Source organism: candidate division KSB1 bacterium (assembly GCA_034506395.1).
Lineage (GTDB): Bacteria > Zhuqueibacterota > Zhuqueibacteria > Thermofontimicrobiales > Thermofontimicrobiaceae > Thermofontimicrobium.
The window spans coordinates 115343-168403 of the sequence record JAPDPQ010000011.1 but is presented as its reverse complement, the minus strand read 5'-3'; the positions used below and the strand labels follow the sequence as shown (position 1 = coordinate 168403).

The window sequence follows — 53061 nt, the reverse complement described above, 5'->3', positions numbered from 1 at the left end:
CAATCGAGTGTCCACGTACCAGGGGATGCCGTAAGTTGAGCGACCAATCACATTCGTATTCCATATACCTTCGAAATAGCTTTCTTTATCAACGATGTTGGAATGAGCGATCAGCGAATCCAATTCCAGCAGCGAGCCGATCGCCTGAAACTCGGGGATCCAGGTATTGCCCAACTGGCAGATGTCGGGCGTGGATTGTCCCGCTACGGCCGTGAGCAATTTCTCATGCGCTGCCCCCCAGGGGATGGATTGAACCTTCACTTTGATGTCGGGATGCTGGGCTTCGAACTGGCGGATCAATGGCTGGACATGTTCGCCCTCGGCACCCATGGCCCAGAAGGTGATTTCGGTTTGGTCGGATAGATTTCGATGACAGCTAATCAGTTGACAAAAAAGAAGCAAACAGATGAAAATTGGGAGACGGTGAGAACGACATTTGTTCATCTGATGAGCCCTTTTGGCGAATGAATCTTGATGACTGTAAACGTTTACATCGTAATATATCATTTTATTTGATTGATGTCAATCATTTTTTTCTGATAAAGATCAGCATTCCTAAACCTTCGAGGTTTAGGAATGTTCTCTTGATGATTAAAAAATTTAGACCAGCATTCCTAAACCTCCGAGGTTTAGGAATGCTTTCTTTGATTAAAAAATTTAGTAGCATTTTGATTTTAAATTTTTATATTAATGCGGCTGAATAAAACGGCAATTGGATTAAAGAATGGATTCAGAACTGAAAGGGTACAGAAAAATTTAAATCTTAGATCTTTCATTTCTGAGACCAAAATTTAAACCAAGGAAGAAGGTAAATGAAAAAATTCAAAGTCGGCATCGATAGCTATAGCATCAGGCCTTTGCAATTATCGCCTTTTGAAGTGCTGGATTGGGCGAAGGGAAACGACGCTGATGGCGTTCACTTCACGGAATTGAATTTGAAAGAAGGGCAGGTGATCGACAAGCCATTCCTGAAAGACCTGGCTCAATATGCCAGAGAGAAAAATCTCTATCTCGAATGGGGCGGATTTCAGCACATTCCGTTTAACACGACCACCTGGGAGCGGATCGATTTGGAAAAGATCAATCGCAAGGTGGCGGAAGAAGCCAATACGCTGGGCGTGTCCGTGGTTCGTTCCTGCTCGGGCGGACTAATGCGATGGCAGGACAATTCGCCCCAGACCGAAACTCTGCTGCGGGAGATGGCAAAAAGTCTAAAAACCCAGCGACAGATGCTGAGAGATTTCAATGTTATCTTGGGCATCGAATTGCATTTCGAGTTCACCACGTTTGAGCTAATCAAACTATTCGATATGTGCGAAGCCGAGCCAGGCGATTACCTCGGCGTCTGTCTGGACACGATGAACCTGTTGACCATGCTGGAAGATCCTGTCATGGGAACCGAACGGATTCTGCCCTGGGTAATTGCCACGCATTGCAAGGACGGGGCAATTTTTTTGAACGAGCAGGGCTTCGTCTCCATGACCTGCGAGGTGGGAACGGGCGTTGTTGATTGGGAAAAAATATTGAAACGGCTGGCGACTTTGGATCGAGAAGTGAATTTATCCATCGAAGATCACGGCGGCAGCTTCGACATCCCCATTTTCGATCCCACATTTCTATCCAAATTTCCCGATTTAACCGTGCTGGAAATGAGTCGGCTATTGAAGCTGGCGGAGAAAAGCAAGAAGAAGCTTGAGGCGGGCGAGATTGCGGTTTTGCCGAGACCCGAGTGGCCGAGGCATTGCGAACGGAGGATGAGAAATGGACTGCAAAACATTAAAAAGATTTTGACAGAATGGTATTGCTAAAATGATGTGAACAAAGTGAAGGAATGAATATGTCCCAACATGCGAGATTCAAATTTAAAGACAAAGATGCCTTATTAAAAAAAGCCGAAGAATTGGGCTTGAATTTACCTTTCTCTGATAACATTCAAATTCTTTTTGAAAAAGTAACCATCGCAGGCAAGCAAATTTCCAATCGCCTTGCCGTTCATCCCATGGAGGGATTCGATTCGGAGCCAGATGGTGCGCCTGGGGAGCTATCCTTTCGCCGTTATCGCAGATTTGCTTCGGGCGGCAGCGGACTTCTCTGGTTCGAGGCTACGGCGGTTCTGCCCGAAGCCCGCTCCAATCCCCGACAGCTTTATATCCACAAACAAAATGTCGATCAATATAAAAAATTGGTGGATGAAACTCGGAAAACAGCGCAGCAAAACTTCGGCAGCGATCACAATCCGCTTCTCATTTTGCAATTGACACACTCGGGCCGCTATTCTAAACCATTCGGGAAGCCCAAACCTATCATCGCTCATCACAGCAAAATTCTGGATCCACTGCATAACCTTCCGCCCGATTATCCGCTGATCAGCGATGAGGAATTGGACCATTTGCAAGAGATTTATGTCCAATCGGCTCAACTGGCGGCCGAGGCAGGATTCGATGGTGTGGATATCAAAGCCTGTCACCGCTATCTCGTCTCCGAACTGCTGGCATCCTTCACCAGAGAAAATAGCAAGTACGGCGGCCCGTTTGAAAACCGCACTCGATTTCTGCTGGAAACGGCTCTTAAAATTAAGGAAAATGTAAAGGGAATTTTTGTCACCAGCCGACTCAATGTGTACGATGCCATTCAATACCCGTACGGCTTTGGTGTCGATCAAAAGGATTATATGAAACCCGATCTTAGCGAGCCAAAGGCACTGATCCGAGAGCTAATCAAGATTGGTTATCCGATCATCAATCTCACCATCGGCAATCCGTATTTCAATCCCCATTTCGGTCGGCCGTACGATTTTCCTGTGGTGGGCATCAATCCGCCAGATGAGCATCCGCTGGTCGGTGTGGTGCGATTGCTGAATATCATCGGAGAGATTCAGCAGGAATTTCCTGAGCTGCCTGTGGTGGGAACTGGATATTCCTGGCTGCGACATTTCTTTCCAAATGTGGCGGCGGCCATCATTCAACAGGGCAGGGCAACTTTAGTAGGACAGGGGAGAGGAGCATTCGCCTATCCCGATTCGGTCAAGGATTTGATGGAAAGGGGGGCGATGGATCCGCATAAGGTTTGCGTTACGTGTTCCGCCTGCTCGCAAATCATGCGGGATGGCGGCCGCACGGGCTGCGTGATTCGAGACAAAGAAATTTATGCTGCGGAATACAAAAAAGCCCGTCGGCGTGCTGCCGATACTTTGAAACGGGAAGCTGAGCGCTGTCGGGATTGCGACTCGCCGATGTGCCAGCTCGCCTGTCCTGCGGGATTGGATGTGCCTGGCTTTATCAAAGCCTACGCCGAAGGCGATATCGAAAAAGCCTATTCGATCCTATCGGAGAAAAATGTGTTTCCCGAGATGTGCGCCTTGATCTGTCCCACCGAAGTCCAATGCCAGGGCGCTTGTCTGGAAAATATCATGAAAGATGCGCCAGTCATGATTGCTGAAATTCAGCGAGCCATTGCCCGTCAGGCGAGGGAGCTGGGATTGACGACGATCAGGATTCCAGAAAAACCTTCGGGCAAAAAAGTGGCGGTCATCGGTGCTGGGCCTGCGGGAATCGCCTGCGCTGCCAAATTGCTGCAATTGGGGCATCAGGTCGAAATATTCGAAAAAGCCAGCGTCATCGGCGGCATTCCTGGAACGACCATCCCATTTCAGCGCATTGATGCGCAGATCGTGTTCGAGGAAGCGAATAATTTATTTCTTGAGGCTAAAGATAAAAAAAGGTTGGTGCTGCATACCAGCTTTCCATTAAACGAGACCAATAACTTGGCATCCATCCGAAATAAATTCGATGCGGTGTTCCTCGGCTTCGGCCTCTCTGCCTCCATGAATTTGCCCTCAGCCACCAATCGACCCAATGGTGTAGAGGATGCCCTCTCTTTTTTGAAGCGCATTAAGACCAAATCTGATTTATCGGTCGGCAAAAAAGTAGCAGTCCTGGGTGGCGGCAATACAGCCATCGATGCTGCTGTGGTCGCCAAACAAGCAGGTGCACGAGATGTCTATATTATCTATCGCCGCTCGTTCAATGAAATGCCTGCCTGGAAAAAGGAACGGGATGCGGCGCTGGAACAAGGCATCCATTTTCTGATTCTCTCCCAGCCATTGGATTATGTGACAGATAATGGCCATCTGAAGGGAATAAAAATTGCTCGCACCGAATTGGGCGAACTCGATGCCAGCGGCCGCCGCCGCCCCGCTATCATTCCCAATAGCGAATACATTTTCCCCGTCGATCACGTCATCGAAGCCATTGGTCAGCGGATCGATGATGAGACGAAAAAAGCACTGGGGACTCTGGAATTGGATACTAATGGCTGGATCAAAGTAGATGAGCATTTCCAGACCTCCATTGAAAAAGTCTTTGCTGGTGGTGATATCATCAATGGCGGAACGACGGCGGTGCAGGCCGTGGCGGAAGGGATAAGAGCGGCGGCTTCAATTCATAAATTTCTCTAGTGATAATACCATATTTAAATGCCCAATCGAGATATGAAACCAACTGATACCAAAAAAAAACATTATCGATTGGCTTCATCTACAAAATTTGTCTTGACAAATTCTTAAATTATTTTTATTATTAATCCAGATATAACTCAATGTAGAACGATTTCAATTTCATGAACTTAATATGGCGAGGATTAGTATGGAAGCTTTGAAGGCCATCACCACCATCAAAGATGGGTCTATTTCCTTTGATGGATTGCAAAAATTTAATAACCAGAAAGTTAAAGTCCTGGTTTATTTATTATCCCATAATAATTCAAATTCGATCAAAGAACAAAAACGTCGATTTTTTAAATTTCAAGGAATAATAGAATCGGGATTCATGGATACTTCTAAAAGTGTGGATAAAATCATTTATGAGCGCTAACAACTTTTTCATTGATACAGGTGCTCTTTATGCCTTCGTCGATAGAAGCGATGCCGAGCATAAAAAAGTTGTAAATATTTTAAAGAGTCAAGATGAGCGCTTTGTGACCTCAAATTATGTTGTTGATGAATTGATAACTCTCTTTAGATTTCGAAAGATTCCCTTCGAGAAATTTAGTCCATTTATTGATTCACTCTGGAATGAAGAAATTTGTAGTATTATTCGTGTTACGCAGGAAATTGATCTTGCAGCATGGGCGTTGATGAAAAAATATCAGGATCATCACTTTAGCTTTACAGATTGTACGTCTTTTGTTTTGATGCGAGAGTATGCTATTCAAAAAGTATGTTCAATGGACGAGCATTTTCAAGTGATGGGCTTTGATGTTTATCCGAAATCATAAAATTTGATAAGTCGTAAAAGCCTTGTTGCATATTCGATCATGGTTGCCTATGGAAGGCTCTTGATCGAAAATACACCAGCGAGCAGCTTTTTTGCCTTCGAGAAATTGCTAAATTCAACCTAGATTTCTAAAATGAAAATTTAGACCAATAAAAAAAAACTTGATTTTGGCTATTGGTTCTTGAATTCAAGTTCTGATTGCTAAATTTTAAGGCGAATTTATTAGATTTTTCTGATTTTTATGCTAGAAATAGCTTAAATTTTGACGCTGATGCGTACACCTCTTATTAGGATTAAATTCCTGAGGGTCAACTTATTTTATTTTTTTTAGCTATTAGGACAACTGTAACATTCGATCCAATTCAATCCATCTATTTTTATAGTAATAATTCTGATAAATTTTCAAGCTGATTTGACGACCACCATGCACCAATTTGGCAGGCAGATTGATGAACCAATCTCGAAAGGTGGCATGCTCTTGTCGCCAAAGTTGTTTCACTTTATAGCGCATCATGACCGATAAATTGTACGCCAATACATTCAACTGCCATAAGATGTCGTTGGCATGAAAATCATCGGTTAAAGTCCCCCCAGCTAACAGTTGATTTTTAACCTGCTCGATCCAGGTTTCACTGGTGGAACGGTGTTTATATAATTCATGCAACTCAAGTACGTCAACTGTTAAGTTGCTGCAATGACAGGCATATTCATATTTGGGAATCCATTGCCTGATGCCCATGAAATCGGCTGGTACCCACTCGGTGATGATGCGAATGGCTTTTAAGGTTCGCTTCTTGGTCCAAGATTTCCCTTGATATTGGAATTCACAAATGGCCAGATCAGGATGGCCTGGTAAAGGATACCAGTTTTGACTTGCTAACAACGATTGTAAATTTTTCAACTTAACTTTGATTAAATACGTCCAATGAAAACTTTCTAATAAATCAAATAAGGCACCATTAAAAAATCGGCTGTCGGCGCGGAAAAATACCTGCTTGATATTCGACGGTAGCAGGGCTTGGGTCTGATTAATAAATTCACAAATGCCATTGGAGGTGTAAGCCGAACCACAACGAAACCAACTATTAACGACCAGCTTCAGTTGACTGACAAAGGCTAACATCGGATGATAACTGTTAGCTCCCGGCTTTTTATGGTTATAGCCCTTTTCAGCGCCTTGTTGATTACCATACACCGTTTTAACAGTGGAATCAGCATCCAGGGTAATGCTTTCCAATTGGCTCTTGGTCAACCAGCGGGTTGTTAACTTAAACAAATGTTCCTGAAGCAAAATGGCGCCAGCTTGACCTAACGCTTTGAGGCGGGTGCTAATCACATCTTTGTTCAATCCTGTCTCTAAATCCAACAGCACCTTGACCAGGGCGTCATGAGTAAAAGCCGCAAACCGTTTCAGCCGATTGATACCAGCAAATGATGCTAACACCACTGACAGCAGAATTTGAACCGTGGTAAATTTGGTGGCATTGTGCATCAGGGTGGGAAATAAATGATTGAGACTTAAACCTAATTTTAATTTATTGATATATTTCATGATTGGAGAAAGTACCGCAGATGGGGTTAATTGGTTACCAGTGAAAGAATGCTTTACCTCTTTAGATTGGAACTGGGATTTTTTATGGCTTTGATTGTTCATTGCCAAAGTGACCTCGTTTTAGGTTGTTTTCATTTATTTAACTTTCTAAATATAGTTATGTTAAATCACTTTTGCAATGACTTTGTTTTAGAATTTTAGGTAATATAAAAGATATAATAATAGTTAAAATAGATTAAACTGCAATTTTCAAAATATTAGGTCAAGTTACTTTCGCTTTTCATTTTTGAAATGTTAGTTTTTGTGCAAAAAGTTTTGCGCTAATTGGTTTCTTTTCAATTGTATAAAGTCGCTAGCAATACCGCTATCGATGCTGCCGTCGTGGCAAAGCATGCTGGCGCACGAAATGTCTACATTATCTATCGTCGCTCGTTCAACGAAATGCCCGCCTGGAAAAAGGAACGGGATGCTGCGCTGGATTTAGGCATTCATTTTCTGATTCTGTCCCAGCCATTAGATTATGTGTCCGAAAACGGCCAGTTAACAGGGCTCAAAATCGCCCGCACCGAATTGGGCGAATCCGATGCCAGGGGTCGCCGTAGACCTATCATCATTCGCAATAGCGAATATATTTTTTCTGTCGATCATGTCATCGAAGCCATTGGTCAGCGCATCGATGAGGAGACGAAAAAAGCATTGGGGGAACTGGAATTGGACAGCAATGGCTGGATTAAAGTAGATGAGCATTTCCAGACCTCCATTGAAAAAGTCTTTGCTGGTGGTGATATCATCAATGGCGGAACGACGGCGGTGCAGGCCGTGGCTGAAGGCATGAGGGCGGCGGTGGCGATGGATAAGTGGTTAGGTAGCCACTAGTACATTTTTTTAGCTCACTATAGAAATTTTTTTAATTCATCGGTTGCACTTGGAACTTGAATCCGCCAACGGAATTTAAAAAAATTTCATAATATTAGCTAATGATCATTGCATCTATAAGGAAAGAAAAAGGCGTCAAAAAATCTGGAATTGGATGAGATTAGTCGGCTCAAAGCGGATGAGCATTGTCAAACTTCAATTGAAATAAAGTCTGTTCTGGCGCTGATGATTCTTGCTGGAATAATCGCATTTCACGCTGTGGTTGAATTGGAAAAAGCGTTGAAGACATCGATGCGAGTGATCTTGCGGCAACTACCGCTCAGAATTTGTGGATAATAACCAAAGCCATGAACATATCGATCGCAGCTTGCCCATGGCTTTTGGTTCTGTTTTTCAAGCTTGGCATTTCGGCATCAGAAAAGAAATTTATAATAATCATTCGAAATTTTTTTTCCTTCGAATAATCGCCTCGTTATTTGGAATCGAGAAGTTTAAAATCAGTCCATTTGTCCTTGTCGTTTCATCACTTCTCTGAAGATGATCAGCTTTTGGACATCCTGGGTGCCTTCGCCCAAGGCCACTGCCCAGGCATCTAATGGAAATTTATGGATCGGATGCTCGATCACCACAGAAGCGGCGCCGAACAGATCCGCGGCCCAATTGGAAACACGCTTCGCAATATCTACCGTTAAATATTTAGCCAATGAAGCCTCCAGCCGAAAATCCTGCTGCAATTGATCTTTTACCCAACAAGCTCTATAAAGCATCATTCGAGCAGCTTCAATTCGGGCATAAAAGTCGGCAATTTCAAATGACTTGGCTTGGAGGTCGGCGATTTTCTGTCCAAACACATCTCGTTTCTTAGCACGTTCTAAGCCGAGTTCGAAGGCCCCGACCGCCGTACCTAATGCCAAGGCGCTAATGGTGATACGGCTATTCGTAAAAATTTCGAGAATGTGGCTCAATCCTTTCCCGCGCGTTCCCATTAAATTTTCTTCGGGAACGAACACCTGTTTCATTTGAATCCGGGTCAAATCCGATGGGATCCAGACATCCTTGTTCAATTTATAGCGCGAAACCCCGGGAGAATTCAAGTCAACCCAAAATAAGGATAACTTCCTGGTTCGTGTGGCATCGGGATCAGTCACAGCCGTGATGATCGCATAATCGGCAATAGCGCCGTTGGTCACATAAGATTTAGCCCCAGTTAATATCCAGCCTCCGGATACTTTCTCGGCTCGGGCGGAGATGTTGGCCACATCACTGCCAGCAAGATTTTCAGTATTACCCACACAAAGCAAAGTTTCGCCGCGAATCGCCGAAGCAAAATACTTTTGTTTTTGCGCTTCAGTACCAAAAAGATGCAATCCCTTGGTTCCCAATGAAATTTGTACCAACATGGTGATCGCCATGCCAGGAGAAACTTTTGCGAGAGCTTCCATCAGCAATGCTTGTTTCAGATAGGGTTGCTCGATGATCGCTCCGTTTTTCAGATCAAATCCCAACCATCCATTTTTTCCGAGTTCTACAAAAAAAGTTCGGGGATATGATTTCTCTTTCTGCCATTGCGGCAAACGGGGTTTTAAATAAGATTTGATGAAATCATTGAATTTGATCAGCTCTGACTCCAACTCTTTTGGGATTGAAAAATCCATAATTACTCCTATGCTCTTGTTATCTTTTTTTTCCTTGAATATGGTTCGGAGCAAAATCGGTCGCGTCCAAATGCTACGGGAATAGTTGAATCGAATATCGTTTGGCTTTGCCGATTTAAATCATGCTCGAAAAAATGACCTAAATAGGCAAAATCACATTTAATATCAACGCCATTTCTTTTGATCCATCGTTTGACGATTGATTTGATGCGGATGATTCGTTTTTGGTTCATGAATATCAAGCGAAAAAAGTTAGAATTAGATTTGTATCAACGTCCGTCCCACTATGCCACCTTTTAGTATTATGGGGACATAGTCACTCAGGTCGTTGAGGGTGATGGTATGACTCAGGGATTCTAATAGGTCAATTTTCCATTCGTTGGCTAATTTTTGCCATAGTTGAACTCGTGGATTTCTTGGCCACAGCGCAGAATCAGCGCCTAAAAGATTTACTCCTCTGAGAATGAAAGGATAAACGGTAAGGTCCAGTTTAAAATCCGCCACATTCCCACAGGCTGCAACGCTGCCCTGGACCTTCAACGATCGAATAATGGTTGATAGCGTATTGCCGCCCACGGTATCGACTGCCCCTGCCCAAATTCCCTTGAGGAGGGGACGGCCGGACTGATCGTTCAATTCTTCTCGCCCAATAATTCGCGCAGCGCCCAATCGTTTGAGCAGGTCATGAGCCTGCGGTTTTCCAGTACTGGCAACTACTTGATATCCTTCTTTGGCCAGGAGCGCCACAGCCAGGCAACCCACACCACCAGAGGCACCGCTAACCACCACTTCGCCCTGATCTGGGCTCAAGCCCATTTTTTGTAATTGGCTGACGCAAATGGCAGCGGTGAATCCTGCGGTGCCGTAAATCATGCTTTCTTTCAAGGTCAGGTTGCTGGGCAATGGGACCACCCATTCGGCTGGGACGCGAATGTATTCCGCAAAGCCGCCATCAGTATTTGAGCCCAAATCGTATCCGGTAACCAGGACCTTATCCCCAGGCTTGTATTGATCCGATTTGCTGTAGATAACCGTACCAGCTGCATCGATGCCAGGTACATGTGGGTAGTTTTTGGTGACACCAGTATGCCCAGTGGCCGAAAGGGCGTCCTTATAATTTAACGATGAATAAGCAACCTTGATGATTACATCGCCAGGTGGGAGGGCCTCAAATGGTCGTTCCGTCACAGCGGCAGTGGCATTTTGATTGGCATCTTTTGTGACCAAATAGGCGCGATAGGTGGTTGGGAAATTCATAACTGTTCTCCTGTAACGAATTTTCGTTCCACAATATTGACATCGTTTGACCAATCCGATTTAGCTTGAGGTGAATATAGCATGATTTTTCAGAAAAGTCAACATGCATTCAGAGCAAAATCAAAGTACAATAAGGTGGCAGATTTTCTTTATTGATAATGCGACAAGAGGGCGATCAGAGAGAAATGAGATAATCAATAAAGTTTGTCTAGAAAAGCAAAATTTTTGCTTATCTCTTCTTCGAACATTTGCCAACTTTATATGCAAATTTTTTGAACCAAATGTAAAACAAAATGTCCATCGAAGGAGCGTTTTTTTTTGAAGATGATTCATCGGAAATTGGAAAAGCGACTTATCATTGCATCGAAAAAACATAGTCAACCGATAATAGCATTTTGCCCATATTTTTTCTTCAACTGATTCCACCAATCCTCCACCTTCGGACCAATCCAAAAAGCAAAGAAGGCTAATCCCAGTCCAGCGATCAGATCAATGACATAATGATGGCGCAAGTAAATGGTGGATACCACCAGCATGATCACCATAGGCACCATGACCCAGAACATCCAGCGCAAGTAGCGCCAGCCGAAAAACATGGAGACGAAGCTAACAGCGCAGTGCAAGGAGGGAAATGCGCCGCGGCTATCCTGAGCTGAGACCTCGATAGCATGTTTGATTGGCTCCAAAATATGGCCCTGCAAGCTGACAGTGAAAAAGGGTTTGAGCACTATCCGAGGTGGCGCAGCGGGAAAAATGATGAAAAGGAAATATCCGATGTAATAACAAATAATAGTCGTGACCAAAGTATAACGAAATTCCTGATATCGTTTCTGAAAATAGAGCACCACGGCGACACAGATATTTAGGACAAAATAGTTCGCATAGGCTGCTATGAAGATATCGGTCAAAGTTGGATGGATGAAGCGTTCTGCCCAAACGCAAGGCTGCACCCCAAACATCCATTGATCGATTTTGATCAACCAATGTTGCACGTCGGCTGGGTTGGCGAAATGGACGGTATCGTGGAGGTTTGTATAAATCGCAATACAGAAACCAAACGGCAGCCAATCTCGAATAAAGCGCCAGTTTTTTTTCACCCTGAGCAGGATAATGAAAATGATGAAAACCACTATCGTGATCCAGATGCGCTGCAAATCACCTGAAATTCGCTTTGGTACTTTTCCTTGTTCTAAAAAAAAGAAGTAAGCTTTTGAGGTAAGAAAAACCATGGGGAGAAAAAACAGAATTGCAATGAACTCTTCCAGTCGAAGTTTAAAAATGGAATGCAGTATTTTTCGCATAAAAATTTGTGATTATAAAGTCCGGTTGAGTTTCTGATGAATGTTACCAAAGATCAACCCACTTTAACATTTCAGCGGTTCAAATGTTCCGCGATCTTAAGGATGCTGATAATAGTTGCCTTTCGCATTGGCGATGAACCAGTTGCTTTGCAAATCGACAATATTTGAATTGCCTACAAGGTAAATTCCATAACCAAGGCTATATTCGATGCTACAAGAGCGGATGATTGGGGAGATATTATCGCACCAAATGATGCCGGGTCGGCGGGCATCGGCGCCAGCGTAAGCGATTCTGCATCGGATCAGTTGGCAATGGGAAGCATTGGCAGCACGGGTAAAAAAAATGCCATCCCAAAAGCCGGGTGTGGGCCGGGCAGCCGTAATCGTAATCTGTCGTGAAGTGCCATCAGCGATCAATCCACCTTGACTTAAAATTTCGATCCCACTATGTTCTGCCATGAGCAGTTCTGTACCAGGGGACAAAAAGAGCGTTGCGGATTGGATCTGAAGCATCCCTGTAATGAAATAGGGCAAATCCATTCGATCCCAATAGCAGTCGCTAGTGATCGGTTTCTCCAAAGGTGCCCCTCGTACCTCAATCCAATCGTTTCCATTCCCATGGTAATCTCCAGATGTGAGACCAGCCACGGCGTTGGCCGAGACGCTGAGCGGAGCTAAAGCATTCTGTGTGATGCGATTATTTTGGAAAAAACCTGCTTTGATCGGTCCAATAATGTACACACCATAGCCGCTGCTCCGGTGGATCAAACAATTGGTGATGATTGGCCAGGCGCGGTCCAAAACAAGGTTGGCACGATAATGAGCATCTCTGCCTGCATGCTCGATAATGCAATGAGACAATTGCGTATTGCGGAAATTTGAAGAACTGAGGAAATGAACTCCGTTCCAGCTACCTAAACTGGATCCAGTGAACACAATGGGGGATGTTGGATCTCCGACCGCCTGAATCGCGCCACCATGACTGACGATCAGCGATTCATCAGCTTCAAAAATCAGTTCAGCCGCAGGATCTATCGTGAGTCGCGCATTGGTTATATTTAAGCCATCGGCCAACCGAAAAGGTACGCCAGGGTAGCGCCAATGGTCATCGAAGTCCAATTCTGATTTGATGATTCGGATTTGATTTAACCCGTTAGCCTGATAAGCGTTGGAGCCAATCGATGAAACATTGTAAATATCAGTCTGGATCGGCACAAAATCACAATTGGTAATCGTGTTGTTCTCAAGTGTGATGCCTCGGCAATCCCCTATCAATTTAATTCCGACATTGGGACTATGACTAATTTTACATCCGACAATGGTGGGGGTCGCATCATTACAGACAATTGCAGCGTTCAGGATTGGGTCGCCGCCAGCATATTGGAGGGAACAATTGATCATGCGGCAGCTATCATGCAGGGCATCTGATGAAAAATAAATGTAATTCCAGTTGCCTTTAGTGGTATCGCTGCTTGTGAAGATGATGGGCTGTTCCGAGCCATCAGCAATTAGGCCGGCCGCTCGATCCACAATGATCCCAGCATTTTGTTCAAATTGCACAGTTGTGCCAGGGGCGATTTTTAAAATGGCGTTGGTCACACGAAGTTCCGCTCTGACAATATGGGTCTTATCTGCCGGCCAAGCTTCGTTGCTGCTGATGTCGCGTTCATGGCGCACGATGGATTCTGTGTCTTCAGCTTGCGGCGAAACTGGCGCTTGCCCCTCGCAGCTTATCAAAGTGATTAGTCCAAGCGACAACATGGCCAATGAGCAAATGAAAATGGAACTTTTCATGGTAAGCCTCACTTTGAACGCTGTGGTAAAATTTTACTAAATTTCAATGCGACTGAAGTCATCCCGTTTGGTAAATGGTGGTCAGATATATGTTGATTTGCTGAGTATGTCGGTAAAAAGAATTCCAGCGTCCGCGCTATTGACCAAAGAAGATCCATAATTTTTTTGCCGCCTCCCAATGTCCTGATTCAGAGACCAAGCCGGCCCAATTATCTATCGATTGATCTCAGATAAAATTTGTAATTTTTTTACCAAAAGAAACAATGCGGATGTTGGTTTTGAATGCGAAATCGCCCCTTTTTCTGCGCTTCAAAATAAAGTCTGTGCGTATGACTTGACGCAACAAAGCTTATTAGAGGGAATTGCACCACGCTTTTTATGGAAATGGACAAATCTTTGAAATCACCTAACTGGAATTCTAATTCAGAAATCCGCTTTAGGCCGGCGCTGGCCGAATTGAACGGCGCAGGGCGCATTTTTTGTGACATATTGATTCAAGGCGCGACACCACAGTGCAACAAAAGTGCGACAACTCCGACTTCCATCGATGGCCGCATCGTTCGGAAAGGTGGCGTATTCACAGCGAATATCACAGAATTTTATTTTTGAAGTAGTCACTCCTGCATTTTCGTCTGCCATGATCTTTCTCGCTTCGGTATTTGATGTCCATATATCTCAATAAATTTATCGATGCCCTGATAGGTCAATTGAGCAGCCAGTGTGATGTTTTTTTGCTGTTTCATTTGTTCATTATCCAGCGGATGGTCGTAGAAAAAGTAATTGATCACGGCCATGACGCGACCCTGGGCGAGACGCCACACTGGCCGAGCATCGTGCCAGCGATCGCAGTAAACCCCGCGATTGACCGTCGGAAGCTCCTGGAGGGACTCTGCGAGCTGAAGGGATAATTTTTTGCCAAGATTTGCTGCTGAATGATGCCAAATTTCATAACCCCGCGATTGGCCGTCATCACAATTGGCATGAAGACCCAGTACCAGATTCGCATCGTGATAGATTATTCCGTTGGCATCTGCATTCATAACTTGAACGATACCACTTCCCACGCTCCACACCCATTCTGGTGCGCCAACCTCCTGAAAGAATAAATGTGACCCCTGCATCCATTTCTGAAAGCCGCTTTCACCGATTTCCTCATTGAAGAAGTCTCGATTCATGAACACTTGAAAGCGCTTATCTTCATCTAAGAGTACAAACAGTTCGCGCGCCAATAACACCGTCCAAAAATCCTCCACTACTCCCCAATAACTGCGGCGCTGGGAAACCCACTTTTTCAAAATTGGGTCGAAATAGACACCGTGACCTGCACTGAGATAGACCTTTAGCGTTGTTGTGGGCACTGCGGTTATGCTACCTCCTCGCTTTTATGAATTGAGATCGCTCTATTATCTCTTGGGCGGTGCTTTAGCCTGAGATCTTTTTTCCAACTCTATAATTCGCTTGATGTTATTCAGATCCCATGGAGTGAGATACCAGTCATGATAATTTGGATTTTCAGCATACCAGGGCTGAGCTAAAAAATATTTTTTTATGATTTCATTTTGAAAACTCTTGCCGTACTTCGCAAAAAAGGCATTTCGAAGCAAAGTCAGCTCCGTGGGCGTCATCGCTTCGAGTTGCTCAATGGAAAGAGTATCGAGCGGCACTTCTGGAGGCGAATAACACCCAATAGGTTCGCTATACTCGACTTTTTTAATGAAGCGTGGTGCAAATTTGCGATCGGCTTGCCCCACGATCTTGAGCCAATTATTAGCTGGATAGATCCGAATGATCATCGAATCGGGATAAAATGCCCAGAACGAACCGATATTGAGTGGCAATTGAAAATTATTTTCTTCCCGCTGGGCATAGTCCGCTTTGAGCCAGTTCATTAAATCGCGATACCATGTTTCATCGATGTCTGGATTATAAATGGGTGGGAGCTTTTTGATGATGAAGCTGAACGATACTGTTACCCAATGCTCCGCGTAAGGTTTGAAATTTAGTTCCCAGGTGTTTAAAAAGCCAATTTCAGACCCATCTGCGTTGCGCCATTGACATTCAGTGCTGGGGACGTAGTTGGCGCATTGCACCATGAAGTGAATGTCCGTAATTGGAATATGATCGATCCAAGCCTTGAAATTATCGAAGCGATCACAATGGAGGTTATTTTCGATAAGACGGACGTCGAAGCCCGCTGGAAATCCCACGGTCAATGCCAGCTCTTTGCCAGTCAAATTTTGAAAGCGGGCACGATAATCCACCAGCCAAATTCCCAGCGGATGGTGATACAATTCAATATGCTGTTCGGACAATTTCACTTCGTTATTTGGGACCAAAAGAACAGAACCGCTAGATAGCATTCGCACTGGACCGATCAATGCAAAAACCTGGACTGGAGCGAGCAGCCCGACAAACGCCAAGCCAATTAACTTTTCCCTCAACTGAGTCATTTTTCCATTCCTAAATTCCAATCATCATCACTATATTTTGTGTTGTTCCAAGTCATCTTGCACAATATTCGACCTATGATGAAACACTATTGATCTGTTTCCGACCATAATTACCTTCATTAAACGTTCAAAGCGGCTCTTTGGTTTGATTGTGAAATAATTTTTATAATCCATAAAATCCATTTTCGAAGAATATGCTCAAGCATTACCATTTTGAATTAAATTGAGCCAACATCAAATAACAAAAACAAATCTAGCCTTCCATTAGCCTAAGGATCTATCAATACCTTTTTCATGGAGAGTTTTGTTAGGATGAGCGCGCTATGGTCTTGGTATTTACTAGATATAGTGGCAAATTTATTTTTTGTATTCAATATGTAGAAAGATTGATCTATTCGGTATTAAATTGATGGCAGCTCTCCATTTTTTCATGGGCTATCATAAAGGCTTGATCAATTATTCTCACCAGAATGGGATGGTGGAAAGACCATTAAATTTCGTACCAAGAACAAAGCCAGTAAATCATCAGCAAAGCTGAATTCTGCTGGCACAACGTTTGCAATTGAAAAGGCCTGTGGAGTCCCCAAACGGGGTATATTATATCACCGACCAATTTTGTGGAGGTGCCTGGTGTATAATTTGAATGTATCGATGTACCGAAAAGCCGCCAAGAGCTCGGATACAGCGGCCAATGACAGCTTACTGAAATTTGATTTGAGCAATTCCGAGAGTATCGAACTGAAGATCGGGCAAATGAACAATCAAATACGAAGCCTGGAAAAATCGATCGGGGAGCTGCAAGCCAAGCTGAAAGCCTATCGTGATATTATACTGAGATACGAAACGGCTTTTCGCGAAGAGATTTCGCTCTATAAACTACAAAAGTGCAAATTGGCAACCCTGCAAGCAGCCTTCCTCCATCAGCAAAACTTCGCAAAGGAAATTGAACAACAAATCAACTCTTATTTGAACGAAGCACCACTCCATCAGCAATCCGCTCATTCGACATTTCGACGCATCATCCTGAGATTTTTCCATCAAAACAAACTAAATCAGAATTGCACCAATTTGAAGATCTCTGAAATTGAGCGGATCATCCATCAAAAACAACAGTTGCTGGAGCGATTTCAAGAGGACGTGCGGAACAGCAACGACGTTTCGTTGAACGTTAATATGCCAGATCGGCAGCCGCTGGCGCTAAATTAGTTCTTGGCCAATCTATGACATGACTTGTTCTGCGACAAAGCTCAATGCACACCGGATCACATTGAGCTTTATTTTTTTTTGCAGGCCGATGCGCCTTTCGTCAAACTCTGAGCTTCATCTTCCTTTTATTTTGCCTGCTGATTTCTTCTCCAAAATCACTTTTCATTTCGTTGCCCATATTTTTGTAAACCAGAGGATTTGAATGATCGATCGATTCAAAGATCAATCCACATTTATCCAGCCGTTGCGCTCCAATTGGGATGATTATAATTTTTTTCAGAGGCTATTAAGTTTCTATAGAGAAAGGCTTCTGGATCCATGCCGTATCAGAAATTTTCAAACAAAAATTGTTTTGAAAAGTTAAAAGAAATGTTTAAATTGTACCGATGAACGATAGAGATCGCTGGGAATAGATCAAAGATGTTGAATCTGAAATCGACATAATCATTTTGAACACGGGAGAATTCAGCCCGATTACGAAGAATAATTGGAAATTGATCTATGGGCGTTGCAATTTTTTAGCTCTTCGTTCAGCTATCATGCATTGTGGCTTATGAGCATAGCCAAAAAGTAGAGATTTGTTATGAAGATTTTAGAGGCTTTGTATCAAAAACGATTCAATCGAAATCCGGATACCATCGTGGCGCTGAGGAGCGATGGATCGGAACGAAAGATCTACCGCGTCATTGCAGGTGATCATAGTGTAATAGGTATTATCGGCGTGGATCACCAAGAAGCGGCTGCTTTTTTAGAGTTCTCGCGGCATTTCAAGAAATATGGACTTCGAGTACCCGAAATCTATATTGAAGATCTCGATCAAGGCGCTTATTTGGAGGAAGATTTTGGGGATGAGACGCTATTTAGCTGGATGCAAAATATTCGAGCGCAACATGGCTTCAATGATACAATCAAAGACATGTACCGCCAGGTGGTAGAATACCTACCCAATTTCCAGATCAAAGCTGGACTCACGCTGGATTACTCTTATTGTTATCAACATCAGGAGTTTGGCCAGGATTCGATGCAATGGGACCTTCACTATTTCAAGCGTCAATTTCTGAATTATTTTTATAAGAAGAAAATAAACCACACGGAACTTGATGAAGATTTCAATCGGCTGATTAGATTTCTGTTGCAAGAGGAACGGAAATATTTCCTCTACCGCGATTACCAGTCGCGAAATGTGATGATCAAAGATGGGTTGCCCCATTTTATCGATTACCAATCTGGCCGTCGTGGGGCGTTACAATACGATTTAGGTTCTTTGCTTTACGATGCCAAGGCAAATTTGCCGGAAGATTTCCGAGAAGAACTGATCGATCTGTACCTGGATGAAGCTGGCCAATTGGTCAAAATTAATCCGAGGCGCTTTAAAAAATACTTTTATGGCTTTGTCTTGATCCGCATCATGCAGGCGCTCGGCGCTTATGGTTATCTGAGTGCAGTAAAAGGGAAGACCCATTTTTTTAAAAGCGTCCCTTTCGCACTGAGAAATTTAGAAATTTTGCTGGACAAGAAGCTCGAGATTCTTGATCAGTTGCCAACTCTCAAAGAGATATTTTGTAATTTGATCCAGGATTACTCGCTGCGGCAATTCAGCGAAGATCAAAGATTAATGGTCCAGATTTACAGTTTTGGTTATCACCAAACTGGTATTCCAGAGGACAAATCGGGAAACAATGGGGGATTCGTATTCGATTGTCGGTTTCTCCCCAATCCTGGTCGCGAGGAACAATATAAAAATTTGACGGGTAAGGATCGGCCAGTGGTGGAATATTTTGCCAACTATCCAATTGTCGGGGAATTTCTAAACCATGTTTATCGCATCTGTGATATGGCTGTGGATAATTATCAATCGCGGCAATTTTCCAATTTGATGGTTTCGTTTGGGTGCACAGGCGGTCGGCACCGATCTGTTTATTGTGCCGAAAAATTGGCTGAATACTTAAAAGCCAAAGGGGTTCAGGTCATGGTGAACCACAGGTCTCTTGAACCTCAGCCTGCTGAATAGCCTTCAGCCCTGCGAAATCCCACCATTGTGACGAGATCAAGAGGCGGCATCAATTCATTGCACAGCTTAAAAAGCGCTCGATGTCGCCGGATAAATTTACACCGAAACTGTTGAATGTTTTTGTAACAGGCAGAAAAAGAAATCAATTTGGACACCTTGAGCCGAGGACTCGGCTGAAAAAAAGTCCTTCGATCTCAGAGATGTATGAAAGCAATGATCCTTGCCGCTGGCTATGGCACGCGGCTCAGACCTTTGACCAACGAAAGACCGAAAGCCTTGATTGAGATCAACGGCAGGCCGCTTTTGGAATTGATTATACTCAAGCTCATTGCCCATGGCGTTGATGCAATCATCATCAATACTCATCACTTTTCCGAGCAGATAGAGGAATTCCTTCACCGTCACCGATATTTCGATATCCATTTCGAAATATCATATGAGCCCGAAATTTTGGGCACGGGCGGTGGACTCATGAATGTTAAACATTTCTTGGCAGGAACCGATCCTTTCATTCTGCATAATGTCGATATTCTTTCCACCATTGATCTCGGTGTGATGTACCAATATCATCAGAGAAACAGAGCCCTAGCGACTTTGGCAGTTCAGCAACGCAACTCCAGCCGCGCTTTCATCGTTGATGATCGCAATTTTATTTGCGGGCATTACGATAAGGATAATCAGCGCATCCGGCTGAGACGTGAGCCAACTGGGAGCTCGCGTCTCATGGCCTTTTGTGGAATCCATATCATTTCGCCTGAACTCCTCAATCGGACATCAGCCACCGGGCGCTGTTCCATAGTGGATATCTATCTGGAATTAATCGGTCAGGGAGAGCCAGTAATCGCCTTCCCTGCGGATCAATTCTATTGGCGGGATATCGGTCGATTGGAGACACTCGATCAAATTCGCCAAGACTTGCAGAACAATGAGATTAGCATCACCGATTTTTTGAAATAGTTGAGAGATTCTTTTCAGTCAAGATCTGAAAATGCTGGTTTGTCTCTTGACAAAAGATCACCATTTGGGACAGGCAGTCCAAAAGCGGAACTCTATATCAGCAAATTTTATTGGAGGTATTATGTCTCGGCGTCTAATCAGAATAATGTTATTTTCCCTGATAATGATTAGCACCGTGTTCTCACAAGACCAGACCGAATCAGTGCTAATTCAACAAATTAAAGATTACATGAAATCGGCTCATCAAAAAGGCTTCTCTGGAGCGGTGTTAGTGGCCCGATCGGGAAAAATCCTGCTCTCCAGGGGATACGGGATGGCGATTCGTGAACAGGTCGTTCCGAATACGAACCAAACTGCTTATCTGATTGGTTCGATCACCAAACAATTTACAGCGGCGGCCATCTTGAAATTGCAGATGATGGGCAAACTTAATGTTCAGGATCGGATCGGCAAATATTTCAAAAAGGTGCCTCGGGATAAACGGAAAATAACGATCCATCAGTTGTTAACGCATACCTCAGGTTTAGCCGAGGTGATTGGTGATGATTTCGAACCCATCTCTCGCGATGAATTTATCCGCCGGGCGCTCTCAAGCAAATTGCGCCACAAACCAGGAAAGCAATACGAATATTCCAATGTCGGCTACAGCTTATTGGGTGCGATTATTGAGATCGTGTCACAGAAATCTTATGAAATTTTTTTGAATGAGGAATTGTTGCGACCTGCGAAGATTCTGATGACTGGCTATCGCGTGCCGCGCTGGGGGCCTGAAGATCTCGCTCACGGATATAAAGAAAATCAAGATTGGGGGACAATACTGGATAAACCAAGTGCTGAGGATGGGCCATATTGGAATTTGCGAGCGAATGGTGGCTTACTTTCGACTGTGACAGACCTGTATCAATGGCATAAGGCGCTCAAGGACGATCGGATTCTCTCGGAAGAAGCCAAGAAGTTGTATTATGCGCCGCATGTAAAGGAAGGGCCTGAAGCGGATACATTTTATGGTTATGGATGGGTGGTAGCGACGACACCGCGCAATACCAAAGTGGTGGCTCACAATGGCGGAAATGGGATCTTTTCCGCTGATTTCCGTCGTTATCTCGATGAGGATGTGGTGATTATCGTGTGTTCCAATATCGCTGGGCAAAAGGCCTGGCAGATCGCCGAGCAAATCGATCGGATTTTATTTGCTGCTCCTTTGGATTCCCTTGCCAAACCAGCAGAAAATTCATCCAGAGATTGAGAGGCGCACAAAATTGCCGTCATCGTGGGAATCTAATGAAAAGTCGCTTGCGAATCGGATGCTCCAGCGCTTGCGCGTTTCCTTTGAAGCAACCAAAATCCCAAAATTTTTCATGATCATCTTATGATTTATGTGCTAATTTATTTGAGCGCGATCGTGCTGGCAAATCTATTGGTCCTATGGTTCGGTCCAAAAGTGACTGTCATTAATGCTTTGGTGCTAATTGGACTGGATCTTACGGTCCGGGACCGATTGCATGATCGGTGGCATCATCGACAACTTTGGCTGAAAATGTTCCTGCTGATATTTGCTGGGTCGCTGATCACTTATCTGTTGAATCGTTCCTCGCTCATGATCGGCATCGCAAGTGTAGTGGCATTTAGCAGCGCAGCAGTTGTAGACAGCATCATTTATTCAATTCTATTCAGAAAACAATTTTTGATTAAAGCCAATGGTTCCAACGTTGGAGGCGCTCTGGTCGATTCAGTGCTTTTTCCAACTATTGCATTTGGCGTGTTCATGCCCCTGATCGTAATAGGGCAATTTTTAGCCAAGGTGAGTGGGGGATTTTTTTGGTCAATGATATTAGATCGGCTGCGGCGAAGGCAATAGCGATAAAATCGTTTTGGACCTATTTGTGTCATTTGACTTTTCATCGATAGATATAATCTTGATCAATAATCATAATGCGGCGAGTTTCATCCATTCGCGGGGCTATCGTTATTTCCTTGAGTTCCAATTTTTCCAATGGGACCAATGAAGCATCGGAGCGGATTGCTCTTGCTATCATCTAATCTCCTCAGCTTCCTGAATCTTTCGACTCGTTCTGGTGCATCAAAGTATCGATCGGACGATTACGTGAATCCATCCGATAGTAGCCTCGCTTAGAGATCCAAAATGGGAAATGATTAATGAAATTTTACTATTTGAAAATTAGCGCTTGACATCTGAAGAAAAATTAATTATCTTTAAATGAAAATTTAGCGCATTAGCGTTTTGTCGATCGCTTTCAGATATGTATCACGTTTGATGTAAATATCAGTCTGAGCGGAGACTGGGAGGAATGGAGATGAATAAATACGCCTTCCCCATATTGATCATATTGATAACAGGCATGCTGGCTGGATGTGGTCCAGAGTTTATCGACCAGCACGATCGGATCAGAATCCTTTCGGATACTGATATTCACTCAGGGCCGGGTCAGCAGTTTCGCAAGATTGGGACAGTGAGAGCGGGTAGCGAGCTTATTTTGCTGGAATCGGAAAACGATTGGCACCGGGTTCGATTATCGAGTGGACAGACGGGCTGGATTTTTCGGGGCGTGGCGCAAACAATTGGCCCGGAGAAAATTGTAGTGATCGAAGACGCTAGAATTCGGCGCGGACCTGGCGAAGAATATAGCGCCTTTGCTATCGCCAAGAAAGGCCGTTCTTTGGATGCCAGGGGACAGCGCGGCAATTGGTATTTGGTCGATTTGCCAAATGGCCAAAGCGGCTGGATCTCAAAGCAAGATGTTCGAAAAGAGAGCTCGTTCAATCTCACGCCACGGCAAAATACACAAATTTACCAATCCCCAAGCCCGAATGCGCCAGTTCTGATGACGGCCAATCCCGGTACTGAGTTGATTCAATTGAGGAGCGAGGGGAATTATTATCAGGTTCGGCTACCAGGTGGCAGCACTGGCTGGGTACGTCAGAGCGATGTGACGCCAGTTCGGGAGCGAAATTTAATCGTGAAGGAGCGAGCTGCGATCAAGCATGGGCCATCGATCAATTATGAGACAGCAGCGACCGTAGAAAAGGGGACGCGCCTGACTGTCCTTAGCCAGCGAGGAGATTGGTATCAAGTTCGTACCCCGCAGGGAAAAACGGGCTGGATTTATAAAGACTTTATCGTGCAAAGCACCACGATTGCCAGTGAAGCTGCGCCCATCACCGTCGATGAAGCGCCCCTTTATTATGTTGCCAACACCGACTGCAATATCCGGCAGGGGCCTGGGACGAACAATCCTATTCTGACTCGTGTAAAAAAGGGAACCATCCTAGTTCGCGTGGGGCAACTTAACGAATGGTTCCGTGTTCGCCTCCCAGATCAGCGCATCGGTTGGGTCCGCGAAGACTTAGTCGATTATGCCCCCAATGTGCTGATCACGGTAGATCAGAGCAACATCCGGCGTGGCCCAAGCACTGATTTCCTCATTCAATCCACAGTTCCAAAAGGGACCCCTTTAGTCAAAATTACTGAACAAGATGGCTGGTCCAAGGTATATTTGCCTAATGGTGAGACTGGTTGGATTCGAAATGATCTTGGCGTCGATACCGAGCAGACCTTATTTACGAATCAGGATTGCAATGTGCGCGATGGCCCTGGAACCAATTATGCAATTATTGAACGACTTCGAGCTGGGACTCCAGTTATTCGGGTCGACAAAAAGAATGAATGGTACCAGGTGCGATTACCATCCCGTCGGATGGGCTGGATTCGAGAAGATCTTTTGCGGGAAACCCCCAATCAGATGGTGACAAACGATCGGGTTAACCTCCGCATGGGACCAGGACAGGTATATCAAATTATCACGCTTTTGGAGAGGAATACGCCAATTACCGTTATCGGTGAGGATGGCGATTGGTATCAGGTAAGACTGAACGATGGCCGGACTGGTTGGATTCGAAAGGATATGGTTTCATTTTCTTACTATCCAGGGACGTCATCAATTCAATCTTTGGATTCCGAGTTCTACGGATCTGTAGACAGCTATTCGTCAGATGTCGCGACTGCACAGACAGCTCGGCGCGACATCCCGTCCGCGTACGTATGGGGTTCAAAGCCAGTGAGACCGGCTCCAGTCAAAATCACCACAACCTCTGCTGTCAATTTGCGGCTGGGGCCCAGCACCGATGAAACTGTGATCAAATTGCTTCCCGCTGGGACAACGGTCATGCGGATCGACAAACGGGGCGAGTGGTATGAAGTGCAGACCAGCGATGGAACGCTTGGTTTTGCCCATGAAAGTGGTTTTGCCTCTGGGCAGAGCAAGATCTACACCGCCACCAGTGCCAATTTGCGGTATGGGCCAAGCACAGATTATCGGGTGATTAGGACCTTGCCCGAAAAAACCGAATTGACTCGGCTCGAGCAGCGCGATGACTGGCTTTACGTCCAGCTTGCCAGTGGCGAGAAGGGCTGGGTACATAAAGACCTGGTGGGCGCATCAAAGGCACCGTCGCCAGTCCCGCCGCTGAAAACTGAGCCAGTTTCTGGCTCCTTGATCACCACCGAGGAAGCCAAAATCCTGCAAGGGCCTGACGAAACTCATCCCACGGTCAAAATCGTAAAGCTCAATACCGAACTTCGAAGCCTCAGCAAATATCGAAACTGGTATGAAGTGGAGACGTTTGACGGACAAAAGGGATGGATCATGGATAAATATGTGCGCGAGAAAGAGAACAAAAAGATCATCGTGATCCGCAAAACTGAAGTTCGCCAAGAGCCCAATACCCAATCCTCGATCGTTGCCCTCGTCGATGTGGCACAATTTTATCAGCCGTTAATGTATGCAAGTGGATGGTATCGCATTCAGATCAAGCCTGGGAGCACCGGCTGGATCTCTGAAAAAGATGTGATGGACCTGAAATATCCAGAAGTCTATGTCAATACCAACAACGCCGATGTGATGAGATTCCCGGATGAAAAATCCAGTCGGGTGGCAGTTTTGAAGGAAGGGATTCAACTGATCCCGTTAGATGAGAATGACGAATGGTTGTTTGTGGATCTGCCTAGCGGTGACAAAGGCTGGATCAAGAAACGATTGGTCAATCGGCAAAAACACCCGCGGATTCAGGTGGTGAGAGATACCCAGGCATATGACCAACCTTCGGCTGGAAGTATTCTAAGATCTACCTTGATTAAGGGCGATGAGTTTCTGGCATTAGATTTTAAAAATAACTGGTACAAAATCTTGCTCCGAGGGAATACGATTGGTTGGGTATACGGGGGACATGTGAAAGAAATCACCAAAGGGACGCTTCTGGTGAAGGAGAATTCTCTGTTGCGCATGGGACCAGGGCAGGACTTTCGGCACATCACCACCGTGCCGGCTGGGGAGCGGGTCAAGTGGCTCGATCAACGGGGCGGCTGGAGCCAGGTGCAGATCAAAAACGGGGAGGTCGGCTGGATTTATCAAGAGATGGCCAAAAATATCACATTGCCACCGGTGACGGCCCAAAGAACCTCCCCAGTATATGCCGGGCCAGGTACCAATTACGCCAAAGTAGGGGAGGTCATCCGAGGCAAGCAATATGCGCCGATTGAAAGGCGCCAGGAATGGTATCATATCGAACTGTTTACTGGCACCTCAGGCTGGGTTCCAGTATCCGTATTTTCTCAAACTAAGTCTCGGGTCGTTTTTACCCTCGACAAAGCCAATATTTACTCAGGCCCCGGGACCCATTATGCCGTTGTCCAACAACTTCAGCCAGCCGTAGATGTCACCATTATCGGCATGGAAGGGAATTGGTATCATGTCCAACTTCAAGATGGCAAGCGCGGCTATATTCGCAAAGATATGGTGTTTGATCAATAATTGTTTCGGGCCCTGAAATGGTTTGATCAGCTCTGTTTATTTCGTGTCTGCTTGGTTTTATCTTTCCCGATTCGGACTTATCAGCACGGAAATCGTCGGTGGAGAATATTGATAAACATCATTGCGCGCTATTGGTAATCGACATGCAGGAATATTTTCGGACCATCGCTTCGTCGATCCTGCCCAACGTCGTTCGACTCGTCGAATGGTGTCGCGAGCAGCGCATCCCAGTGATTTTCACCCGGCATGCGCATCAAGACCCTGCCCAGGACGGTGGAATGTTGGCAAGATGGTGGGATGACTTGATCATTGATGGGACGAAAGCCGCTCAAATTTTATCAGAAGTTTTGCCTCTAACAGGGGAAAAAATTGTCACCAAAAAGCGATACAGCGCATTTTTCAACACTGATCTGCACCATTATTTGCAATTGCACAACATTTGCCAATTGATCATTGCTGGCGTAATGACCAATCTCTGCTGCGAAACAACCGCTCGGGATGCCTTCATGCATGATTATGAGGTCTATTTTCTCAGCGATGGGACTGCCACCAGTCATTTTGAATATCATGAAGCTACTTTGTTAAATTTGGGCTATGGATTTGCCCATATCGTTACCTGCAAGGAAATGATGGATGCGATCGGTTCATCGGAGCAATCAAGATGACGACCTTCTGCAAACCTTATTGTGGGCTAATAGTTTGTTTCCATTTCTGCCTTTTGTTGATAAGCGGCTCTGAGCGAGATGGATCATCGAAAGCGAATGTTCAACCTGCGATCAACGACTCTCTCCGTTTCGCTGTGATTGATTCCGGCCAACCGAACCAGGAATTGATTCCTCAAGATCTCGATAGCCTCAGCAAGTTGATCCAATCCAAGCAAGCCGTATTACAAAAGACCCAACAGGAAATCGCAGTTCGATCAGCCCAGATGCAACAGGACGAACAGCGGCTGGCAAAAATCGTCGCCACAATGCAGCGATTGCGCCAGACTTGCTATATTACCCTGATCATCGGAGCGATATTGATTTTGATCGGACTGGTGCAGATGATGATACGTCGCCGATCAGCGGGTCAGGATGAATGAGCTGATCAAAATGCTGGAGGCGGAATGGTGAACTGGCAGGTATATAGCAATTGGTCCAAATGGCAATTTCAAAGCGAACGCCGGGAATTTGTAAGCTTTGTTATCCAGGAGTTGGATTTGGATCAAACGGCCCGGGTATTGGAGATAGGCTCTGGCGCTGGCTGGGTTAGCTTGGAATTGGCGCGACGAATGTCCGATGTCGAAGTGATCGGCGTCGAATCCAACCCAGATCTGGTCGAATTGGCAAAGAAGAATAAATCTGATCAAAAGATAACCAACGCCAGTTTCGTTCATCTCGATTTCGGATCGCTGAAAACTTTGGCTCATCGAACTTTCGATTGCATCGTCTCATTCAGAGGACTGAAAAATTGGGAATCGCCCATTGAAGTATTTAATCAGTTGAATCTTTTATTGAAGCCAGCGGGAAGCTATGCGATTGCAGATTATCGAGGCGATCTCAAATGGCTGGCACGATTGTCAATCTGGTATTCGGAACGAACCATGCCCAAGCCGTATCGGGCGTTTTGGAGGGAAGCGTTTGCCAATTGTTATTCAGTCCAACAAATGATAAAAATTTTGATCTCGTCCCACTTGGTGGATTGGAAAATTCGCACCACGCTGTTTGATTTTTTGATTTACAAACCGAAATTCAATTCGGTCAGATAGCCCATAACATGATGATCGGTTTGTCAATTAATTTTGTTGACAAGTAGCGATCAACTCAGAAAAAGAATCGTCTACCGAGGCTGGTATCATACTTGGTCATCAATTGGACTTCTTGAAATCTTCTTAAACACTACTGGAGCGTCGCATTATTTTTAATCATAGCCTTATCACAATGAAATTGCAATATTGCAACTAACCTCGGTGTATTGATGGTGTTTTCCACGATTACTAACCTATTGGTCTGACTAAAGAATAGTTTTGTTTCTGACGGATGATTTCAAACTCACAAATGGGCTCCATTCTTTTATTAGGCCAGAGGTAATTTGGCCAGATGAAGCAACAAAAACGTAATTATCTCCAAGAAACGAAACTCGGAAAACCATATTTTTGCTGGTTAGCTTTTAATCGAAAATACGAACACTTCCTAGTATTTTTTTACAAAGCGAAGAGCAAAATTGACATTTGCAATTCGGAAGATTATATTGAGCAATAAACTATGCTGAACAGCAAAATGGAGGAAAATTGATTTCATCGATTCTGGGGATGGAATCATCCTCCGAATGGTCATGTCAGCTTGGTTTGTCGGTCCGTGGTTGCCTTTATTGATCATTAAATTACGAAAAGCTGATCCATTAAAATGAGGAGGCGCTATGAAAACCAGAACCATGCTTTATTGGCTCTTCTCTGGCCTATTGCTCCTGTTAGGTTGCAGTAAACAGCATCCAACCGCGCCGCAATTGGCCGAATTCACCGAGGCAGATACGCAATCGTTGATTGCAACAATCGATTGTGAAAAGGAGATTGGAACTTTTGGCCGATTGCAAGGTGCAGTTACCGCCATGACCCGAAATATTTATGTTGGTGGGGACGTCGATATTGTAATCGGAGCGAGCGACCCAACCCAGATTCCGATTTTGGTTGCTCAGGTTTTTCAGCAGGTGCAATCGACCAATTTTCCAGAACGGGCGGTTTCGTTGGCGCGAGAGATCGCCTGGACGCAGCCAGATGTAGTGGGATTGCAGGAGGTGTCTTTGATCCGTTACCAGTCGCCAGGGGATGCAGTAATCGGAGGGACGACTCCAGCCGTCGATACCTTGTACAATTATCTCGGAATTTTGTTGCGGGCGCTTCGGGCGCAAGGCGCTCGCTACAGGGTCGCTGGCATGGTGCAGGACACTGATGTGGAGCTGCCGATGCTGGTCAGCCAGAATCCGCTCAAGTTCGATGACGTGCGGCTCACCGATTTCGATGTGATCTTGGTTCGCGAAGGGATTCGCGTTTCCGATGTGATTGGCCATAATTATCAAGCTCGGCTCGTCGTTCCGAGCTCTGGATTCGCTGTATTGCGCGGTTTTGTGGCGGCAAAAGCCAAGATTGGGGACCAGGAGTATCGGGTGGTGAATACCCATTTAGAGCCAGCTTCCAACCCTGCCATCCTACCGATTCAATTAGGCCAAGCTCAAGAATTGCTGGCTTTCTTGCAAAGCGAAACGTTGCCAATAATTTTGCTCGGGGATTTCAATAGCGAAGCTCCCAACGGGGCTACATATCAGTTGATGCTTGCTAACGGTTACACCGATATTTGGACTGAAAATCGTTTGAAGCACGATCCCAACGGTTACACCTATGGTCATGATGCCGATCTGAGAAACCCAGTGGCCAATTTTTATGAACGCATCGACTATATCTTCATTCGCAATGAGATCCGTCGTCGCCATCAGCCTCCGTTGGGTTCGGCGTTCGCCATCGTGGTAGGAGATGAGGAGTTCAATCGAACCCCTTCAGGCCTATGGCCTTCGGATCACGGCGGAGTAGTTGCTCGATTTAGAATGGTGCCGCTGGTACCGTTTGCTGGTATCGGTAATTGATCAGAGATCGATTTTCAACCCATACGCGGCCACCAACATCAATCAGCGACGTTGAAAGGCCGCGTATCTTGACTCAATAACGATGATCGACTCGCAGATATTCGATGATACCTGAGAGACGATTCGTTGTTTATGTGTCTTTGATGGTGCACTGTGCCATTCAATCGGCGATGCCAATCAAAAGTAATGATTGGCTTCTCATTGCATGAAAAAATCATCATGAATTCGAAATTAATTCTGCATTTTTTAAGCTTTGGTTTGGCTCTGATTCTATCCTGCTCTCAACCTCATACCCCAAAATCCTCGCATGGAGGAGCATTCGATTGGCGCTGGAGAAATATGACCGATTTTGGGCGCTCGCTTAACCCAGGCAGAAAGCATGTGATTGAATTTTTCCCCGGGATCTATGCCCCGGGTACACAGCCATTCGGCGTTGGTGAGCGTCTCCGTGCCATTCGGCTTCTGGCGGATCAATACGAAAATTTGCATCCAGACGTGACCATCGAGTTTGTGCCCCAGATAATCATGGAAGGTGGTTCAGAAGGAGAGGCGATGCGCACCAAATTAATGGGCGGCGTTGCCCCCGAGATCCTTAGCTTGAATACCGAAGCTGTTTGGCCAGATATTGAACAAAAGAAGGGCTGGTGGTTGCCACTGGATCCATATCTTGATCAGCCCAATCCATACGTGCCCGGGAATCGGGCTTGGAGCGACTTATTCAAGAATCAAGCGCTCACCCAGGCGAAGCGAGCCCCAGATGGGTTGCTTTACTGCATCACATTTGATGTTGTTGAGACAGGAATTTTCTATAACCAATCTTTATTCCGAAAACACCACCTCGCCATCCCAAAAGATTGGCCAGAGTTTCTTGAACTCCAACAAACGTTCAAAGATGCTGGATTGATTCCCCTGGCGACGGATCGGGTTGTTTTTATGGATTGGGCGCCAGACCTATTATTTGATCAATGCTATTTTGAAATATTGGAGCTTCTGGATTACAAAAAGAAATCTGATCTCGAAGAAGCTTATTATCAGGGTTATTTAACACCTGAAGAATTATGCTGGTTGACCAAAAAGGGCTGGTTCGCTGCTGAAAATCCACGATTCCAGGAATGCTGGCGACTATTGAAGGAGTGGCGGCATTTTTGGCAGAAAGATCTGACGCACTCTGACCCCGTCCGATTGTTCATTACTCAGCGCGCTCCGATGATCTGGACCGGGTCGTGGCTCGTCCGTCGACTGACGTTAGATCCGCTGGTTACATTTGAGTGGGGCGTATTTTATCCGCCGCCGATCCCTCGGAGTTACTCACCTTTTTGCTGCGGAGTCGAGCAATGCGTCATCGGTGGTGCCGGAATGCAATTTCATATTACCCAGCGCGCCAGTGATGATGGCGACCTCCTGCCTTCGGTTGATTTTTTGCGTTATATCACCACACCAGATCATGCCAGCCAGATTGCCACAGAGGCAGGGATGTATATTTCCAATATCCAGGGCGCCCAAATGCCCGAAAACCTGATCCCCTTCTCCGAGATCATTTTGAGGCGCTATTGCACCGTGAAGTGGCATTATTCATTGGGACATCGCTTTACCGATCATCGAGAACGATTGATCGATTCGTTCTTGAATGACGGGATGACCCTTGAACAATTTATGAACGCACTCGATCAGAGTCTGAAACAGACTGCATGCAGCTTCATTGAAGAGAACAAATGGCCTGAGCCCGCAGAGGTTCCTGATTGGTCTTTGGAAGCCGAACAGAAATATCTGGAGCAAAGATAACAGATTTGCTATTTGCTTTAGTCCTGCGATCGAAGCAGGCAGGTTGCCATGGAGGTGCTTTCGCCGATGTAATCCTGAAGCTGCATTGGATGAACAAAAAGTCAAACACTTTTTTGATAATGAAAAAGAACCGCTCCCTGATTTATCTAGCTTTGTTGCCAACGTTCGCTCTACTGGCAATTTTTAATTATTGGCCAGTCTATAGCGCTCTAAAGCACGCCTTCTATCAATGGGACCCTGGGGGCGTCCATCGATTCATCGGAGTCGCAAATTTTGTGCGCTTGGCGCAAGATGGAATTTTTTGGAAATCGCTTCACAATTTACTCATCATCATTCTGATCAATTCAACTGTCAAAATCGCGATCCCATTGGTCGTAGCTGTATTGATTTTCCATCTTGCCGCTGAAAAAATCCGATACCTCTATCGTGTTTTATTTGTTATCCCGATGGTAGTTCCGACTATGGTTACGATTTTGATTTGGAGCTATATTTATTCAGATACTGGCATTCTCTCTGAACTGTTACGTGCCGTGGGTTTGGATCGATACGATCGCGCCTGGCTCGGCTCACCACAGACCGCGCTTGCTTCAGTGGTTGGCGTCGGCTTTCCATTTGTATCTGGATTAGCCTTGCTGGTTTTCTATGCTGGTTTGATGAATCTTCCTGAATCAATTTTCGATGCTGCCACTATTGAAGGCGCGACCCAATGGCAGCTTTTTTCTAAAATCGAATTGCCATTGTTGTTGCGCCAAGTGAGGGTTATTCTTGTGTTAACTGTTTTGGGTTCTGTGCAGGGCTACGAGTTGTTTCTTATCCTAACTCGGGGTGGGCCGGGTTACGAAACCATGGTCCCTGGCCTGTGGATGTACCTGACCGGGTTTTCTTTCAACGAGATGGGATATGCATGCTGTATCGGATTCGTCATGTTCCTTTTTATGTTACTGATCACCATCACCAATCTTAAATTTATTCAGCCAAGAGATTGAACGGTATTTTCGAAAAATAACCATCACTGATGACTTTAAAACCATCGAAACAACGATCTCCAATGCGAAATTTTGATCATAGCATGGCGCAGCTGTTCTACAGAAGTCGCAACCTCTCTTCCTACAAATGGGTGACCCATTTCATCCTTCTTGCCCTTTTGCTGATGACATTTTATCCGTTTTTTTTCATGTTGATCAGTTCATTCAAAAGTGTTCCCCAGTTCTATCAGCATTTTTGGGGGATTGTAAGGCCGTTTCACTGGGAAAATTATCGAGAAGCTTGGCAGGTCATTCATCGTTTTATTTGGAATAGCATGCTGGTGAGTGGATTGACGCTAATTGGCGTGCTCACGCTCGGATCCATTACTGCTTATATTTTTTCCCGATTCGATTTCACAGGAAAGAACGTGCTATTTTATGCCATTATTTCATTGCTGATGATCCCAAGCATCCTCACTTTGGTGCCGACCTTCATGACAGTAAAGCGATTGGGACTCTTGAATACCCATTGGGTGATGATCCTTCCTTACGTCAGCTCAGGGCAGGTTTTTGCCATTTTTTTGTTGCGGTCTTTCTTCGAATCCTTACCTCGCGACCTGTTTGACGCTGCCACCATTGACGGCTGCCCAGAACATCGCATCCTCTGGCACATTGTGCTCCCGCTCTCTCGCCCCATTTTGGGGACCGTCGCAATTATCAACTTGATTGCCACTTGGAACGAATTTATCTGGCCTTTTGTAACGCTTCAATCGATGAACAAATTCGTGCTTCCAGTGGGATTACTGAACTATTTTTCCACCACAGCGACAGGTTTGACTGGAATGAAATATGGGACGATCTTTGCTGGTTATACCATTGCTGCGATCCCCCTCTTAATCTTGTTCTTGTTCTTCATGAAAGCGTTTATCAAAGGATTATCCTCTGGAGCTATGAAGCTTTAGTTTCAAGCTCTTGAAGCTGACATGAAATGGATTTTTAACGTCATAAAATTTTTCTATGTACATTAGAATTCAAAAAAATTGCATTCAGGTTTTTTGGCATCGTTTCCTTGGTCGAATTTTTAGCTTGACAATTTAGCGGAACTGTTTTATATTTGGCTACAAAAAATTAACAAAGTGATTGATTCACGGTGTTATTGAAATGGCAAAGCAGGTTCAATTTGCGAAAGGATTGGAATGAAGCTTCGATCACCAGAGGCGACGGTTGGCGCAATCATCACTCGAACTGATTCGGGAACCGAGCGGATTCTGCTTGCGTTACGCAATACAGATCCCTATAAAAATTATTGGTCTCTTCCGGGCGGTCACATCGATCCGTATGAGACCGTGAAACAGGCGGTGATTCGGGAGGTGAAAGAGGAGGTGGGTTTAGATATTGAGCCAGAATTTTTATTCTACTTCGATGAAATTATCCCAGAGCGCAGCATTCACGCAGTGGTCCAAGTATTTCATGCCAAAGCCAATGGCCAGGTAGCTGTATCACCAGAAGAGATCGTGGCTGCACGATGGGTCTCCATTGAAGAAGCTTTGTCCATGCCGCTGGCCTTTTTGCATAAAGAGATCATTCGCCAATTTCGAGAACAATTCAAGGATAAAAAATGATGAAAAAAGAAAAAGAAATTATCATCATTGGCGATCGGGTGCTGATCAGCCCTGATCCCGGAAAAGATCGTACCGATAGTGGCCTATATTTGCCCCAAGGCGTCGCGGAAAAAGAAAAAATCAGCAGCGGCTATGTGGTAAAGGTCGGGCCTGGATATATTATCCCCTATATTGCCGACACCTCTGAACCTTGGAAAGGCAAACGTAATGAGACGCACTATATTCCGCTCCAGGTAAGGATCGGGGACTATGCCATATTTTTGCGGAAGGATGCGATAGAGATTGAATATGACGAGAAACGCTATCTTATCATTTCCCAGTCAAGCATCCTGGCCGTGGTGCGAAGCAAAATTTTGCCCGATGATGATGAGTGATCCAATCGCTTCAACTAACCTCACTTTGGCGAATGAGAAAAACTTAGGTGAAAATGAATCAAAATCTATATTCAAATTCGGAGGCATTCTAATGTTCAGATCAATGAAATTGCTTTCTACTGTGTTAATGATACTTGTTTCCTTTGTTAGCTGTGGCAAAGATCAACAGAAATCTCCAGGCAAGAGCCAAATCGAAACACCAGCTATCTCAGAGAAAATCCTAAATCCTGATCTCAATGAGCTTGCTCAACCGTGTCCTGCTCAATTCAGAGTTAAATTTGAGACATCGAAAGGCGACTTTGTCATTGAAGTGCATCGCGATTGGGCTCCTCATGGTGCCGATCGCTTATATTACCTTGCCAGACACGGATATTATGATGGCGTTCGTTTTTTCCGCGTTATTGATGGGTTCATGGCTCAGTTCGGCTATCATGGCGATCCAAGGGTGATACAGACTTGGCGCAATTTAACCATCCCAGATGATCCAGTCAAACAAAGCAACCTTCGGGGTTACGTGACTTTTGCGAAGACCCAATTGCCCAACTCTCGCACGACTCAGTTGTTCATTAATTATGGCGATAATTCGCGGCTGGACGCAATGGGGTTCGCACCTGTGGGGAAAGTGATAGAAGGAATGGAAGTGGTCGATCAGCTTTACAGCGGCTACGGAGAAGGCGCACCTAACGGCCCTGGGCCTTCCCAACAATTGATTCAACAGGGGGGCAACGACTATCTGAATAAAAATTTCCCTAAATTGGATTACATCAAAAAAGCGACAATCCTTTAAGCAGGGAGACGCTTAATCCGATCAGTTTTGTTCCGTGGGGAAACATCGACTCTGTTGGCAATATGATCCTATTACCAGATAATTAGTAAACTCAACAAGGCGGGTTATAATTTTTTTACCCCAATCTCAAAGTTCCAAAAATTTCCCGTTCCGCTCGCTTATGAATAAGTTTGTGAGCGGAGCGGGGCAGGTCCTTTTTTCAAAAAAGCTTCAATACCTCCTAAATCTTAACCCCCAGTAGGTTACGATCTTCATCAAAATTATTGAGGGCCTCGTCCCATTTTTCATCTGATGATGCGGCTTAGTGAAGCGTTAAATTGGCACAAATGCGGTTTGCTAATACAAATGGTCTGAAATGCAAATCGATCGTTGTTACTCCTGGCGATGCGTTTGAATATGATTGGGGCAGAAAGCTTTTCCTGTATGAAGGTCGAAGGAGATGGGCTGATGGTTCACTGGACAGGTAGGAATCTGACCATCGCTAAACATGCTTGGTGATAATTGAGTGGGGAAATGACTGTTCCCAAGGGCCAGGCTTTCTGCATAAGCAATAGCTAGTGCCGTTTCCACAATGATCTGATTGGCCACGCATTGGCTGGCTTCATCCTGCTTGTTAAGATGAAAATATTTTGGTATCGCCAGGGAGGAAATTATACTGAGCAAAAGGAAAACGAGCAAAGCAATTTTGAAAGCGATGAAAGTTTGGCAGCTTTTCATAGCTCCTCCTCTTCAGGCTTCAATGCTTTCACAAATGAGCTTTGGGGAATTCATAGATTGACTAATAATGCAACTGCAATTTACATGCCGCAACCAGTGATCCTTTCGATTCAACATCCTGATCTCAACTCTTTGGTTTTAAGTCCTAGCTATTGATTGAAGTAGACAAAAGTTCATTTTTTTCGTCGGTAATACTAAATGTTAATTTGAAAAAATAGAATATTTATCTCTATTCGAATTAATGTCTCATTCAAATCAACTTCTATCTTCAAAATAAAAAATTGTCATAGCAAAAATGTGATTTAGCGCAAGAAAAACGAGGATGATGCATTGACTTAAAAAGTAACAGCTATGGGGAGAAAAATGAAGCGAATTGTCTCTTGATGTTACAAGAAAGCGAAAGAGAGACAGGCTGAATTTGTTATCTCAATTCTGCTTTTTATTCAGGTGGGCGAATTCATGCATGGTTCAAAAAATTGAATTAGGTCTGCAGGTTGCGATTTGACCGCAACTCATCCAACCGCTGGCAACAATCCAGGATGAGTTGCATAGTAGGTTTTAGGATATTGACCTCTGTTGGAATTAAATCTTTCTCAAACACGAACGAGCCTTGTTCCCAGGCAGCCATGGCGTATACTGATTCCTCGCCATCTACGCCATTGCAATGGGACCAGGTAATTTTTCCGTCATAAAAAGCGATCTTCCCAATTTGATTCATCGAATCAATTTTAAGAACGCCAGTTTTGTGGTTTAAATTTAATAGTTGTATGATCTCGATGGCTCTGAAATCCTGGAGTTTGCCGATCAACGATTGATTGGGTTTCAGGATTTGCTTTGTCAAAAATGCATACCGATTAATGAGCGTTTCGATCCGTGTGATCAATTCCCTGCGCGAAATAGAAAGGGGGATGATATCATCGACCCCACTTCGAAATCCATTAATGCGTAGCTCAGGATTGGTGTCATCAGTTATTAAAATAAAAGGCGTTGCTGCTAGTCGGCTGTTCTGGCGCAACATATAACAGAGTTCAATCCCATCAATTTTTTCAAGCTCTGTGGCTGCAATTATGAGGTCTGGCTCAGCATCGCGGGTTAATTCAAACCCATTCTTTCCATCATTGGCTGTGATCACCTCAAAATCATTGTACGATAGCATAGATTTGAAGTGATCAAAATGGTCGCTTATTGGCATGATCAGCAATATTAGCTTTTTTTTCATATCATCTGTCCCGATACCGATAAATTAATCTTTGCCAAATCGAATTACGGTTCTGACCGATTTTGCAAGTTGGTATAAAACGCCATCGAGGTCAAACAACTTGTTCAATTCATATCCTTGCTAAAATCATTCCAAAATCAAGCGTAAAATCCAACCTGTTCAACCTATAGAAGAATCAAACCAAAAAACAATGAGCCATTGTCTCTGAAATCTGAAAAATTAAAAAATGAGCATAATAGAGAAGGTAGAAGCATCAGCCAGGACTGAATGAACTTTTAATTTTCCAGAATCTCATGATCTTTAAGGGCTTTAAAATAAGAAGCTGAATATTAAGCTTGACAAAATCACATTCACTTATCAAATGCAAATCCTTGCCTCAAGAGTTTGCATTTTAGGGGGATAAAACTGCTCGATCATGCGATATCTCTTCATCTCGAATTAAGATCTCAAAAGGGACACCACAAATCCAAACTGATGTGAGAAGAGCTCGCTGTAAAATCTATCAAATCACCTGAGATAATAGCCTTGATTAAATTCTCTGAAATTCCATAGACAGAGCCGTAGAAAGATCATCTATATGTTGTTAGTATGTGGATAAGTTGTGAACAAGTGGATAAATTTTTAACATTGTTTCGGTCTGGTCTTTTCGGCTCAATTTATATTTGAATTTTTATTAACACAAGATGTAGATCAATTCAAAATGAAACGATCAACATTTTGTTAGCAAAAAATCCTCTCAAGATAACCATTATAAAAATCAATTAGAAAGATAGCTTCAAGTTGAAAGAAAAATAAGAAGCTTTTTCTGATTAAGTACAGTATAGTAATTGCTTTTAATAAACTGGGCTTCGGTGAAATTAATTTTTGTGAATTTTTTTCTCATGAATAGTACTGAGCAGTGGAGCGAATAAACAGCGATGTGGATAACTTTTTTTTGCTTAGTTTCGCGACAATTGTCGGTTAGGACAAAGCATTCAAAGCAGCATAGTTTGCCAATCATTGCGAAAAATTTAGAATCCAAGCGATCCAACTCAATAATCGAATCGATCAAGTCCATCAGTTATAGATTTTGTTAAGCATCATCTCAGAACGATGTCCCTCTCGGAACTGATCAGTTCTTAGGAGATTGGTTCGCAATAAGCAAATTGATAACAATTTTCGGAGAAACCAGAACTCGAGTTCTTAATCAATGATGAAGAGAAATATTTGCAATTCCCTGATCTTCTCATCTTCAGATCTTCTTACAAGACCTTTACCAGCATCAGATAAAATGTTATTGACTTTGATCGAAAAAATTGCTAAATATTATAGCGAAAAAAAGAATGAAAATCAATAACTAATTTACCAGATTGGTTCTATGGATTGGATTCGTGCTGCGGTACTTCTTGCGATACTGACAATTGTGATCGGATTATCTGAGCTGCTACGGATTAAGTTCAAAGCATCTATCAATTTTACTAGAAAATTGGTTCACATTTTAACTGGAATTCTCATTGCTGTGACTCCGCTGATGCTGCAAAGGCCAGATCCGCTATTATTGATAGCTGGCATTTTTGCCGTGCTTAATTTCATCGCCATTCGAAAGAAATGGATGCCGGGAATGCATGCGGTTGGCCGAGTAAGCTATGGGACTGTATTCTATCCCATGGCATTTTTTATTTTGTTGCTGCTGCTATGGCAAAATCATCGCGCTATTTTGGTCATCGCGATGCTTGTTCTGGCGCTTGGAGATGCCATGGCAGCTATCGTCGGAGAATCGGTGAAATACCCCATTCGCTATCAATTTGACGGCGAGCCAAAGTCGCTACAAGGTTCAGCGGCGATGTTGATTACCAGTTTTATCGTTACGTTCAGTGGGCTTCATTTTTTTTCATCACTTGATTCAATTTCAATCGCTACAAACCAAGCGGTTTGGATCGCAGCGATCGTTGCGATTATTGCAATGGCATGTGAAGCGATTTCGTATAAAGGATCTGACAATTTTTCGGTCCCGATAGGGGCTGCTTTTACCCTCCATTTCATGCTAACGCATTCCAGCGCCCAAAATGCAAGTTTCAGCATTGGGGTCGCAATTGCAATGGTGATTGCTGGTGGTTCTTATTTTTTGCATTTTTTAGATGGCAGCGGAGCAGTATCGACTTTTTTATTAGGAGTGGTTATCTTTGGGACTGGCAAATGGGAGTTCAGCATCCCGATTTTGCTCTTCTTTTTCTTGTCTAGCCTCCTTTCAAAATTAGGGAAAAAATGGAAACAGCGGTTCGCCGATACATTTCAGAAGGGTGGCAGAAGAGACTCGGGACAGGTGATTGCCAATGGTGGGATCGCTGGGATCATCGTGTTGCTCTGGAATTATTTTCCGCATGATATTTGGTATTTCGTATTTGTTGGATCGGTGGCGGCCGTAACAGCCGATACTTGGGCTACTGAGATCGGTGTTTTTTCTCGCAAGTCCCCGCGGGATGTTTTGACCTTTCGTCGGGTTGCTCCAGGAACTTCTGGGGGCATCACATTGTTGGGCCTCACTGGTGGTTTATTGGGCAGTTTTATCATTGTATATATCGGCAGCTTGGTCACCCAGCGTTATGATCATGTCTTAAAGGCAGGAGCATTGTTCGCAATTGTCGTCGCTGCGGGCTTGGTGGGAAGCCTGGTCGATAGCATTCTCGGAACCACAGTGCAAGCCCAATATCGATGCAGTGTTTGTGGAAAAATTACTGAAAAGAAGAGCCATTGTCAAAATCATCCAACTACGTTGATTGCTGGTTATCGATTGATCGATAACGACGTTGTGAATTTTATATGCGCGATCAGCGGGGCAGTGTTCACTTGGATTGGCTATCAATTGGTGAGCTAATTGAATCAGGGTCGGGAACTGTGCAGTTCCTCAATTTATCGACTGAATTTCCGATCGATTTGCATTTTCTTGGATAAATCGGCTCAGTAGAAAGAAAACCGCTGAAAAACTTCGCTCAGGAAATCAAGAATGCTAAAGTTGAGCCATCGGCTTGGTAAAATCGAAAATTTAGCCTCAAGCCAATATCTGCTGTATTTGTTGCATATTAAAAACAAAAGATATTGAAATATTGCTGCATTGTTAGCCTTCGGAGTTTTGTCCGAATCAAAAAATGATATTTGGTCATATTTCAACTTTGAAATTGAATTTGAAGCTTCATTACTTGCAATTTTAATCAAATAAGAAGGAGAAGAGATGACGATAATTACCGATCTAATCGCACGAGAGGTTCTGGATTCGCGCGGCAATCCGACTGTGGAAGTGGATGTTGCATTGGAATGCGGAGCTGTGGGGTCAGCGATCGTTCCTTCAGGGGCTTCCACTGGCGAACATGAGGCAATTGAGCTTCGAGATGGCGACAAATCAAGGTATCTTGGTAAAGGGGTAACTCAAGCTGTTAACAATGTGAACGAAATCATTGCTGAAGAAATCATTGGAGAAGATGCCACTGAGCAGATCGTCATTGACAAGATATTGGTGGAGCTCGATGGGACAGAGAACAAATCGAAATTAGGGGCGAATGCCATCTTGGCAGTTTCATTGGCTGTCGCCAAAGCTGCGGCGGCGGCAGTGAATTTGCCGCTCTATCAATATATCGGTGGGGTTCATGCCCGAACCCTTCCAGTTCCCATGATGAATATCCTCAATGGGGGTGTTCATGCTGATAACAATGTCGATTTACAAGAGTTCATGATTATGCCAGTTGGCGCTGATTCTTTCAAAGAAGCTTTACGGATGGGCGTAGAGACCTTTCATGCCCTAAAATCCGTTTTGAAATCCAAAGGCTATAACACTGCCGTCGGAGATGAAGGAGGCTTTGCTCCAAATTTGCACTCCAATGAAGAAGCGCTTGAATTGATCATGGAAGCAATTTCTAAAGCAAATTTTCAGGCGGGTAAACAAATTTTTATTGCGCTCGATCCAGCAGCCAGCGAATTCTTTAACAAGATAACCAAGAAGTATGAGCTAAAGTCTGAGCAGAAAACCTTCAGTGCCGAACAGATGGTTGAATATTATGCGAATTTGGTGGCAAAATATCCGATTATCTCCATAGAGGATGGAATGGCTGAGGATGATTGGGATGGCTGGAAAATCATGACCGAACGATTAGGCTCAAAAATTCAATTAGTGGGCGATGACCTATTTGTGACGAACACCAAGCGACTCCAGAAAGGAATTGAACTGGGGATCTGCAATTCAATTTTGATCAAGGTGAATCAGATCGGCACATTGTCCGAGACGCTAGACGCGATTGAGCTGGCGCATCGCGCTGGATACACTGCCGTGATTTCGCATCGCTCAGGAGAAACTGAAGATACGACTATTGCAGATATTGCGGTGGCAGCCAATACTGGTCAAATTAAAACTGGATCTGCCTGTCGCACAGATCGAATTTGTAAGTATAACCAATTGCTGCGAATCGAAGAGAATCTGGGGGAAGCAGCAGTCTACGCTGGTTATAGGGTGGTTAAGGGAAGCTGATCCATTTTATGATCAATTTATTAAACATGATTCAATGAAATGGTTAACTCCAAGTTCAGAAGCCTATTTGGGCCTGTGGATAATTATTTTAAATGATGCAGTTCCTGAGTTGATCAATGGCTCGTTGGTACTCATGTGGCTTCTGTGAAGTTAAATAATCGCAATTCTGCTTTAGTTCGAGCAATGAAGAATTTTCTTGTAACGAGGTCCTTCGCTTTGAACGGTCATTTTATGAAAGAATGATTGCATCTTTATTTGCTTCAAAAATCAAATTGGATCTATTAACCAGAGCCAAAATGATAAAACATATGGGATTCTTTCCCAGTCAAAATTTTATTATCTATGAGTAGGCGCTTTTCCAAATCTAAAGCAATCCATCGACCTGGTCCAAAGAAAAAACCACGATTGTTGGTGATAGGAATTATCATTGCCTTATTATCATCGATCTTTCTTTTTGGAAATCATGGTTTCATCAAATATGCGCAACTTCAATATCGAAAAAATGCTTTACTGAAGCAGATCGCCTTATTGAAACAAGAACAACACCGTCTGGAACAGGAAATCGACATGCTTCAGAACAATTATCGATATATCGAAAAGATCGCAAGGGAAAAATATCAGATGGGAAAAAATGGAGAGAAGATTTATTTTATGATCCAAGTTCCATCGGCTCCTAAAAAATAAACGAAAGAGTAATTCTTAAATGTGATTTACTTGCTATAATTTCTTAGAGAAATAAGGATCGAAATGTGGCGAAGGTTAAAAACATATTTTTTAACTGGGCTGGTGGTGCTTATCCCATTGGTGCTTACAGTTTATATCATTTGGAAACTGTTTTATGCCATCGATGGATTGCTCCGCGGTGTGGTGACAAATGTATTGGAACGATTTGGGATTCCAATTAGCAGCGTGGGCCTAGGATTCATTTCTGTGATCTTATTGATCCTGCTCACTGGATTAATTGCAAAGAACTATTTTGGTCGCAAGCTCATTCAGCTTGGAGAACTGATCTTCGCCAGAATTCCGCTCATTAATCGCATTTACCGCGCCATCCAACAGATCAGCAATGCCTTTTTTTCAGAGCGTCGGGAGGTTTTTAAAAAAGCGGTGCTGATTGAATACCCAAGGAAGGGCGTGTATTCGTTGGCTTTTCTAACACAAGATACCAAAGGAGAAGTGCAAGATCGTCTGAGTCAGGACATGGTCAGCGTATTCTTACCAACGACGCCGAATCCAACTTCCGGATTTTTGCTATTCGTTCCCAAACGAGATGTAATTGAAATGAATATGTCGATTGAAGAAGCTCTCAAATTGGTTATCTCTGGCGGGGTAATAGCTCCCGAAAGTATTACATCATCAGAATTAAAAGTCATTAAAGAACCTGAGCGAATAGAGATATTTGGTAAAAGGTTGGATGCTGAATTAGAAAATGACTAAGTTATGGATCGTTATCACAATTTTGATCGCATGGTCAATGACATTTTGTTTTGGAGCGGCCCTGGCAGCCAATGATACGCTTTTCTATCAGATCGGATTTGAACAGGAACTCAACACTTATCGATGGTTGACACAAATATATTATCAACAAATGCTCCTGAATAACGTTAAATTCAGCATTGCCGAAAATTTTGGTTCATCACTAATTCGACTTAGTGATCTTGATCGCAAATGGAAAGATGATCAACAACTTCATCTTGAGTTCCAGTTGCCATTCACCGATCAGTGGTCAACCATATTCGCAACATCAGCAAATCTATTTCGAGATCGCTTATCAGGCTTGGTCAGTGATTTTAATACCTTCTGGGGTATGGCAGGGTTTCAATTTCAACCATCGCGAAAATACCAATTTTATTCTGGAATTGGATACAAATATGATGATCGACAGATTCGTCGGGATCGCGGGCTAACTCATCAAGTGCAATTTCTGGGGGATTCGCTTGCTCTCTCGAACTATTTGAGCCGTTTTTCTTTCTTGAGCAAGGGGGATAATTACAAGACTCGGCAAAATGCTGATTATGAGCTTAAGTACCAAGTGACCAGATATTTTCAAGAAGACGCTTCTGATTCTTTATGGCTTTTCTGGAATAAAAAGCGACGCGATAATTATGATCAACTAAATTTATATCAGATGACCGTAGAAAGCTTTGAAGAGAATAATAAGGGGATCGCGAATTGTTTACGGTATCGCCCTTTGAAAAATATTCATCTTCAATTTCAAACAACCTTACATGGGAGACAAACCAGCGTCAAAAGATACGCTGAGACGAAACAGCAGGAGCATCGCTCCCGAAATGATTTTCACTCTGAAAACGAGATCAGCCTTTTGATGAAGCCTCGCTCTTCTGATCTCCTAATCGCGCTGAATTATGAGACCGATGACCAAAAGAACGAACTCACGGACTCCGCTCGAACGAAAAAATTTTCAAAATATTATTATTATGTTTCCCCTGATTTTAATAGTTCGCGGCTAACCTTGATAATGCGAGTTAATCTTCATTTATCCACTTCAGATTCGCTCCAACTGCACGGTTCGATTAGTCGCTATCGGTACGATACCCCAAAAACCAACCCAGATGATCGGGATGAATTGCGATGGAATTTTGCGATGACAGAGACCCATTATTTTGCACCTACTTTTAGGTTGATTACAAATGGCAGTGTGATTCTAAACCATCTGGTTTATATCTATGGGGAACGAAGTGCCAATAACAACTGGATGAGAATCTTTCATCTTTTTCCCCAAATCATCTATCAGCCGAATAGTAATTTTTCTATTGCTCATCATTTCGAGGTTTATGCGAATTATGTCGATTATGATTTCGAATTTGGTACGACATCAGCAGAGATAAAAAGCTTTGTTTACCGAAAATTTTCTCTGAATCAAGAGTTAACAACACGAATAACAAAGCGCATCCAGCTTGCGATGACCAATAAGATCGAGTTAGAAGAGAATGGCAAGTTAGACTGGGAACGTTGGACTGAATTTTTGCTAATGAATAGAAACACCTATTGGTCTCGACTTAGCTTGAGTTTTCGACCTAACGCATCAATTTTAATTGCACCAGGATTGCTATTTTCAAAAAGAGTTGAGACAAACCAGAATCCAATAGGGCATTATGGTATGTCTGCTGGTAATAAAAGTACAATAATCAGTTTTGGACCGATTTTGAAATTCAGTTACACCCCTCATCGACAATTTATGGTGAGTTTTGAGGGATTGAGACGGGCGATCATGATTGACCAATTTCAGCGGAACTATTTTAATAACATTAATTTTGAACTAACTTGGTACCACTAACAACAAGGAGCGGCAATTTGGGCAAACATAACCAAGACGCATATCGAAAAATGGTTATTGCAAGCGATTTAAGAAATGTGCAGAAGGTAGAAAAAGTCGCAGAACAAATAGCGAAATCGTTACGATTTTCGGCTGAGGAGCAGGACAGTTTGGCGATCGCTGTGACTGAAATTGTTGGAAATGCTATTGTGCATGGCAATAAGCAAGATCGCCATAAAAACGTGACCGTTGAGTTTGAATATCATGATGACGAAATTGTTATTACAGTTCAAGATGAAGGAGAAGGATTTGATGAACAACAAATTGCCAATCCCCTTGAGCCCGAAAATCTGCTGAAAGAAAGCGGTCGTGGCATCTTTATTGTGCGTGCTTTAATGGATCAGGTTGACTTTTTTCCCAGCTCAAATGGGACACGGGTGAGAATAGTGAAAAGGAAAAAAGCTAACAATTTCCGATCAAAATGAATGCAAAGTATCATGTTTATAAGAGTCACGTCTAACCTGCCTGTACCGTGAATTTAGGGTTGCAGGGAGAGAAAAACACCGACGCCGTTGAGTCTTCTCTCCCAGACCTCTATGAACACCCCTTCACCAAAATGATTATTCTTCCTCCACCGATGGCTTTTGAGATCCGCGCGATGTTCCTGGAGCAATTAAGTCTTTTCTCAGCTCAGCCAGCTCTTCAATAGCTTTCTTTTTCTTTTGAATCCGATCCAACAGCAAATTTTCGTCGCGACTGATTACCATCAAGGTCATCGTATCGGCTATCTTATTGGCCTGGAGAGAGATTGCCTTATTGAGGGTATCGATTTTCTTTTTAAGCTTATCGATCTTCTTTTCAATGACCTGCTTTTCATCGTCGCTGATAGCCATAACAGACCCTCCTTCATTTTGTTTGTTTGGAAGTTTTGGTCGCACCTCTCATCAACGCATCCCTAAAATAGATGAGACTGCGAGGTTGATCCGAAACATGCTGAAAATGGAGGGAATTAGTAATCAAGGCTTGAAGGTTTCATTTAAAAATTAATCCTTTTATTCTCGCCCTTAGATCACCGATCCAACCATTTTATCAGCACTATTTTGACCCGATTTAACGATAGCCTTGCCAAGCACCAAACAAATAAACATTAGTATAATAAATTTTTCTACATTTTTAACTTTTTTATTTAGATATTAGTTTCATATTGGCGGGAAAACTAAAATTAATTAATATGATATAATATACACTTTTAAAATTCAATGTCAATATTTATTTTTAAGTTAAAAAGCAGCTTCTGACAAAATAGATGCGCTAACGCAATCGCAAAATTAAGAAATCAATAAAGAGAGCAGCAATGAGAGAAAGATTCATGAAGTACTATCGATGACCACGCTTGTCCCACGAACAAGGAAGGTTTTCAAAAAGGTTTAAGTCGTCAATTTTTTAGCGGTGCGCATATTCCTCAATTCATCAAACTTCAAATTTCAGAAACTCCCTTTCATATAGAGAGATCAAAGCAAGGAAATTTGATGATCATCTCGCACCTCAGCTAAATTGGCAGAAAATGCGAATATTTTAGTAAGCTTTGGGAATCGCTTTGGGAGAGAATTCAATTGCAGCGATAATGAAATATTTTAAAAATCAACTTGATCATTGATACAAAATTGCTATTTTAATTATTTAAATCTTGATATTTATTCATGGAAGATTCAGATCAAAGAATAGAGTGCGCATGGTTCTTGACGCATGGCAAAAGATTGTTTAGAATTGATGTGAATTTAACACAATATTGCAGCGATTTCGCTACATGATGAACAAATTCTAAAAAAAGGGGGCTGTTTTCTATAATCTTATGAGTGGATTTATCTTGGAATAATATTTGTAATTCTATTAGGGTGATTTTGCTCCTCGAAGTATTGCGCTAAATCGGGCGAATATTGCTTTGGATTAATCCTGCGATCATGTTGCAAGTTATGAATGAGGGTCGATGAAATATTAAATCCTTCTGTTGTCCTAATTCGCTGAGTGATAAGTAGCAGCAATGGAAACTTACCCTCATCGACTCTTATATTGTTGATACGTTGGAAAAGCGAATAATACTCAGGGATGATCACGGCCATAGTAAAATCGTTTGCGGTACAGAAATTAATTAGGAAGGCCTCAGAGTCCATTTTGATGATATGAAAATTCTTTTTTTCGGCAATTTGAACAACATAATCTCTGAGCATTGTAGCCCTTGTGCTATAAGGATTTACCTCATAGGATTTACAGATTCTAGCGTATTCGTCAGCAGTTAGTAAAATGAAGACTTCATCGGCGAAATCGAATGCTAATTTAATATAATACTTATGCCCTGCGTGAAGAGCATTGAACGTGCCACCAATGATTGCTGTGCGTTTATATTTCCCATTATCATCCTTGTTAGCCATAAGGAGCAGCCCCAGATGTAAGGATGTCGACTGTGAGATGATTCGAGAACTCGATAAAGAAATACTGGCAAGAATGGGCTTTCGCAAAAATATTCGGGCTAAATTTATAATAAATTATCTAAAAATCAAATCATATTATTTTAACGCTCTAAAGAATTAAAATGAAAATGATAAGAGTTAAGCGGAAAAGTGACAGAAAGGAGTTATTCTTAACATGGACGCAGCGAAACAGGATGCTGATAAAAATTCCATGGATTTTCCATGCCAGCTTCGAGATCTATGCGAAGAGCTTAAGCGAAATAAAAGCATGATTAAGAAATTATCACTTTTATCTGAGACAGATAATGTGCTTCTTTCCGAGTCTGATAATAAATCGCTTGAGCAAAAGTTTGATTTTATTGTCGAAAAAGCTACAGAAATTCTCGATGCTGAGCTATGTACCCTATGGTTGGTAGATGACGGACATATTTATATTAAGACTTCTTATGGTATCAAAGAAGGTTTGGGAGAAGCGGAAAAAATTGATAAACAGAAGAAGTTACCAATCATAAGTGGAGAGGGTACTGGTCTTCACGGTCACATTGCATTTACCAAAAAGCCGCATAATTTAACCCGCCAAGAGATTTATAGTCACCCAGCGACGCGCAAAGAGATTGACACATCCGATTTTTTATCGACTGATGTTGCCTATTCTTCGTTGAATTATCCCATTCTTGATGAAACAAATGAGCTGCTGGGGTTGATCTGCGCTTATAATAAAAGAGATGAAGGTGGCAATCTTTGCACAGATCGTGGTTTTTCGGATGAATTTGATGCGCCGTTGATGCAATTCCTCACCATGAAATTGCTTATCGCGATTAAAAATGCTCAATTAGTGAAAGAGTTAGATAAATATCGACGAATCATCGAGGCAACTCCTGACCCGGTGGTCGTGACCACATTGGATGGTACAATGACCTACATGAATAAAGGAGCAATAGAAGTTTTTGGGGACATTCGAGGCAAGAGAGTAAAAGATTATTACCTTTCTGATGAGGTATCATCTGGAATTGATAAGGCGTTTGAGGTGATGCGTCGATTGAATGAAAGTCCCGATAATTCCATTAAGGATTATGAGACAAAATTCATTGGCAAAAACGGCGAGCCTGTGACAGTGAGTGCCACTTTCAGCCTGTTTAAGGATGTTAATAATAAGGTCGTCGGAACGATTGGTATTGTGAAGGATTTGCGCAAGACCAAGAGGTTGATTGAAGTAGGGAATTCGCTGCTCTCGATGCATGAGGTGGATAAGATTTTAGAAAAAATTTCAGAAATTTGCCTTGACTTTCCTCACGCGATCAGGGCTTATGTACGGATTTATGATGAGTCCACCCAAAAACTTAAGCTTTGCGCGTTGAAATCCCGCATTGAGGGAGAGGAATTTCCCGAGGATACGACAACGATCGAAACTGGCGTTACAGGATATGTGTTCCAGAGTCAGAAACCTTTCATCTCTCCCAATTTAGATAATGAACCAGCCGAATTGCAGCATCGCCTTTTCAAAGATACCAAATCTAAATTGGCAGTACCCATCAATAGAAGCGATCCGGCCTCCAACACGACAAAAACGTTCGGTGTAATTTATGTGGATAGCCAACAGGAAAATGCCTTTTCAATCAATGATATGTATTATCTATCGACCCTTGCCACCCAGGCAGCCGCAGCCATTGAGAATGCCAATTTGATTGCTGCGAAGACCAAGATCATTACTGAGCTGACTGCGTTGGAAAAAATACAGGAAGCGATTACCACTTATCTCGATGTAGACATGATTCTCAGAAGCGTATTGGAGGCTGTAGTTGATGTTTTAAAATTCGATTATGCCACCATATCAAAAGTCGAAACGACATCGAACCAAATTGGGACGATCGATGGGAAAAATGTTCCTGATGAGTGGCTTACAATGGCTTGGCATCCTCTGGATAGCAATGATATTCAAGCATGGGTAGTAAGAACCAAGAAGGAGATCAAACTCACTGGGTGGGACGATCGTTTGGATAAAGAAATATTTGAGCGGTTCAACCATCAAAATTTGGTCCGAGTGTATTTGCCAATCCTTTCGCATGGCATTGCGTTTGGAACATTGGAGGCGGGCTATCAAAAGGAACATCGCCAAGACATCACCGAGAGTGAGATCGATACTTTGCGGAAGGTGGTGAGGCTGGCTGGGATCGGCATTGATCAGGCATATATGAGAAAAGAACAGTCAAAACTATTGGATCAGCTCGAAAAATTAAATTACGCAAGCGTGTGGATTCAATCTTCAAGATCCCAACCTGAGGCGATTCGTCATATTTTTGATTGTTTGGCCAGGATCGGGTATCCGAGAGCTATATTGTCACTGATCAGCGAATCGAGCGGCAAAATCGAAGGTCGCTACGCCTCTGGTTTGAATTGGAAGCAGATTTTGCGCGATATCTCGTTCGACCAATCCTCAAATACGGTCCAGGCTTGCGTGATCCGAGAACGCCGATCCCTTCTGGTGAGGGATTGCGCCAGTGATCCTCGTTGTGATCCTGCAACTGTTCAGAAGGCTCAGTTTAAATCGCAATACGTCATCCCGCTCCTCGTTGATGAGAAAGCTATTGGCGCCTTGCAAATTGATCTAACGGATAAACAGGGCTTGCTCAATGGTCCTGAAGAAGTATTGCGACATCGGATGCAAATCCTGGAGACATTCGCTTGTCAAATCGCCACGGGCCTCCGCAATGTGAAGAATCAGGAGACCATCAACCTGCTTGAAACCACACTCACTGAGACCGCCCACGAGTTCCGCAGCCCATTGCACAATATCATCACTCAAATTGGTGGTCTCAAAAGCTATTTTCAAGTGAATCAGGAGAAATCCAGTGAAATAAACGAGATTTTTAAAATTATTGCAGAAGAAGCCCATCGAGCTAAACGTCAGATGGAAAACACGCTGATGTTTACCGATCGTTCTAGAGGTTTAATTGGATTCAATTTCGAAAAGGGCTTTATTCAAGATGTGATTCAAAATTGTGTTAGCTACTACCGTTTGCGGGCTTTGCAGCGAGGCATTTCAATTCAGATTCGGGATAATGTGAAAAAACTCCCAGCGTTTTATTTCGATCGTCCCAAAATAGAACAAGTGATCATCAATTTGGTAGATAACGCCGTCAAGTATTCTCATGACAACCGATATATTCGGATTCAGGGATTTGATGACGGATCGCGCATTCACATTGAGATTTGGGACAAAGGGCTTGGCATTCCCGAGCATGAATACGAAAATATCTTTAAGGGTTTTCGTCGTGGGAGTCCCCGGGATCAAAAACGCTACATTCCCGGCACTGGTCTCGGATTAAAGATCTCAAAGGAGATCGTTGAGGGACATGGAGGTCAGATTACGGTGAGAAGTACGCCGTTTTTGAACGATCCGCGTCGCATCAGCATTTATGAAGGATACGACACCATATTTACTGTTATTCTGCCAAAAACGCCACAAACCTTAGGGGAGAAATAGCATGAAGACGAGAATTCTTTTTGTAGAGGACGAGCGCTGGGGCGTCATTCCATATTTCAAAGAATTGGAGAATAATGGTTTCGAGTGTCTATTAGCCTTGAACGGAGATGAAGCAATCAAATGTTTAGAGTCTCAACTGTTCGACATCGTTTCCATGGATGTGATGTTTCCCCCAGGCAAATTATTAAATCAGGTGACTGAACCGATCCGTGCCGGTTTGAAATTGCTCTCGATGATCCGACATGGGAAGATCAAAAATTGCCCCTCTGATCTGAAAGTGATCGTTCTGACTGCAGTAATGAGTCCCCAAATTGAAAACGAATTCAAAAAGCTTGGAGTGACCGCATATCTAAAGAAGCCTGTGGAATTCAGCAAAGTCATCGATACCTTCTGTCAATTCAAAAATCAAGGATCATAGCGATGATGAATCATGCTAAATCCAGTCTAGCGAAATTGCCAATCGAGTATATTGAGTTGATTGCTGAAAATAATCGGAGGATGTTTTGTAATTTACATTCGGCTGATTTATTTGCCACCATCCTCGACATCAAGTTCAGCCCGCGAATCAAACCTACAATTGGCCTTTTATTTATCATTGACACTCAAGATAATGAATTAAAACTTGTTGCGACAAAGGGGATCGACGAGGCGGCCATCCTTACGCCCAGAGTGAAATTAGGTAAAGGGCTTATCGGACGCATTGCACAGCAAGGTAAAATTTATATAACCAATCGGATCGATGATTCAGAATTGATATTTCATAAGGAGCTTATCCCACCCCAAGCCCTCATGATCGGATTGCCGTTGAATGTGATGGGCAAGGTGCTCGGCCTTCTAAGTTTTTTCATGGAAGGTCACGTGTCACTGCCTAATAACGAAAGGGCAATGCTACAAATTTTGTCCGGGCATGCAGCCATCGCAATCCAAAACAATTTGCTGCTCAGTCGATTGATGTCTAACAACGATGACCTCGATTTTTTGGTGCAAATCGCCCAAGACCTCGCCTCGTCGCTGGAACTGAGTCAGGTATTGAAGAAGATTTTAAAAGCATCCCAGCAGATTGCCAAGACGAATAATTCCTTTTTATGGTATCGGGACTTAGTTACCAAGAGATGGCGGAGAAAATTTCCTGATAATCTCAAATTGGCGGATCTTCAATTGCCAAATATTGAGAACGGCGAGGGGATTATCGGCCACGTCTATAAAACTGGAGAACCCTATTTATGCAATGATGTAACGAACGATCCTTATTATCATAACACTTGGCCAGAAACCAGATCGGAGATTGCTGCGCCATTGATCATTGATGGGGCAGTAGAGGGGATTTTGAATATCGAAAGCACACAATACAATGCCTTTACAAACCGCGATTTGAAGCTATTGACCATGCTGGCCGCAAATGCCTCTGTTGCCCTTAGAAACGCCCAGCTCTATGCCATCGCCGATGAAAAAAATCGCCATTTTATCACCCTCCGACAAATCAGCGAAGAATTGGGACAACAAAAAAGCCTCAATTCAGTGCTATCTTCGATCGCGCAGGAGAGCCTCAATATTGTTGGCCAGGGCAAAAAAATTTGCTTCGTCATGCTGGTCGATCCAGAAAAGAACAAATTAGAAACGAAAGCCATCGCTCCTGAAATCGCTAGCTCTGATTATTTTAATTTTTATGTTGACCTCAATCAAAATAAAAGCATCGTGGTGTGGGTTGCTCGCAATGGCGAAGCTCGGATCGCCAACGATGTCAGGAAAGATCCTGAATATCTAGAAATATTTCCAGAAATTCGTTCTGAGATCTGTGTTCCCTTGCGGTTTCGCAATGAGATTATTGGAGTGATCGATATCGAAAGCTCAGAGCTGAACGCTTTTACGGATCATGATCTTGACACATTACAAGCATTAGCCGAAAGCACTGCCATTGCTATCAAGATTGGGGAACTATGCGATATTCGATTGCGACAACTGCAGGTGCTCTATGAAATCGGCCGAAAAATCACCTCGACATTGGACCTGGATCAGATCCTCAACTTATTGGCGAAAGAAACGCTTGCTGCAATCGGACCGCAAGATCGCATTTTATATGTACAATTGGTAGA

General features: G+C 43.5%; 44 protein-coding genes (1 of these 44 running past the window's edge). 30 read left to right on the top strand and 14 right to left on the bottom strand.

Annotation, left to right across the window (positions count from 1 at the left end):
• On the bottom strand, positions 1 to 444 hold a 444-nt coding region (locus ONB37_09535), incomplete at its 3' end, for an extracellular solute-binding protein (protein MDZ7400392.1).
• A 368-nt stretch (positions 445 to 812) separates the two neighbouring features.
• Here ONB37_09535 and ONB37_09530 point away from each other — a divergent pair.
• The 4 genes from ONB37_09530 to ONB37_09515 all read left to right on the top strand — a co-directional run bounded on the left by ONB37_09530 (position 813) and on the right by ONB37_09515 (position 5274).
• Entirely contained in the window at positions 813 to 1808 is a 996-nt protein-coding gene (locus tag ONB37_09530) for a sugar phosphate isomerase/epimerase (protein ID MDZ7400391.1), read from the top strand.
• A 29-nt stretch (positions 1809 to 1837) separates the two neighbouring features.
• The gene (locus ONB37_09525; protein ID MDZ7400390.1) at positions 1838 to 4456 is read left to right on the top strand and encodes an FAD-dependent oxidoreductase; all 2619 of its coding nucleotides are present in this window, start codon (positions 1838 to 1840) and stop codon (positions 4454 to 4456) included.
• Positions 4457 to 4643: 187 nt separating this feature from the next.
• Entirely contained in the window at positions 4644 to 4871 is a 228-nt protein-coding gene (locus ONB37_09520; GenBank protein MDZ7400389.1) for a hypothetical protein, read from the top strand.
• Positions 4861 to 5274: a PIN domain-containing protein gene (locus ONB37_09515; GenBank protein ID MDZ7400388.1), complete on the top strand. Its 414-nt coding sequence runs from the start codon at positions 4861 to 4863 to the stop codon at positions 5272 to 5274. Before ONB37_09520 ends, ONB37_09515 begins: the two co-directional genes overlap by 11 nt.
• Positions 5275 to 5607: 333 nt before the next feature.
• Here ONB37_09515 and ONB37_09510 read toward each other — a convergent pair whose 3' ends face one another.
• On the bottom strand, positions 5608 to 6927 hold the full coding sequence (locus ONB37_09510) for an IS1380 family transposase (GenBank protein MDZ7400387.1): 1320 nt from the start codon (positions 6925 to 6927) through the stop codon (positions 5608 to 5610).
• A 237-nt stretch (positions 6928 to 7164) separates the two neighbouring features.
• On the opposite strand from ONB37_09510, the gene ONB37_09505 reads away from it, so the two are divergent.
• A complete protein-coding gene (locus tag ONB37_09505; GenBank protein MDZ7400386.1) occupies positions 7165 to 7701 on the top strand; it encodes an FAD-dependent oxidoreductase in 537 nt (178 codons plus the stop codon).
• Positions 7702 to 8198: 497 nt separating this feature from the next.
• Here the strand turns inward: ONB37_09505 and ONB37_09500 are convergent, their stop codons facing one another.
• From ONB37_09500 to ONB37_09470, 7 genes are all read right to left on the bottom strand, one after another.
• Entirely contained in the window at positions 8199 to 9356 is a 1158-nt protein-coding gene (locus ONB37_09500) for an acyl-CoA dehydrogenase family protein (protein ID MDZ7400385.1), read from the bottom strand.
• A gap of 258 nt (positions 9357 to 9614) precedes the next feature.
• Positions 9615 to 10613, bottom strand: coding sequence for a YhdH/YhfP family quinone oxidoreductase (locus tag ONB37_09495; GenBank protein MDZ7400384.1), 999 nt, complete (start codon positions 10611 to 10613; stop codon positions 9615 to 9617).
• A 377-nt stretch (positions 10614 to 10990) separates the two neighbouring features.
• The gene (locus tag ONB37_09490; GenBank protein ID MDZ7400383.1) at positions 10991 to 11743 is read right to left on the bottom strand and encodes a phosphatase PAP2 family protein; all 753 of its coding nucleotides are present in this window, start codon (positions 11741 to 11743) and stop codon (positions 10991 to 10993) included.
• A 267-nt stretch (positions 11744 to 12010) separates the two neighbouring features.
• Positions 12011 to 13708: a hypothetical protein gene (locus ONB37_09485; protein MDZ7400382.1), complete on the bottom strand. Its 1698-nt coding sequence runs from the start codon at positions 13706 to 13708 to the stop codon at positions 12011 to 12013.
• Between the two features lie 423 nt (positions 13709 to 14131).
• Positions 14132 to 14347, bottom strand: coding sequence for a hypothetical protein (locus tag ONB37_09480; protein MDZ7400381.1), 216 nt, complete (start codon positions 14345 to 14347; stop codon positions 14132 to 14134).
• Positions 14323 to 15066, bottom strand: a complete 744-nt coding sequence (locus ONB37_09475; protein ID MDZ7400380.1) for an N-acetylmuramoyl-L-alanine amidase — start codon at positions 15064 to 15066, stop codon at positions 14323 to 14325. The genes ONB37_09480 and ONB37_09475 overlap by 25 nt, the downstream gene beginning before the upstream one ends.
• Before the next feature lie 45 nt (positions 15067 to 15111).
• A complete protein-coding gene (locus tag ONB37_09470) occupies positions 15112 to 16158 on the bottom strand; it encodes a YARHG domain-containing protein (GenBank protein ID MDZ7400379.1) in 1047 nt (348 codons plus the stop codon).
• A gap of 630 nt (positions 16159 to 16788) precedes the next feature.
• On the opposite strand from ONB37_09470, the gene ONB37_09465 reads away from it, so the two are divergent.
• From ONB37_09465 to ONB37_09445, 5 genes are all read left to right on the top strand, one after another.
• Complete coding sequence (locus tag ONB37_09465; protein ID MDZ7400378.1) at positions 16789 to 17364, top strand: hypothetical protein; 576 nt, start codon at positions 16789 to 16791, stop codon at positions 17362 to 17364.
• A gap of 583 nt (positions 17365 to 17947) precedes the next feature.
• Complete coding sequence (locus ONB37_09460; GenBank protein MDZ7400377.1) at positions 17948 to 19375, top strand: phosphotransferase; 1428 nt, start codon at positions 17948 to 17950, stop codon at positions 19373 to 19375.
• A 204-nt stretch (positions 19376 to 19579) separates the two neighbouring features.
• Positions 19580 to 20332, top strand: coding sequence for a sugar phosphate nucleotidyltransferase (locus ONB37_09455; GenBank protein ID MDZ7400376.1), 753 nt, complete (start codon positions 19580 to 19582; stop codon positions 20330 to 20332).
• Positions 20333 to 20453: 121 nt separating this feature from the next.
• A complete protein-coding gene (locus tag ONB37_09450) occupies positions 20454 to 21578 on the top strand; it encodes a beta-lactamase family protein (protein ID MDZ7400375.1) in 1125 nt (374 codons plus the stop codon).
• Positions 21579 to 21701: 123 nt separating this feature from the next.
• Positions 21702 to 22190, top strand: a complete 489-nt coding sequence (locus ONB37_09445; GenBank protein MDZ7400374.1) for a VUT family protein — start codon at positions 21702 to 21704, stop codon at positions 22188 to 22190.
• A 40-nt stretch (positions 22191 to 22230) separates the two neighbouring features.
• Here ONB37_09445 and ONB37_09440 read toward each other — a convergent pair whose 3' ends face one another.
• The gene (locus tag ONB37_09440) at positions 22231 to 22368 is read right to left on the bottom strand and encodes a hypothetical protein (protein ID MDZ7400373.1); all 138 of its coding nucleotides are present in this window, start codon (positions 22366 to 22368) and stop codon (positions 22231 to 22233) included.
• A 279-nt stretch (positions 22369 to 22647) separates the two neighbouring features.
• Between ONB37_09440 and ONB37_09435 the strand changes: the two genes are divergently transcribed.
• The 11 genes from ONB37_09435 (at position 22648) to ONB37_09385 (ending at position 35308) form a co-directional block, all read left to right on the top strand.
• Complete coding sequence (locus tag ONB37_09435; GenBank protein MDZ7400372.1) at positions 22648 to 26160, top strand: SH3 domain-containing protein; 3513 nt, start codon at positions 22648 to 22650, stop codon at positions 26158 to 26160.
• A gap of 98 nt (positions 26161 to 26258) precedes the next feature.
• Complete coding sequence (locus ONB37_09430; GenBank protein MDZ7400371.1) at positions 26259 to 26825, top strand: isochorismatase family protein; 567 nt, start codon at positions 26259 to 26261, stop codon at positions 26823 to 26825.
• Positions 26822 to 27244 carry a hypothetical protein gene (locus ONB37_09425; GenBank protein MDZ7400370.1) on the top strand — a complete coding sequence of 141 codons (423 nt, stop codon included), beginning with the start codon at positions 26822 to 26824 and terminating at the stop codon, positions 27242 to 27244. The genes ONB37_09430 and ONB37_09425 overlap by 4 nt, the downstream gene beginning before the upstream one ends.
• Positions 27245 to 27268: 24 nt before the next feature.
• Complete coding sequence (locus ONB37_09420) at positions 27269 to 27910, top strand: class I SAM-dependent methyltransferase (GenBank protein ID MDZ7400369.1); 642 nt, start codon at positions 27269 to 27271, stop codon at positions 27908 to 27910.
• Positions 27911 to 28560: 650 nt separating this feature from the next.
• Positions 28561 to 29778 carry an endonuclease/exonuclease/phosphatase family protein gene (locus ONB37_09415; GenBank protein ID MDZ7400368.1) on the top strand — a complete coding sequence of 406 codons (1218 nt, stop codon included), beginning with the start codon at positions 28561 to 28563 and terminating at the stop codon, positions 29776 to 29778.
• Positions 29779 to 30117: 339 nt separating this feature from the next.
• Complete coding sequence (locus ONB37_09410) at positions 30118 to 31560, top strand: ABC transporter substrate-binding protein (protein ID MDZ7400367.1); 1443 nt, start codon at positions 30118 to 30120, stop codon at positions 31558 to 31560.
• An 89-nt stretch (positions 31561 to 31649) separates the two neighbouring features.
• Entirely contained in the window at positions 31650 to 32546 is an 897-nt protein-coding gene (locus ONB37_09405; protein MDZ7400366.1) for a sugar ABC transporter permease, read from the top strand.
• 83 nt (positions 32547 to 32629) lie between these two features.
• A complete protein-coding gene (locus ONB37_09400; GenBank protein ID MDZ7400365.1) occupies positions 32630 to 33487 on the top strand; it encodes a carbohydrate ABC transporter permease in 858 nt (285 codons plus the stop codon).
• Positions 33488 to 33721: 234 nt separating this feature from the next.
• Positions 33722 to 34147, top strand: coding sequence for an NUDIX hydrolase (locus ONB37_09395; protein MDZ7400364.1), 426 nt, complete (start codon positions 33722 to 33724; stop codon positions 34145 to 34147).
• Positions 34144 to 34521 carry a co-chaperone GroES family protein gene (locus ONB37_09390; GenBank protein MDZ7400363.1) on the top strand — a complete coding sequence of 126 codons (378 nt, stop codon included), beginning with the start codon at positions 34144 to 34146 and terminating at the stop codon, positions 34519 to 34521. The genes ONB37_09395 and ONB37_09390 overlap by 4 nt, the downstream gene beginning before the upstream one ends.
• Before the next feature lie 91 nt (positions 34522 to 34612).
• Positions 34613 to 35308: a peptidylprolyl isomerase gene (locus tag ONB37_09385; GenBank protein ID MDZ7400362.1), complete on the top strand. Its 696-nt coding sequence runs from the start codon at positions 34613 to 34615 to the stop codon at positions 35306 to 35308.
• Between the two features lie 372 nt (positions 35309 to 35680).
• Here the strand turns inward: ONB37_09385 and ONB37_09380 are convergent, their stop codons facing one another.
• Together ONB37_09380 and ONB37_09375 are read right to left on the bottom strand one after the other, a co-directional pair.
• Positions 35681 to 36025 (bottom strand): hypothetical protein, encoded by a 345-nt coding sequence (locus ONB37_09380; GenBank protein ID MDZ7400361.1) that lies wholly within the window; start codon positions 36023 to 36025, stop codon positions 35681 to 35683.
• 481 nt (positions 36026 to 36506) lie between these two features.
• Entirely contained in the window at positions 36507 to 37244 is a 738-nt protein-coding gene (locus tag ONB37_09375) for a response regulator (protein ID MDZ7400360.1), read from the bottom strand.
• 1357 nt (positions 37245 to 38601) lie between these two features.
• Here ONB37_09375 and ONB37_09370 point away from each other — a divergent pair.
• From ONB37_09370 to ONB37_09345, 6 genes are all read left to right on the top strand, one after another.
• Positions 38602 to 40098 (top strand): DUF92 domain-containing protein, encoded by a 1497-nt coding sequence (locus tag ONB37_09370; protein MDZ7400359.1) that lies wholly within the window; start codon positions 38602 to 38604, stop codon positions 40096 to 40098.
• A gap of 354 nt (positions 40099 to 40452) precedes the next feature.
• Complete coding sequence (gene eno, locus ONB37_09365) at positions 40453 to 41739, top strand: phosphopyruvate hydratase (GenBank protein ID MDZ7400358.1); 1287 nt, start codon at positions 40453 to 40455, stop codon at positions 41737 to 41739.
• A gap of 411 nt (positions 41740 to 42150) precedes the next feature.
• Positions 42151 to 42423, top strand: coding sequence for a septum formation initiator family protein (locus ONB37_09360; protein ID MDZ7400357.1), 273 nt, complete (start codon positions 42151 to 42153; stop codon positions 42421 to 42423).
• A gap of 63 nt (positions 42424 to 42486) precedes the next feature.
• Complete coding sequence (locus tag ONB37_09355) at positions 42487 to 43176, top strand: DUF502 domain-containing protein (protein MDZ7400356.1); 690 nt, start codon at positions 42487 to 42489, stop codon at positions 43174 to 43176.
• The gene (locus ONB37_09350) at positions 43169 to 45037 is read left to right on the top strand and encodes a hypothetical protein (GenBank protein ID MDZ7400355.1); all 1869 of its coding nucleotides are present in this window, start codon (positions 43169 to 43171) and stop codon (positions 45035 to 45037) included. The genes ONB37_09355 and ONB37_09350 overlap by 8 nt, the downstream gene beginning before the upstream one ends.
• Before the next feature lie 50 nt (positions 45038 to 45087).
• Positions 45088 to 45501 carry an ATP-binding protein gene (locus ONB37_09345; protein ID MDZ7400354.1) on the top strand — a complete coding sequence of 138 codons (414 nt, stop codon included), beginning with the start codon at positions 45088 to 45090 and terminating at the stop codon, positions 45499 to 45501.
• A gap of 135 nt (positions 45502 to 45636) precedes the next feature.
• On the opposite strand, the gene ONB37_09340 is transcribed toward ONB37_09345, so the two are convergent.
• Both ONB37_09340 and ONB37_09335 read right to left on the bottom strand, forming a co-directional pair.
• Positions 45637 to 45909: a hypothetical protein gene (locus tag ONB37_09340; GenBank protein ID MDZ7400353.1), complete on the bottom strand. Its 273-nt coding sequence runs from the start codon at positions 45907 to 45909 to the stop codon at positions 45637 to 45639.
• 969 nt (positions 45910 to 46878) lie between these two features.
• Complete coding sequence (locus ONB37_09335) at positions 46879 to 47445, bottom strand: adenylyltransferase/cytidyltransferase family protein (protein MDZ7400352.1); 567 nt, start codon at positions 47443 to 47445, stop codon at positions 46879 to 46881.
• A gap of 214 nt (positions 47446 to 47659) precedes the next feature.
• On the opposite strand from ONB37_09335, the gene ONB37_09330 reads away from it, so the two are divergent.
• The 3 genes in view from ONB37_09330 to ONB37_09320 are tightly spaced (at most 2 nt apart) and all read left to right on the top strand, a layout consistent with a single transcriptional unit that may run on beyond the window.
• Positions 47660 to 50968: a GAF domain-containing protein gene (locus ONB37_09330; GenBank protein ID MDZ7400351.1), complete on the top strand. Its 3309-nt coding sequence runs from the start codon at positions 47660 to 47662 to the stop codon at positions 50966 to 50968.
• 1 nt (position 50969) lies between these two features.
• Positions 50970 to 51386: a response regulator gene (locus ONB37_09325; GenBank protein ID MDZ7400350.1), complete on the top strand. Its 417-nt coding sequence runs from the start codon at positions 50970 to 50972 to the stop codon at positions 51384 to 51386.
• A 2-nt stretch (positions 51387 to 51388) separates the two neighbouring features.
• Positions 51389 to 53061 carry the 5' portion of a GAF domain-containing sensor histidine kinase gene (locus tag ONB37_09320; GenBank protein ID MDZ7400349.1) on the top strand. The gene runs 1060 nt beyond the window's last position, so 1673 of the gene's 2733 nt are visible here — the first part of the coding sequence; it begins with the start codon at positions 51389 to 51391; its stop codon lies off the right edge, out of view.

Bases quoted from the DNA above. Each gene is read 5' to 3' on its own strand.
- ONB37_09530 (MDZ7400391.1), top strand. From the start codon at position 813: ATGAAAAAATTCAAAGTCGGCATCGATAGCTATAGCATCAGGCCTTTG.
- ONB37_09525 (MDZ7400390.1), top strand. From the start codon at position 1,838: ATGTCCCAACATGCGAGATTCAAATTTAAAGACAAAGATGCCTTATTA.
- ONB37_09520 (MDZ7400389.1), top strand. From the start codon at position 4,644: ATGGAAGCTTTGAAGGCCATCACCACCATCAAAGATGGGTCTATTTCC.
- ONB37_09515 (MDZ7400388.1), top strand. From the start codon at position 4,861: ATGAGCGCTAACAACTTTTTCATTGATACAGGTGCTCTTTATGCCTTC.
- ONB37_09510 (MDZ7400387.1), bottom strand. From the start codon at position 6,927: ATGAACAATCAAAGCCATAAAAAATCCCAGTTCCAATCTAAAGAGGTA.
- ONB37_09500 (MDZ7400385.1), bottom strand. From the start codon at position 9,356: ATGGATTTTTCAATCCCAAAAGAGTTGGAGTCAGAGCTGATCAAATTC.
- ONB37_09495 (MDZ7400384.1), bottom strand. From the start codon at position 10,613: ATGAATTTCCCAACCACCTATCGCGCCTATTTGGTCACAAAAGATGCC.
- ONB37_09485 (MDZ7400382.1), bottom strand. From the start codon at position 13,708: ATGAAAAGTTCCATTTTCATTTGCTCATTGGCCATGTTGTCGCTTGGA.
- ONB37_09480 (MDZ7400381.1), bottom strand. From the start codon at position 14,347: ATGGCAGACGAAAATGCAGGAGTGACTACTTCAAAAATAAAATTCTGT.
- ONB37_09470 (MDZ7400379.1), bottom strand. From the start codon at position 16,158: ATGACTCAGTTGAGGGAAAAGTTAATTGGCTTGGCGTTTGTCGGGCTG.
- ONB37_09460 (MDZ7400377.1), top strand. From the start codon at position 17,948: ATGAAGATTTTAGAGGCTTTGTATCAAAAACGATTCAATCGAAATCCG.
- ONB37_09455 (MDZ7400376.1), top strand. From the start codon at position 19,580: ATGAAAGCAATGATCCTTGCCGCTGGCTATGGCACGCGGCTCAGACCT.
- ONB37_09450 (MDZ7400375.1), top strand. From the start codon at position 20,454: ATGTCTCGGCGTCTAATCAGAATAATGTTATTTTCCCTGATAATGATT.
- ONB37_09445 (MDZ7400374.1), top strand. From the start codon at position 21,702: ATGATTTATGTGCTAATTTATTTGAGCGCGATCGTGCTGGCAAATCTA.
- ONB37_09440 (MDZ7400373.1), bottom strand. From the start codon at position 22,368: ATGATAGCAAGAGCAATCCGCTCCGATGCTTCATTGGTCCCATTGGAA.
- ONB37_09435 (MDZ7400372.1), top strand. From the start codon at position 22,648: ATGAATAAATACGCCTTCCCCATATTGATCATATTGATAACAGGCATG.
- ONB37_09425 (MDZ7400370.1), top strand. From the start codon at position 26,822: ATGACGACCTTCTGCAAACCTTATTGTGGGCTAATAGTTTGTTTCCAT.
- ONB37_09420 (MDZ7400369.1), top strand. From the start codon at position 27,269: ATGGTGAACTGGCAGGTATATAGCAATTGGTCCAAATGGCAATTTCAA.
- ONB37_09415 (MDZ7400368.1), top strand. From the start codon at position 28,561: ATGAAAACCAGAACCATGCTTTATTGGCTCTTCTCTGGCCTATTGCTC.
- ONB37_09410 (MDZ7400367.1), top strand. From the start codon at position 30,118: ATGACCGATTTTGGGCGCTCGCTTAACCCAGGCAGAAAGCATGTGATT.
- ONB37_09405 (MDZ7400366.1), top strand. From the start codon at position 31,650: ATGAACAAAAAGTCAAACACTTTTTTGATAATGAAAAAGAACCGCTCC.
- ONB37_09400 (MDZ7400365.1), top strand. From the start codon at position 32,630: ATGGCGCAGCTGTTCTACAGAAGTCGCAACCTCTCTTCCTACAAATGG.
- ONB37_09395 (MDZ7400364.1), top strand. From the start codon at position 33,722: ATGAAGCTTCGATCACCAGAGGCGACGGTTGGCGCAATCATCACTCGA.
- ONB37_09390 (MDZ7400363.1), top strand. From the start codon at position 34,144: ATGATGAAAAAAGAAAAAGAAATTATCATCATTGGCGATCGGGTGCTG.
- ONB37_09385 (MDZ7400362.1), top strand. From the start codon at position 34,613: ATGTTCAGATCAATGAAATTGCTTTCTACTGTGTTAATGATACTTGTT.
- ONB37_09380 (MDZ7400361.1), bottom strand. From the start codon at position 36,025: ATGAAAAGCTGCCAAACTTTCATCGCTTTCAAAATTGCTTTGCTCGTT.
- ONB37_09375 (MDZ7400360.1), bottom strand. From the start codon at position 37,244: ATGAAAAAAAAGCTAATATTGCTGATCATGCCAATAAGCGACCATTTT.
- ONB37_09370 (MDZ7400359.1), top strand. From the start codon at position 38,602: ATGGATTGGATTCGTGCTGCGGTACTTCTTGCGATACTGACAATTGTG.
- eno (MDZ7400358.1), top strand. From the start codon at position 40,453: ATGACGATAATTACCGATCTAATCGCACGAGAGGTTCTGGATTCGCGC.
- ONB37_09355 (MDZ7400356.1), top strand. From the start codon at position 42,487: ATGTGGCGAAGGTTAAAAACATATTTTTTAACTGGGCTGGTGGTGCTT.
- ONB37_09350 (MDZ7400355.1), top strand. From the start codon at position 43,169: ATGACTAAGTTATGGATCGTTATCACAATTTTGATCGCATGGTCAATG.
- ONB37_09345 (MDZ7400354.1), top strand. From the start codon at position 45,088: ATGGTTATTGCAAGCGATTTAAGAAATGTGCAGAAGGTAGAAAAAGTC.
- ONB37_09340 (MDZ7400353.1), bottom strand. From the start codon at position 45,909: ATGGCTATCAGCGACGATGAAAAGCAGGTCATTGAAAAGAAGATCGAT.
- ONB37_09335 (MDZ7400352.1), bottom strand. From the start codon at position 47,445: ATGGCTAACAAGGATGATAATGGGAAATATAAACGCACAGCAATCATT.
- ONB37_09330 (MDZ7400351.1), top strand. From the start codon at position 47,660: ATGGACGCAGCGAAACAGGATGCTGATAAAAATTCCATGGATTTTCCA.
- ONB37_09325 (MDZ7400350.1), top strand. From the start codon at position 50,970: ATGAAGACGAGAATTCTTTTTGTAGAGGACGAGCGCTGGGGCGTCATT.